Origin of the sequence: Reinekea blandensis MED297 (genome assembly GCF_000153185.1) — a bacterium.
In the GTDB taxonomy this organism is placed as follows: domain Bacteria; phylum Pseudomonadota; class Gammaproteobacteria; order Pseudomonadales; family Natronospirillaceae; genus Reinekea; species Reinekea blandensis.
On sequence record NZ_CH724155.1, the window covers coordinates 103,218 to 160,888 of the forward strand.

The 57,671-nt window shown below is 52.9% G+C and carries 56 protein-coding genes (1 of these 56 only partly in view); 26 read left to right on the forward strand and 30 right to left on the reverse strand.

What is annotated here, in order from left to right; genetic code table 11:
* Window positions 1-36: 36 nt before the first annotated feature.
* From metK to MED297_RS19900, 6 genes are all read left to right on the forward strand, one after another.
* Window positions 37-1,191, forward strand: a complete 1,155-nt coding sequence (gene metK / locus MED297_RS19875; protein ID WP_008048236.1) for a methionine adenosyltransferase — start codon at window positions 37-39, stop codon at window positions 1,189-1,191.
* A 97-nt stretch (window positions 1,192-1,288) separates the two neighbouring features.
* Entirely contained in the window at window positions 1,289-2,671 is a 1,383-nt protein-coding gene (ahcY, locus tag MED297_RS19880; protein ID WP_008048237.1) for an adenosylhomocysteinase, read from the forward strand.
* 93 nt (window positions 2,672-2,764) lie between these two features.
* Complete coding sequence (gene metF, locus MED297_RS19885) at window positions 2,765-3,598, forward strand: methylenetetrahydrofolate reductase [NAD(P)H] (RefSeq protein WP_008048238.1); 834 nt, start codon at window positions 2,765-2,767, stop codon at window positions 3,596-3,598.
* 315 nt (window positions 3,599-3,913) lie between these two features.
* On the forward strand, window positions 3,914-4,861 hold the full coding sequence (gene argC / locus MED297_RS19890) for an N-acetyl-gamma-glutamyl-phosphate reductase (protein ID WP_008048239.1): 948 nt from the start codon (window positions 3,914-3,916) through the stop codon (window positions 4,859-4,861).
* Entirely contained in the window at window positions 4,858-5,286 is a 429-nt protein-coding gene (locus MED297_RS19895; RefSeq protein ID WP_008048241.1) for a hypothetical protein, read from the forward strand. Before argC ends, MED297_RS19895 begins: the two co-directional genes overlap by 4 nt.
* On the forward strand, window positions 5,283-6,020 hold the full coding sequence (locus MED297_RS19900) for a 16S rRNA (uracil(1498)-N(3))-methyltransferase (protein ID WP_008048242.1): 738 nt from the start codon (window positions 5,283-5,285) through the stop codon (window positions 6,018-6,020). Before MED297_RS19895 ends, MED297_RS19900 begins: the two co-directional genes overlap by 4 nt.
* Before the next feature lie 6 nt (window positions 6,021-6,026).
* On the opposite strand, the gene MED297_RS19905 is transcribed toward MED297_RS19900, so the two are convergent.
* A complete protein-coding gene (locus MED297_RS19905) occupies window positions 6,027-7,190 on the reverse strand; it encodes a cation:proton antiporter (RefSeq protein ID WP_008048243.1) in 1,164 nt (387 codons plus the stop codon).
* A gap of 71 nt (window positions 7,191-7,261) precedes the next feature.
* On the opposite strand from MED297_RS19905, the gene MED297_RS19910 reads away from it, so the two are divergent.
* Window positions 7,262-7,897, forward strand: a complete 636-nt coding sequence (locus tag MED297_RS19910) for a class I SAM-dependent methyltransferase (RefSeq protein WP_008048244.1) — start codon at window positions 7,262-7,264, stop codon at window positions 7,895-7,897.
* Between the two features lie 87 nt (window positions 7,898-7,984).
* Window positions 7,985-8,905, forward strand: coding sequence for an acyltransferase (locus tag MED297_RS19915; protein ID WP_237613469.1), 921 nt, complete (start codon window positions 7,985-7,987; stop codon window positions 8,903-8,905).
* On the opposite strand, the gene MED297_RS19920 is transcribed toward MED297_RS19915, so the two are convergent.
* From MED297_RS19920 to MED297_RS19930, 3 genes are all read right to left on the reverse strand, one after another.
* Window positions 8,880-10,058 (reverse strand): MFS transporter, encoded by a 1,179-nt coding sequence (locus MED297_RS19920; RefSeq protein ID WP_040557777.1) that lies wholly within the window; start codon window positions 10,056-10,058, stop codon window positions 8,880-8,882. The genes MED297_RS19915 and MED297_RS19920 overlap by 26 nt on opposite strands.
* 139 nt (window positions 10,059-10,197) lie before the next feature.
* Window positions 10,198-10,734 carry a hypothetical protein gene (locus MED297_RS19925; protein WP_008048247.1) on the reverse strand — a complete coding sequence of 179 codons (537 nt, stop codon included), beginning with the start codon at window positions 10,732-10,734 and terminating at the stop codon, window positions 10,198-10,200.
* Window positions 10,735-10,863: 129 nt separating this feature from the next.
* Window positions 10,864-11,547 carry a glutathione S-transferase family protein gene (locus tag MED297_RS19930; protein WP_008048248.1) on the reverse strand — a complete coding sequence of 228 codons (684 nt, stop codon included), beginning with the start codon at window positions 11,545-11,547 and terminating at the stop codon, window positions 10,864-10,866.
* Between the two features lie 212 nt (window positions 11,548-11,759).
* On the opposite strand from MED297_RS19930, the gene MED297_RS19935 reads away from it, so the two are divergent.
* A complete protein-coding gene (locus MED297_RS19935; RefSeq protein ID WP_008048250.1) occupies window positions 11,760-11,981 on the forward strand; it encodes a hypothetical protein in 222 nt (73 codons plus the stop codon).
* 94 nt (window positions 11,982-12,075) lie between these two features.
* On the forward strand, window positions 12,076-12,291 hold the full coding sequence (locus MED297_RS19940) for a hypothetical protein (RefSeq protein ID WP_008048252.1): 216 nt from the start codon (window positions 12,076-12,078) through the stop codon (window positions 12,289-12,291).
* 42 nt (window positions 12,292-12,333) lie between these two features.
* Here the strand turns inward: MED297_RS19940 and MED297_RS19945 are convergent, their stop codons facing one another.
* The 10 genes from MED297_RS19945 to MED297_RS19990 all read right to left on the reverse strand — a co-directional run bounded on the left by MED297_RS19945 (window position 12,334) and on the right by MED297_RS19990 (window position 26,496).
* Window positions 12,334-15,399 carry a beta-galactosidase gene (locus tag MED297_RS19945; protein ID WP_040557727.1) on the reverse strand — a complete coding sequence of 1,022 codons (3,066 nt, stop codon included), beginning with the start codon at window positions 15,397-15,399 and terminating at the stop codon, window positions 12,334-12,336.
* Between the two features lie 170 nt (window positions 15,400-15,569).
* Window positions 15,570-17,684, reverse strand: a complete 2,115-nt coding sequence (locus MED297_RS21665) for a diguanylate cyclase domain-containing protein (RefSeq protein WP_154651022.1) — start codon at window positions 17,682-17,684, stop codon at window positions 15,570-15,572.
* A gap of 96 nt (window positions 17,685-17,780) precedes the next feature.
* Complete coding sequence (dtd, locus tag MED297_RS19955; RefSeq protein WP_008048256.1) at window positions 17,781-18,218, reverse strand: D-aminoacyl-tRNA deacylase; 438 nt, start codon at window positions 18,216-18,218, stop codon at window positions 17,781-17,783.
* Window positions 18,215-19,183: a prolyl aminopeptidase gene (gene pip / locus MED297_RS19960; protein WP_008048258.1), complete on the reverse strand. Its 969-nt coding sequence runs from the start codon at window positions 19,181-19,183 to the stop codon at window positions 18,215-18,217. The genes dtd and pip overlap by 4 nt, the downstream gene beginning before the upstream one ends.
* 114 nt (window positions 19,184-19,297) lie before the next feature.
* Entirely contained in the window at window positions 19,298-22,501 is a 3,204-nt protein-coding gene (locus MED297_RS21670; protein WP_050762970.1) for a diguanylate cyclase, read from the reverse strand.
* A gap of 32 nt (window positions 22,502-22,533) precedes the next feature.
* A complete protein-coding gene (locus tag MED297_RS19970; protein WP_008048262.1) occupies window positions 22,534-23,193 on the reverse strand; it encodes an SCO family protein in 660 nt (219 codons plus the stop codon).
* A 3-nt stretch (window positions 23,194-23,196) separates the two neighbouring features.
* Window positions 23,197-24,123, reverse strand: coding sequence for a heme o synthase (gene cyoE, locus MED297_RS19975; RefSeq protein ID WP_008048264.1), 927 nt, complete (start codon window positions 24,121-24,123; stop codon window positions 23,197-23,199).
* Window positions 24,116-25,129 carry a COX15/CtaA family protein gene (locus MED297_RS19980; RefSeq protein WP_008048265.1) on the reverse strand — a complete coding sequence of 338 codons (1,014 nt, stop codon included), beginning with the start codon at window positions 25,127-25,129 and terminating at the stop codon, window positions 24,116-24,118. Before MED297_RS19980 ends, cyoE begins: the two co-directional genes overlap by 8 nt.
* Window positions 25,130-25,138: 9 nt before the next feature.
* A complete protein-coding gene (locus MED297_RS19985; RefSeq protein WP_008048266.1) occupies window positions 25,139-25,720 on the reverse strand; it encodes a hypothetical protein in 582 nt (193 codons plus the stop codon).
* Complete coding sequence (locus MED297_RS19990; RefSeq protein ID WP_161599323.1) at window positions 25,717-26,496, reverse strand: SURF1 family protein; 780 nt, start codon at window positions 26,494-26,496, stop codon at window positions 25,717-25,719. Before MED297_RS19990 ends, MED297_RS19985 begins: the two co-directional genes overlap by 4 nt.
* Between MED297_RS19990 and MED297_RS19995 the strand changes: the two genes are divergently transcribed.
* Entirely contained in the window at window positions 26,480-26,707 is a 228-nt protein-coding gene (locus tag MED297_RS19995; RefSeq protein WP_008048268.1) for a DUF2909 family protein, read from the forward strand. The genes MED297_RS19990 and MED297_RS19995 overlap by 17 nt on opposite strands.
* A 22-nt stretch (window positions 26,708-26,729) precedes the next feature.
* Here the strand turns inward: MED297_RS19995 and MED297_RS20000 are convergent, their stop codons facing one another.
* The 4 genes from MED297_RS20000 to coxB form a co-directional block, all read right to left on the reverse strand.
* A complete protein-coding gene (locus MED297_RS20000) occupies window positions 26,730-27,638 on the reverse strand; it encodes a cytochrome c oxidase subunit 3 (RefSeq protein WP_008048269.1) in 909 nt (302 codons plus the stop codon).
* Window positions 27,639-27,754: 116 nt separating this feature from the next.
* The gene (locus tag MED297_RS20005) at window positions 27,755-28,318 is read right to left on the reverse strand and encodes a cytochrome c oxidase assembly protein (protein WP_008048271.1); all 564 of its coding nucleotides are present in this window, start codon (window positions 28,316-28,318) and stop codon (window positions 27,755-27,757) included.
* An 8-nt stretch (window positions 28,319-28,326) separates the two neighbouring features.
* Window positions 28,327-29,913, reverse strand: coding sequence for a cytochrome c oxidase subunit I (gene ctaD, locus MED297_RS20010; protein WP_008048273.1), 1,587 nt, complete (start codon window positions 29,911-29,913; stop codon window positions 28,327-28,329).
* An 11-nt stretch (window positions 29,914-29,924) separates the two neighbouring features.
* The gene (coxB, locus tag MED297_RS20015; RefSeq protein ID WP_008048274.1) at window positions 29,925-31,064 is read right to left on the reverse strand and encodes a cytochrome c oxidase subunit II; all 1,140 of its coding nucleotides are present in this window, start codon (window positions 31,062-31,064) and stop codon (window positions 29,925-29,927) included.
* 229 nt (window positions 31,065-31,293) lie between these two features.
* Here coxB and MED297_RS20020 point away from each other — a divergent pair, with 229 nt between their 5' ends.
* Together MED297_RS20020 and MED297_RS20025 are read left to right on the forward strand one after the other, a co-directional pair.
* Complete coding sequence (locus MED297_RS20020) at window positions 31,294-32,622, forward strand: MATE family efflux transporter (RefSeq protein WP_008048276.1); 1,329 nt, start codon at window positions 31,294-31,296, stop codon at window positions 32,620-32,622.
* Window positions 32,623-32,718: 96 nt separating this feature from the next.
* Window positions 32,719-33,402, forward strand: coding sequence for a hypothetical protein (locus MED297_RS20025; protein ID WP_154651023.1), 684 nt, complete (start codon window positions 32,719-32,721; stop codon window positions 33,400-33,402).
* Here the strand turns inward: MED297_RS20025 and MED297_RS20030 are convergent.
* From MED297_RS20030 to MED297_RS20040, 3 genes are read right to left on the reverse strand one after another with little or no spacing between them, the layout of a single operon-like run.
* Window positions 33,386-34,477, reverse strand: coding sequence for a 5-(carboxyamino)imidazole ribonucleotide synthase (locus tag MED297_RS20030; protein WP_008048286.1), 1,092 nt, complete (start codon window positions 34,475-34,477; stop codon window positions 33,386-33,388). The genes MED297_RS20025 and MED297_RS20030 overlap by 17 nt on opposite strands.
* Complete coding sequence (purE, locus tag MED297_RS20035) at window positions 34,477-34,944, reverse strand: 5-(carboxyamino)imidazole ribonucleotide mutase (RefSeq protein WP_040557784.1); 468 nt, start codon at window positions 34,942-34,944, stop codon at window positions 34,477-34,479. The genes MED297_RS20030 and purE overlap by 1 nt, the downstream gene beginning before the upstream one ends.
* A 54-nt stretch (window positions 34,945-34,998) precedes the next feature.
* Window positions 34,999-35,235: a YheV family putative zinc ribbon protein gene (locus tag MED297_RS20040; RefSeq protein ID WP_008048290.1), complete on the reverse strand. Its 237-nt coding sequence runs from the start codon at window positions 35,233-35,235 to the stop codon at window positions 34,999-35,001.
* A 269-nt stretch (window positions 35,236-35,504) separates the two neighbouring features.
* Between MED297_RS20040 and MED297_RS20045 the strand changes: the two genes are divergently transcribed.
* On the forward strand, window positions 35,505-36,410 hold the full coding sequence (locus tag MED297_RS20045; protein ID WP_008048291.1) for a MaoC family dehydratase: 906 nt from the start codon (window positions 35,505-35,507) through the stop codon (window positions 36,408-36,410).
* On the opposite strand, the gene yihA is transcribed toward MED297_RS20045, so the two are convergent.
* Window positions 36,401-37,024 (reverse strand): ribosome biogenesis GTP-binding protein YihA/YsxC, encoded by a 624-nt coding sequence (gene yihA / locus MED297_RS20050; RefSeq protein WP_008048292.1) that lies wholly within the window; start codon window positions 37,022-37,024, stop codon window positions 36,401-36,403. The two genes, MED297_RS20045 and yihA, sit on opposite strands and share 10 nt — an antisense overlap.
* A 198-nt stretch (window positions 37,025-37,222) precedes the next feature.
* Here yihA and MED297_RS20055 point away from each other — a divergent pair, with 198 nt between their 5' ends.
* From MED297_RS20055 to MED297_RS20070, 4 genes are all read left to right on the forward strand, one after another.
* Complete coding sequence (locus MED297_RS20055) at window positions 37,223-37,855, forward strand: c-type cytochrome (protein WP_008048293.1); 633 nt, start codon at window positions 37,223-37,225, stop codon at window positions 37,853-37,855.
* Between the two features lie 143 nt (window positions 37,856-37,998).
* Entirely contained in the window at window positions 37,999-38,640 is a 642-nt protein-coding gene (locus MED297_RS20060) for a thiol:disulfide interchange protein DsbA/DsbL (protein WP_040557728.1), read from the forward strand.
* A 116-nt stretch (window positions 38,641-38,756) separates the two neighbouring features.
* Complete coding sequence (locus MED297_RS20065; RefSeq protein ID WP_008048295.1) at window positions 38,757-39,578, forward strand: endonuclease/exonuclease/phosphatase family protein; 822 nt, start codon at window positions 38,757-38,759, stop codon at window positions 39,576-39,578.
* A gap of 102 nt (window positions 39,579-39,680) precedes the next feature.
* Complete coding sequence (locus MED297_RS20070) at window positions 39,681-41,111, forward strand: sensor domain-containing diguanylate cyclase (protein ID WP_008048296.1); 1,431 nt, start codon at window positions 39,681-39,683, stop codon at window positions 41,109-41,111.
* A 20-nt stretch (window positions 41,112-41,131) separates the two neighbouring features.
* Here the strand turns inward: MED297_RS20070 and MED297_RS20075 are convergent, their stop codons facing one another.
* Window positions 41,132-43,489 (reverse strand): hybrid sensor histidine kinase/response regulator, encoded by a 2,358-nt coding sequence (locus MED297_RS20075; protein WP_154651024.1) that lies wholly within the window; start codon window positions 43,487-43,489, stop codon window positions 41,132-41,134.
* 98 nt (window positions 43,490-43,587) lie between these two features.
* The gene (locus MED297_RS20080) at window positions 43,588-44,118 is read right to left on the reverse strand and encodes a GNAT family N-acetyltransferase (protein ID WP_008048299.1); all 531 of its coding nucleotides are present in this window, start codon (window positions 44,116-44,118) and stop codon (window positions 43,588-43,590) included.
* A 181-nt stretch (window positions 44,119-44,299) separates the two neighbouring features.
* Between MED297_RS20080 and MED297_RS20085 the strand changes: the two genes are divergently transcribed.
* Genes MED297_RS20085 through MED297_RS20095 form a run of 3 tightly spaced genes read left to right on the forward strand, consistent with a single transcriptional unit; the run spans window position 44,300 to window position 45,617 of the window.
* Window positions 44,300-44,788: a peroxiredoxin gene (locus MED297_RS20085; protein ID WP_008048303.1), complete on the forward strand. Its 489-nt coding sequence runs from the start codon at window positions 44,300-44,302 to the stop codon at window positions 44,786-44,788.
* Entirely contained in the window at window positions 44,785-45,117 is a 333-nt protein-coding gene (locus tag MED297_RS20090; RefSeq protein WP_008048305.1) for an MGMT family protein, read from the forward strand. Before MED297_RS20085 ends, MED297_RS20090 begins: the two co-directional genes overlap by 4 nt.
* Window positions 45,114-45,617, forward strand: coding sequence for a GNAT family N-acetyltransferase (locus tag MED297_RS20095; protein ID WP_008048307.1), 504 nt, complete (start codon window positions 45,114-45,116; stop codon window positions 45,615-45,617). Before MED297_RS20090 ends, MED297_RS20095 begins: the two co-directional genes overlap by 4 nt.
* A 115-nt stretch (window positions 45,618-45,732) precedes the next feature.
* Here MED297_RS20095 and gyrB read toward each other — a convergent pair whose 3' ends face one another.
* The 4 genes from gyrB to dnaA are packed head-to-tail and all read right to left on the reverse strand — an operon-like array spanning window position 45,733 to window position 51,874.
* Window positions 45,733-48,147: a DNA topoisomerase (ATP-hydrolyzing) subunit B gene (gene gyrB / locus MED297_RS20100; protein WP_008048308.1), complete on the reverse strand. Its 2,415-nt coding sequence runs from the start codon at window positions 48,145-48,147 to the stop codon at window positions 45,733-45,735.
* A complete protein-coding gene (gene recF, locus MED297_RS20105) occupies window positions 48,147-49,241 on the reverse strand; it encodes a DNA replication/repair protein RecF (RefSeq protein ID WP_008048310.1) in 1,095 nt (364 codons plus the stop codon). Before recF ends, gyrB begins: the two co-directional genes overlap by 1 nt.
* A gap of 14 nt (window positions 49,242-49,255) precedes the next feature.
* On the reverse strand, window positions 49,256-50,362 hold the full coding sequence (gene dnaN, locus MED297_RS20110; protein WP_040557791.1) for a DNA polymerase III subunit beta: 1,107 nt from the start codon (window positions 50,360-50,362) through the stop codon (window positions 49,256-49,258).
* 24 nt (window positions 50,363-50,386) lie between these two features.
* Window positions 50,387-51,874 carry a chromosomal replication initiator protein DnaA gene (gene dnaA, locus MED297_RS20115; RefSeq protein WP_008048323.1) on the reverse strand — a complete coding sequence of 496 codons (1,488 nt, stop codon included), beginning with the start codon at window positions 51,872-51,874 and terminating at the stop codon, window positions 50,387-50,389.
* A gap of 683 nt (window positions 51,875-52,557) precedes the next feature.
* Between dnaA and rpmH the strand changes: the two genes are divergently transcribed.
* The 5 genes from rpmH to MED297_RS20135 all read left to right on the forward strand — a co-directional run bounded on the left by rpmH (window position 52,558) and on the right by MED297_RS20135 (window position 56,796).
* Entirely contained in the window at window positions 52,558-52,692 is a 135-nt protein-coding gene (gene rpmH, locus MED297_RS21980) for a 50S ribosomal protein L34 (RefSeq protein ID WP_083779514.1), read from the forward strand.
* Between the two features lie 14 nt (window positions 52,693-52,706).
* Window positions 52,707-53,078 (forward strand): ribonuclease P protein component, encoded by a 372-nt coding sequence (rnpA, locus tag MED297_RS20120; protein WP_202594577.1) that lies wholly within the window; start codon window positions 52,707-52,709, stop codon window positions 53,076-53,078.
* 117 nt (window positions 53,079-53,195) lie between these two features.
* Complete coding sequence (gene yidC / locus MED297_RS20125; protein WP_008048326.1) at window positions 53,196-54,875, forward strand: membrane protein insertase YidC; 1,680 nt, start codon at window positions 53,196-53,198, stop codon at window positions 54,873-54,875.
* A gap of 127 nt (window positions 54,876-55,002) precedes the next feature.
* Entirely contained in the window at window positions 55,003-56,370 is a 1,368-nt protein-coding gene (gene mnmE / locus MED297_RS20130) for a tRNA uridine-5-carboxymethylaminomethyl(34) synthesis GTPase MnmE (RefSeq protein ID WP_008048327.1), read from the forward strand.
* Between the two features lie 3 nt (window positions 56,371-56,373).
* Window positions 56,374-56,796 (forward strand): (deoxy)nucleoside triphosphate pyrophosphohydrolase, encoded by a 423-nt coding sequence (locus tag MED297_RS20135; RefSeq protein WP_008048328.1) that lies wholly within the window; start codon window positions 56,374-56,376, stop codon window positions 56,794-56,796.
* Here the strand turns inward: MED297_RS20135 and MED297_RS20140 are convergent.
* Together MED297_RS20140 and MED297_RS20145 are read right to left on the reverse strand one after the other, a co-directional pair.
* Window positions 56,774-57,298, reverse strand: a complete 525-nt coding sequence (locus MED297_RS20140) for a GNAT family N-acetyltransferase (RefSeq protein WP_008048329.1) — start codon at window positions 57,296-57,298, stop codon at window positions 56,774-56,776. The two genes, MED297_RS20135 and MED297_RS20140, sit on opposite strands and share 23 nt — an antisense overlap.
* A 2-nt stretch (window positions 57,299-57,300) precedes the next feature.
* Window positions 57,301-57,671: the final stretch of an alpha/beta fold hydrolase gene (locus tag MED297_RS20145; protein ID WP_008048330.1), read on the reverse strand. Its footprint extends 538 nt past the window's final position; 371 of the gene's 909 nt are visible here — the last part of the coding sequence; its start codon lies off the right edge, out of view — the gene reads right to left on this strand; the stop codon is at window positions 57,301-57,303.

Sequence of the window (57,671 nt, forward strand, 5' to 3'; positions counted from 1 at the left end):
GACCGGCAAAATCAGACCCGAATGAGGATCTAAAACATGAGCGAATATTCTTTATTTACATCGGAAAGTGTTTCAGAAGGCCATCCCGATAAAATGGCAGACCAGATTTCGGATGCCGTGCTGGACGCCATCATCACCGAAGATCCGCACGCTCGTGTGGCGGTCGAAACGTTGGTGAAAACCGGTATGGCGATCATTGCCGGTGAAGTCCGGACCTCGACGTACGTCGATTTAGAAGACATCGTCCGGGACGTTATCCGCGACATCGGCTACACCTCTTCAGATGTGGGTTTCGATGGTTCTTCCTGTGCCGTCATTAACGCCATCGGCAAACAGTCGTCCGACATTGCGGTCGGTGTCGACGAAGCCGAAGACAAAGATCTCGGTGCCGGTGACCAGGGTTTGATGTTCGGTTACGCCACCAATGAAACCGAAACCTATATGCCAGCGCCGATTTACTACTCTCATCGGTTGGTTGAGCAGCAGGCCAAACTGCGCAAAAACGGGGTACTCCCCTGGTTACGCCCGGACGCAAAATCGCAGGTAACCCTGCGCTACGAAAACGGCAAGCCTGTCGCTGTCGATGCCGTCGTTCTTTCAACGCAACACGATCCAAGCATCAAACTGGACGACCTGCGCGAAGCGGTACTGGAAAACGTCATTAAAGAAGTACTGCCATCTGAATGGCTGCACGCAGACACCAAGTTTCATATTAACCCGACCGGCATTTTTGTCATCGGTGGCCCCGTCGGTGACTGCGGTCTGACCGGACGTAAAATCATCGTCGACACTTACGGCGGCATGGCCCGTCACGGTGGTGGCGCGTTCTCCGGCAAAGACCCATCCAAGGTTGACCGTTCAGCGGCCTATGCCGGCCGTTATGTGGCGAAAAATATCGTCGCGGCAGGCCTTGCCGACAAATGTGAAATTCAGGTTTCGTACGCCATTGGTGTCGCCGAACCAACATCGATTGCCATCAACACGTTCGGCACCAACAAAGTTGACGAAGCCTTGATCGCGGAACTGGTTCGCGAGCACTTCGATCTGCGCCCACGCGGCATCATTGAAATGCTCGACCTGCGTAAACCGATTTACCGCCCAACCGCAGCTTACGGTCACTTTGGCCGAGACGGGTTCAGTTGGGAAGCGACCGATAAGGTCGATGTGCTGAAAGCCGGAGCGAAGCTTTAACAAAGCGGCAAGACAGTTTCCTGCCAAGCCTGTAACTAAATTAAATCTTGAAGCTGAAAGCTGACCGCTTGCAGCTTCATAAATGAGGAACGAATTTATGACCAACTTCACCGACTACAAAGTCGCCGACATCAACCTGGCCGACTGGGGTCGCAAAGAAATTGCCATCGCCGAAAGCGAAATGCCGGCTCTGATGGCTCTGCGCCGTAAATACAAAGCTGACCAGCCGCTGGCCGGCGCCCGCATCATGGGCTGTATTCACATGACGATTCAAACGGCCGTGCTGATCGAAACTCTGGTTGAGCTGGGTGCGGAAGTGCGCTGGTCATCGTGCAACATCTTTTCCACTCAGGATCACGCCGCGGCCGCCATTGCCGCCGCCGGTATTCCTGTGTTCGCCTGGAAAGGTGAAACCGAAGAAGAATTCTGGTGGTGCATCGAGCAGACCATCCGAGCGGAAAAAGACAGCGACGCGCTGTGGAACCCGAACATGATTCTGGATGACGGCGGCGACCTGACTTTCCTGGTTGAAGACAAGTTCCCGCAACTGTGGGACGACATCCACGGTATCTCCGAAGAAACCACCACGGGTGTTCACCGTCTGTTGGAAATGCTGCAGGAAGGCACGCTGAAAGTTCCGGCCATCAATGTGAACGACTCGGTCACCAAATCGAAGAACGACAACAAGTACGGCTGCCGTCACTCGCTGAATGATGCGATCAAACGCGGTACCGACCACCTGTTGTCAGGTAAAAAAGCCCTGGTTATCGGTTACGGCGATGTCGGTAAAGGTTCCGCCGCCTCTCTGCGTCAGGAAGGCATGATCGTTAAGGTCACCGAAATTGATCCGATCTGTGCCATGCAAGCCTGCATGGACGGTTTCGAAGTGGTGTCGCCTTATCTGAATGGTCAAAACGATGGCACCGCAGCAAGCATCAACACCGCCTTGCTGGGCAATACCGATCTGATTGTCACTACCACCGGCAACACCACCGTGTGTGACAAACACATGCTGGCGGCGGTAAAGAGTGGCGCGGTGGTCTGTAACATCGGTCACTTCGACAACGAAATCGATACAGCCTTTATGCGTGAAAACTGGAAATGGGAAGAAGTTAAACCTCAGGTCCACCAGATTTATCGCAGCGACAACCAGGACGATTTCATCATTCTGTTGTCCGAAGGCCGTCTGGTGAACCTGGGTAACGCCACCGGTCACCCAAGCCGCATCATGGACGGCTCCTTTGCCAATCAGGTGCTCGCGCAGATGTATCTGTTTGAGCGTAAGTTTGCGGATTTGAGTGCTGACGAGAAGAAAGCCGGACTGTATGTGAAAGTTCTGCCGAAGAAACTCGACGAAGAAGTCGCCGCCGAAATGGTGAAAGGCTTCGGTGGTGTGATTACTCAGCTGACGAAAGAACAGGCCGATTACATCAACGTGCCCGTCGAAGGTCCGTTTAAACCGGAAGAGTATAAGTACTAAAAGAAAGCTGCGAGAGCTTAGAGCTGCGGGTTAAGACCTTTTCTTCTCGCAGCTAGCAGCATACGAGTCAAAATCTAAACCGAGAACCAAACCATGAATACTCCCGTCCCGGTCAGTTTCGAGTTTTTTCCACCGAAAACCGACGCTGGTTACGACAATCTGCTGAAAGCGCATGATGAGCTGAAGACCACCAACCCCGAATTTTTCAGTGTCACTTACGGCGCTGGTGGCTCGACTCAGGAGCGGACGATCAACACCGTCATTGAACTGAACAAGCGTGGCGTGCCCGCGGCACCTCATTTGTCTTGCATTGGTTCCAAAGCCGACACCATTAAAGACCTGTTAACCACCTACAAAGCCGAAGGCATCAATCGCATCGTCGCCCTGCGCGGTGATCTGCCCAGCGGTATGGTGGGCACCGGGGGCGACTTCAATTACGCCTCCGACCTGGTGACGTTCGTAAAGCAGGAGTTTGGCGATACCTTTCATATTGAAGTCGCGGCCTACCCGGAAATGCACCCACAGGCGGCTAACTTAGACGCCGACATCGATAACTTCGTGCGTAAAGCGAAGTGTGGTGCGGACAGTGCCATCACCCAGTATTTCTACAATGCCAACGCCTATAAACATTTTGTCGATGAAGTGCGTAAGCGCGATTGTGACATCGACATCGTGCCCGGCATCATGCCGATCACCAATTACAGTAATCTGGTGCGTTTCTCGGATGCCTGCGGCGCTGACATTCCGCGCTGGATGCGCAAAGCGCTGGAAACCTGTTCCGACGATGTGCAACGTATTCAGCGTATCGGGCTGAACTTTGTTGTCGACCTGTGCCAGGACCTGATTCAGGCCGGCGCACCCAAGCTGCATTTTTACAGCATGAACCGCTCCGGTCCGACGCTCGACATTCTGAAACAACTCAGCTGACAACACTGCTGCCCCATAACGCTTCTAACCTCAGATAGGCGCAAGGGCAGCTGTTTCAGAGCTTCTTTCTGGGAACCGTCAACAACATGGATGTTGTTGCCGAGCCCAATGGCGGTCCGACGTCTCGGCGGGTTTATAGCGTGTTTCCAGAAAGAAGCTCTGAAACGGCCCGGTTGATCGTTGAGACAGCGATGAGTTGACTAAGACCATTTACGCCGAACAGGGCTGAAAAGCCCTGTTGCGTAAGCTGCTTTCGGTTTCGGCGGCGCTTTCCTCTATAATGTCGGGAAATTTCTGACAGAGCACATCGCCGACATGAGTAAAATCACCGCTTACATCGATGGCCAGTACGGCACCACCGGCCTGCAGATTCACCAGCGCCTGGCCGATCACCCGGACGTCGATATTCTGAGCATACCTGAAGCTCAGAAAAAAGATCCGGCATTGCGACGTGAGTTTCTCAACAAAGCCGATGTGGTCTTTCTCTGCCTGCCCGATGATGCTTCACGCGAAGCCGTCCGTCTGATTGATAACCCGGAAACCGTCATTATTGATGCCTCGACCGCCTTCCGGGTCGATCCAAAATGGGTCTATGGCGTTCCGGAACTGCCCGGTTATCGTAGCCGCCTTCAAACCAGCAACCGTATCGCTAACCCGGGATGCTATCCCACTGGCATGACCATGCTGGTCGCACCATTGGTGAAGGCCGGTATCGTTCCTAAAGACTACGCCATGACCGTACAGGCCATCACCGGCTACAGCGGTGGCGGTAAAGCAATGATTGCCGACTATCAGGCGATGGATGACAGCCAACGTCAGCGCGCCGCAGCCCGTTTTAAAAACCTGGATCTTAACCACAAGCACCTGCCGGAAATGACGAACGTTACCGGGCTTTCTCATGCACCCGTTTTCGTTCCGACCGTCGCCCACGTTGAGCAAGGCATGCTGGTCAGCATCGCACTGCATGAACACGCCATTCACGGCAGCGCCGAGCAGATTCACACCACGTTGGCCGAAACCTATACCGGCGAGCCGTTTGTCACGCTGTTCCCGTTGAATGATGAAAGCCAGCTGGATGAAGGCTTTCTCGATCCGACCGCCTGCAACGGCACCAACCGGATCGAACTGTTTGTTTTCAGTTCCGAAGATCGCGTCTATCTGGTGGCCCGGCTCGACAACCTCGGCAAAGGCGCTTCCGGCGCGGCGGTACAGAACATGAACTGCCGCTTCGGACTGACTGAAACCACCGGACTGACGCAATGAACCGAATCGGGTTAGGGTCATTGATCATGACCTCGGTGATCCTCTGCGCCTGCGCGTCAGACCCGGTGATGGAGACGGCAGACAATGAAACGTCAACACCACAGGTTCCGTCGGTCATTTTTCTTCAGTATCTGAACCAACAGGCACCCATATTGATCTGCAATCAGGACCCACAGGTGGCGTGTCTGAACATGCCAACGTCACTGTGTCAGGCCAGTGTGCAAGCCTCAGCCGAGCGCTGCGGACCCGAACTGCTCAAAGCCTGGCCGGCGTCTTTTGCCGAAAACCAAGCCAACGCCACCCGCTACGCTCAAGAGTACCGTAACTGCCTGTTGCAAGACTGGGTGGATGAATATGGCCTGCAAACCGCGCGGTTAGAGGCCTGCGGGATCCAACTTCCCCCGTCATCGGAGTCCACACCATGAGAACCATTCGGGTTTGTTTGCCCGAGGCTGATCCCGGGTTGATCGATCAGGCGGTCGAGCTGCCGTCGTCGGTGTTTCAACACCTGATCAAAGTACTGCGACTCAAAGACGGCGCAGACATTCAGGTGTTTAACGGACGCGGTGATCGCTTTCGTGCGGAACTGACCGAGGTCGGTAAAAAGCAGGCGTCCGCCCGTTTGCTGGAACAACTGGATGCCACACCCGAACCACAGCTGCACACCCACCTTGGCCTGGTGATGTCCAAAGGCGACCGCTTTGATTACGCCCTGCAGAAAGCCACCGAACTGGGCGTCACCTCAATCACACCGCTCACCAGTGAACACTGCGATCTGCGCCTGAATGCCGAACGCCAAACCAAGAAAATGGCCCATTGGCAGGGTGTGATCGAATCGGCCTGCGAGCAATGCTATCGCGATACAGTGCCCATTCTGTACCCGGTGCGCGCACTGCGTGATTGGGTCGAGATTCAGGATTCCGACGTTCAGCTGATTCTCCATACGGCGGCACAGGCACCTGACTGGCCGGAGGAATCCCCGCAGTCTGTCAGCTTTCTGATCGGCCCGGAAGGCGGTTTGTCGGACGACGAAGTTCAATGGTCGTTGAAAAACGACTTCATGAGTTGGCAGCTCGGCCCGCGTATTCTGCGGACCGAAACCGCGCCGGTGGTCATGCTTTCTTTGCTGCAGAACAAATGGGGTGACTTTCCCGGCTGAACCTGATCATCGAGTGGCTCTAAGCACCGACCGTCGGGTCAGTACCGGACCGATCAGGTCAAACAACACCGTCGAGGCAATCACCACCGACAACAAGGTCTGGCGGTGCTCTGGAAACGCAGCAGACGCCACCAGCGCCAGACCGATCGGCACCCCGGCCTGCGGTAAAAGTGCCAAGCCCAACCAGCGACGCGTCAGTGCATCGGTTCGACTCAATCGACAACCGAGCCAGGCACCGGCGAACTTCCCGGCAGTACGCATCAGGATATACAGCAATCCTATCAGCGACAGGCTGCCCAGCGATGACAAATCCAGCGACGCGCCGGCAATCACAAAGAAGATGAGCATGAACAGTGATTCCACGCCTTCAATTGCGTGAAACGGATAATCGTGATGCTCTGCCAGGTTCACGATGACCGCGCCAAGCACCATGGCCGCAATCAGATAAGACACCCCCAGCCACAGGGCCAGGCCACCGCAAATACAGACCACGCCCAAAGCTTCCGTTAACATCGGTTGCCCCGGGCGAATGCGTCCGGTCGCGTAAGCCGATGGCACACCGAGCATGACGCCCAGGATGACGGCACCGATCATCTCCTCGAAGGCCGCCATCAGAAACGGTTCATCGACGCCATGACCCGTCATCTGACTCACCAGGGACATGCCCATGCCGAAAAGAATCAATGCCCAAAGGTCATCGACGGCCACGATGGACAGGAGCAACTGAGAAAATCGGGAGTCCGGATTGGTTTCCGCAACCACATCTAATATGGCCGCCGGCGCGGTTGCTGAAGCAATGCAACCGAGCAAAAGCGCAATCGCAAAGGACAACCCCGCCCACCACAATACAGCGGCAACCAACACCGCCGTCAGTAAGGCGGCACAGATGGAAATCACCATGACCGGCCAGGCGGATGTTTTCAATGAATCGCGGGTCAGTTTACCGCCCAACAAAAACCCGACCATTAACAAAGTCAGGTCGGCAATCAGATCAAACCGGTCGGTGAACAATGGTGGAATCAGATCCAATGCCTGTGGGCCGATAACAATGCCAAACAACAGCAACAACGTCACCCTGGGCAGTCGGGTCCGATGCGCCAATGCCGACGTAACCAGCCCCAGCAGCAGTAAAGACCCGATGGTGAGCAGAAATTCGGCGGTGTTCAACATGGTCACACCTGTTGCTACAGTCCTTCCTCAGTTAAGCTGCTGGCCCGGCTTCCCGCAAGAACTGAACATTCATGAACCAGTGCCCTCTGTGTTACAGCGAACAGACGACCAACTACATCAGCGACCGCAAGCGAACGTTTCTTTACTGCGAACAATGCTCACTGGTGTTTGCCGAGCCAAAAAGCTGGCCAAACGCCGCGCTGGAAAAGGCCGAATATGACCAACACGAAAACCATCCTGACGACGACGGTTATCAGCGATTTCTGGCGCGTATGAGTCGTGCGCTTCATCGCCGGTTACCCTCTGCGGCTGACGTCCTTGATTTTGGCTGCGGCCCGAGCCCGGTTCTGGCGATGCAGTTACAGACACTCGGGCACAACGTCGCCGTCTACGATGTGTTTTATTACCCTGAACGAGCGGTGCTGGTACAGCATTACGATGCCATCGTCATGACGGAGGTTATCGAACATCTGCACGCACCCGGGCAAGTGCTCACCGAACTTTTTCAGCAATTGAAGCCAGGCGGTGTACTGGCTGTCATGACTCAGCGGGTCATCAGCCAGGAGCGATTTGCAAAATGGAACTACAAAAACGATCCGACCCACGTCTGCTTTTACTCTGATGCCACCTTTCACTGGATCGCGAATGAAAAGCAAGCCGAACTCAGTTTTGAAGAACGGGATCTGGTTTTCCTGACCCGGACCTGAACTGACCTAGGGCCTGTTAACACACCCTAGTTCTTGATTTTATGACAGCGTTTCCGACAATAGGCGAAAACCGACTGATTGATCGCTGTGCAAACTTTAACCCGACCGTTGCTGGGCGTCCTATCCATTCTGGCGCTCATACTCTACACCCTGTTTTTAGGCGTTTTTCTGTTTATTGCCGTCCTGTTCCGGCTGCTGCTGCCGGGCCGACTGGCGAGGCGATGGGCCAACCCCATGGTGGTTGAAGTGGCGTCAATCTGGGTCAGCGGTTTACTCGGGTGGATGCAACGGGTGCTGCGCATTCGCTTTGTCGTCAATCACGATCTCGATCTGCACATGAACCAGTGGAACCTGATTATCGCCAACCATCAAAGCTGGATAGATATTTTTGCATTACTTGCCGTGACGCTCAGGCGCTTACCGATCCTGAAATTTTTCATCAAGAAGCAACTGATTTGGGTACCGATCGCCGGGGTGGCCTGGTGGGCACTGGATTATCCGTTCATGTCCCGCCACTCGCGCGAGTATCTGAAAAAACATCCGGAAAAAGCCGGGCAGGATCTCGAAACCACCCGTCGCGCCTGTGAAAAATTTTCCGACCAGCCCACAACCATCGTGAACTTTCTGGAAGGCACCCGCCTGACCCCGGAAAAGCATGCGCAACAGAGTTCCCCCTATCGCCACCTGCTGAAACCAAAGTCCGGAGGCATCGCATTTGCCATTCAGGCGCTGGGTGAAAAGTTCGATACCATCATCGACACCACCATCCACTATCAGGGCAAAGCACCTAATTATTGGGATATGGCCTGTGGTCGCGTCGGTACGGTCACGCTGAATATGCGAAAACTGGCCATTCCGCCCCGCTTCCAGCACATGGATTACAGCAACAACCGGGAAGATCGGGCGGCGTTCCAGCGCTGGGTCAGTGAGCTCTGGCAAGAAAAAGACGCCGAACTGGAAGCGCTGGAACAACAGAGTGCGGCTAACGGTCGTGTGAAATCCGGTTAGCCAACTGATAGATCAGCCAGAGCAGCCCGGTTACCGCGAGCAACGCCCAAGGATAAGCATTAAGTGTCGTTTTTGAGGCTAACAGTCCGATGCTCCCGGGTAACACCATCATCCCGAGCGCTGCCGAACTGATCTGCAGGCCCATGGCATTGTTAAAATCGCGGGCCCCCACACGTTGCAGAGTCGTCGACATCATAGCCGGAAAAATCGGCCCATAGGCCAGACCGATGAGTGCCAACGCCAGCAAACTCAACCAAACCGAGCCACCCACAGCAAGCAGCACGGTCGCCAGGACTGACACGCTGATTCCCAACTGGACGGTTCGATGGGAAGACACCCGTCCGGTAATAAATCCCATCGCAAACCGACCAACCGTGAACATGGCCCAATATAGACTCACCCAGGTACCCGCCTGAGCGGCTGACAGGCCTCGCACATCGGTCAGCAAACTGAAACTCCACAACCCTACCGATATTTCCAAACCGCAATACAGAAAAAAAGCCATCATTCCGAGCCAGACCGGAAGTCGCGTCAGCGAACTGGGCATTGATGTCACGTGTCGATCCGCCTCATGCGCGGCCACCTGTCGGTGCTCGTCTGATCTTGTGATCCACAGCCCAGCCGTGACAAAAAACAGTACCGCCAGTATCAACTGAACCATCGCATGAATCTGATAACCCAGCTGCCAGGGGCCATTCGCAGCAAGCACCAGCGTCATTGTGACCGGCCCCAGCGTTATCCCGATACCAAAGCTGGCATGAAGCCATTGCATGACGCGATCACTGAAATTTTTGGCGACGTAACCGTTCACCGTGGCATCGGTGGCGCCGGCCGCCAAACCGATGACCGACGCGCAAACAATTAACAGATAGAAATGGGGAAACAGGGCATACCCAACCAGGGCCGATCCCGTCAGCAGACAGCTGAGTGCCAATAGCCGGCCGATACCAAGCCGCCGACTTAACCAACTGCTGAAAAAACCGCTGACTGCGACAGACAGAGTCAGCGCCATCACCAACAGACCACTGGCTTCCAGCGGCTGCCCAAGTTCTTCTCGCATAAATGGCCAGGCAACGCCTAACATTCCATCCGGCAACCCCAGGGCAATAAACGCAATAAAACCAAGAATCAAAGTCAGATAACGACGGGGCATGAACCCTCCGAGGGCAATGGAGCCGAACATGGACAGACAACCGCGAATAAGACACGCCGGGCTGGCTCAAAAAAAGAGGAGGAAGAATAACGGAAAGTGGCGCGCGGTTGAACGACGGCGCCACGGGAAGATCAGGCGATCAGAAAACCAGTTCCAGGTTCACATCGAAGGTGGACGCATCAAACTCGGCGCCTGACTCATCGTAAGTCACAGACGTCCAACCGATTGAAATCGCTTCCCAACCGAGTTCCAGGTGATAACCCAAGGAAGACTCATAGGTATAGGTATCTGTATCGATGGCCAGCTGAGGGCTGAAATGGTGCGTCAGTCCGCCGCCAACAAAAAAGCCGGACGAAATGTCATAGCGACCAGTCAGATTAAACGGCAAGGCCGTCTTCGCCACATCAATGTTTGTTGCCATCGAGCTGGAGTACTTGTAGCCCAGGCTCGCTTTTACGCTGTATGGTGATTGCTTCAGCAGAACACCAGCATAAAAATCAATACCCTGCCCGGCCAGCAGATCCTGCTCGGTTCCGTCGGTGTAATAAATGGTGGCGAGAGGGTCCCCGCCAAACTGCGCTTTCATGCCAATCACCGGTTGTACCGACCAATCCTGTGCGGCAGCATGCCCCATCGCAGTTGACAGCAAAACGCCGCAAATGAAACATTTTTTCATGATATTCACTTCTTTTTCTTGGAGTTGAACGCAGCAGTCTAACAGGCTTTGAACCCTCACTGGAAGCCTTCAGGGGGCGCTTTAAACCAAGCGCCATCCGGCATTCAGCTAACGTCTGAGTCAGTCAGTTCAGGCCGTTTTTTTCAACGCGTAGGCGTAACGCCCCCCTTGTTGTAGCGCGCGTTGATACGCCTCTCGCTGAGCAACCTGATTAAGGAAGCGAAGAATGTTGGGATGCTGAGCATCGGTCACCAGGCCACGGGCACGGGCCGCTTCAAGCGGAAAGCTCATTTGAAAGTCAGCCCCACAGGGTTGGTCGGCAATAAACCAATCACGTCCTTCAAGTTGAGCGTTGATGAAGTTCAGCAACCGTTCGATGTCGGGCGAGACAAATTGTTTGGTGACCCGATCGGCAATGGCCCGGGCTATGGGTTTGGCAATAAACGGCATCCGGCTTTTACGGATAGTGTCGAACACCAGAGTCAGCAATAGTGGCGGCATCAGTGACCCTTCGGCAAAGTGCAGCCAATATTGATTGTCGTACCAAGCAGTCGTGCCGGCCTCGGGTTGCCACTGAGGCGCATAGGTCTGAATCAGGTAATCAATGATCAGGCCGGACTCCGCAATTGTCTGGTCGCCATCCGTCAGCACCGGGGATTTGCCCAATGGATGCACGGCTTTCAACTCGTCAGGCGCCAACTGGGTTTTGGAGTTGCGCTGATAAACCTTCAGTTCGTAGTCCAACCCCAACTCTTCCAACAGCCAGAGAATACGTTGTGAGCGGGAGTTATTTAGATGATGTAACACGATCATGAGTCAGCGCCTGTGAAAAAACTTTTAGTTCCCAACTGATACCACACCAGGGCCGCATTCAGATCACTTATAACGGGGGGATCGGGTAAAAAAACTTTCAGACTCTGCTCTTGACCCGTCAACGATCCCAGACACACCTTATGACTTTTCACCATTCACCTGACCAGCAGAACCATTACACTATGCAGACACTACTCAGAAAAGGAGCCGACATGACGTTTTCAACCATGCTAGTTGCCATGCTGTTAATCGCCGTCGTCGGAACCGTGCTGATTCTCCAGCAGGTTAGGAACTTGCGTAAAACCGACGAAACAGACGACCGGGAACGCAGACTTGAAGCCCAGTTGCGCTCACTCGAAGCCCGGGTACAAACGCTGGAGCGAATCGCCACTGATCGCAAACAAACGCTGAAAGATGAGATTGATACGCTCTGAGCCGCCGGTGGATTGAGAACCCGACACCGGGTCTCTATGATAACCCTCATCGTAACGGGGACTGCGACCCGACTTTAATCTAAGGAGCCAAACCATGGATGTATTTGTTTTTGTGCTGTGCATTGTCGCCATTACGACGGTGGCCGGCATCTACCGGGAAAAACTCAAAGCCGATGCTAAAGCCGCGCGGGCACAAGCAGGCGACGATGTCGATGCCCGATTCCGAGCGATGGAAGAACGGATTCAGACACTGGAACGCATCGTCACCGATCAGAAACATCGACTCAAAAACACCATCGACTCACTGTAAAAATCGGAGTTGGGGCTGCGCCAATCGACCAGCCCAATCCGCCTACCGAAACAGTAACCCATACTGATACCGTCGATCCCTCAGGATAAACGGCTCATGGACCGAAGGGCTCCAGGAATCATCGCCACCTACGCCCATATGTTCAGCATCCAGACGCAGGTACACAGCGTCTTCCGCCGAGAGTTCGTGGGTGTGACGAGCGGCCGCAAGGGCGGTCTGCGAATATCGGCTAACACTGAAATGGAAGCGTCCTTCAGCGGTAGCATCTCCGACAGCGACCCAACGACAATCGGTCCGCAAACCCGACTCAGACGGAAAAATGTAGGGCGTATGACCGTCTTCGACCGCCATCTGGTAGCGCCCGAATAACGCTGAACTGCGGCGGTCCGGATAGTTCTCATGGGGTCCACGACCGTACCAATCGACACCTTCCGCGTTGGCCACCAGCGGCAGTTCGATTCCGATTCTCGGCAATGGTGGCAGACCGTTCGACACCGATACTGAGACCGACAGCGTCCATTCACCGCTCGACTGAAAGTCATAGTTCCAACGTGTTTCGATAACCTCCGCACCATCCACGCAATAGCGTTGCCGCACCGTCACCAAAACGGAATGAGCCTGTTTGTGAACCGAGGTTTCCAGAACCTGACGCTGCAGCCGATCCACACCGGCCGCTTGCCACCGGGCCGCCCATGCATTCGGATCCACACGATGCGCTTCTGAGACGCCGATATCATTGTCGATGGGTGCCCGATAGAAATTATCCACCGGCGCAGCGGCCAGCAGTTCGTCACCCGATGTTTTCTGCCAGCTGATCAGTTCACCGCGTTCGGTATCAAACTGCCATTTGGCTACGCTGCATTCGATCAGGACTTGCCGATCACCACTGACATTGATGGTATCGGTAGCGCCCGGCTGCCATGGGGTTAACGCCGGGTGCGCAGGCAGTTCAAACTGTGCTTGCGCCAAGCAATGACCGGCCTCAACCCAGGCGTTGGCATCACGTGTCACCACCTCGACCGACAGAAAGTATTCACAACCGGGTTTCACGGGCACCGGCGTTTCACTGAGGGTCAGCAACCGACGTTCGCCGGGAGACAGATGCAGCTCCTCTGATCCGGACAGGATGGGCTGGCCGTCCTCCAGCACCTGCCAGTGCAACACTTCATTGTCGGTGGATCGGAAACCGTACTCACTGTGGACTTCCACACTGAGCGGCGAACCCGGCACGCGGGCAAACTGCAGATACTGCTGACAGAACTTGGCTTCTAATAAGGTCGGATGCGGCGTTCGGTCTGGAAAGATCAAGCCATTAATACAGAACTGACGGTCGTTAGGGGTATCCCCAAAGTCGCCGCCATAGGCGTAGTAGGCTTCACCGGTGTCAGCCGTCTGCTCAATGCCCTGATCGACCCAATCCCAGATAAACCCGCCTTGCAGTCGTGGGTGGCGTCGAAACAGAGTCCAGTACTCGTCGAAGCTGCCGAGACTGTTGCCCATGGCGTGTGCGTACTCACAGAGAATCAAAGGGCGTGACTCGCCTGGCAAGCCAATCCACTTTTCAATCGCCCATTTCGGCAATGGCGGTAGCAGTTGATCCTGGGCCACCCGGGCGTACATCGGACAGATGATGTCCGTCACACCCGTATCGGCGCCGCCGCCTTCGTATTGCACCGGTCGGGTCGGATCGACAGCTTTGGTCCAACGATACATGGCCTCATGATTGGCACCGACGCCCGATTCATTACCCAGGGACCAGACGATCACACAGGGATGATTCCGGTCCCGCAACACCAAGCGGGTCATCCGTTCAAGGTAGGCATTCAGCCAGAGCGGATCCTGCGACAGTCGTGAACAGGGCCACATGCCATGGGTTTCAAGGTTGGCCTCATCAACCACCAGCAGCCCGTACTCATCGCATAAATCATAAAAGTCCGGATGATTCGGATAATGGGCGGTCCGAACCGCATTAAAGTTGTGTTGTTTCATCAACCGAATGTCGGTTTCCATTGAGTCCCGCGTGATCGCGTGGCCACGCACCGGATCGTGCTCATGACGGTTCACCCCCCGAATCAGCAAGGGCTGGCCATTCAGGCAAAGCTGACCGTTAAGGATCTCAACCTGACGAAAGCCGACCCGGGTCTTTTCAACATCCAGTACGATCCCGTCGGCGTCTTCCAATGACAGAATCAACGTATAGAGTGCGGGCGTCTCATCCGACCACTTCTGAGGATTCTCAATGGCCAGCCGATGGTGGCAGATTTCCGGATAACCACCATGTTCGTCCACATCGTTTGAGCCCGGCGAGACGCGTACATCAACCAGGCACTCATCGCCCTGATAGAGTTGTGCCCGGAGCGCTAATGACGGTTCTGACAGCGGCCATTGCAGACGGGTTTCGATGTCCAGCACGGCGTCACGATACAGTGCATCCAGCTCCGTCCGCACCCGGTAATCGGCAATATGAACGACCGGCTTGATCAACAACTCAACGTCTCGGAACAGGCCGGACAACCACCACATGTCCTGATCCTCCAGATAGCTGCCATCGCTCCAGCGAATCACAACGGCCGTTAACTGGTTCTCACCGGCGTGCACCACATCCGACAGATCAAACTCCGCTGGCAGGCGACTGTCTTTAGACAACCCTACGTACTGGCCATTGCAGTACACATAGAGCATCGAGTTCGCACCCTGAAACAACACCCGCACCTGGCCGGTCAGATCCGCGTCGGTCAGTATGAAGGTTCGCTGGTAGACCCCCGTTGGGTTCGCCTCGGGAACCTTCGGTGGATTAACCTCAAACGGGTATTGAACGTTGGTGTAGATGGGTCGATCGAACCCCTGCAACTGCCAGTTCGATGGCACCTCGATCCGGTCGGTAAAACCACCCTCACCGTTGATCAGAGAATCCGGCACACTTTCCGGTTGATCGAACAGAGCAAACTGCCATTCACCATTCAGACTGCGTCGTTGGCTTTGCCCTTGCCGGGCGGCTTTAACACTCGGATAACCGTGCAGTGGCGCATGAGCGGCCAAGCGATTTTGTTGAACGACGGCTGGGTTTTCCCAGTCACGGGCCATGCGGATAGTACTGAATGTCGTCATGAGGCATCGCTCTCCGGCTTGATTTGGTAACGTTTTCAAAGACTAGCAGAATCGCTATCAACTGTTAACCAGAACTTATTTATGCTGCCCGAAAGCGGCAAATTACCTCGGTTTATAGGAAAGATATGGAAGAGAAACAGAGGAAGTGAGGAACGGCGGTTAGGCGACACTCAAAGCGCCATGACACCGCCCTTGCCGTTACGTTTGATCTCATACATGGCCTGATCTGCACTGTGCATAAGGGCATCCAGAGTGACGCCATTGTCCGGATAACGAGCCGCGCCAATACTGGCCGAGACCACAATTCCAGCCGCATCCGTCAATACCGGCTCCTGAATCACCGTCAACAACCGATTCAAAAACGCCTGCAGGTCTTTTCGGTTATCGAACGCTTCAATCAGCAGAACAAACTCATCGCCACCGATACGTGCGGCGAAATCATCGGTGCGCAACGCCTCTTTGACCCGCTTGGCAATGTCACGTAACACCCGATCCCCATGCCGATGCCCGTAGCGATCATTCACCGGTTTGAAGCCATCCAGGTCGATATACACCAGATGAAACGGCCCGTCAGCATTGGCTTTGATACGCTCTTCAATGACTTCCTGCAACGCCTGCCGATTCGGCAACGTCGTCAGGGTGTCGTGATACGCCATGTGCTCGATGCGAGCCTGAGCATCCAGGATCGTCTGCTTTTCCTGAGTCAGGATGTTGTTGAGCTCCCGGACCTTGTCATGCGACAGTATGTTCGCCGTGGCAATGGCGATGAACTTACTGATTGCCACCATCAGTTCCAGTTCATAATCGAGGAATCGATTAGGTTTAGGAGACTGCATGGAGAAGACACCGAGCACTTCATCTTCCAGAATCAAAGGCACAAATAACATGGAACGCGGTGACGTTCCGGTCCCGACGACGTGATCTCGATCCAACCGTTGAACATCGTTGATAACCACCGGTTTCTGTGTCGCCAGCGCTTTCACGGTATGGCTGCCACGTTTATCCATGGCAATGTCAGGGGCGGTAATCCGCTCCCCTTCATCAACAATAAACCGGAAAGTTAGCTGTTGTTCACGCTCATGTAAGGTGGTCAGCGAAACAAAATGTACGTCGACGTGTTCCGCGAGTATTCGATAAAGTCGCTGTCCAAGCTCCGGGAAGTTAAGCGTCATGGTGATCTGATGCGCCACATCGTTCAGCATCTGCAACCGTTCATAACTTTGCTTAAGGAGCTGATTCTCCCGCTCTTTCAGCTTTTGTTCTAACTGATCCTGCGACTGTTGTTGCCGGTACTCCCGCAACTGCACCGTCAGCAACGCATCCTGAACCTGAGCGCTCTGTTCAATCGTGCGCATTTCCCAGAGTGTGGCCGCTTCCTGAGTGGCATCGTCCAGCAACTGATAACCGTAAGCCAGTTGCTCAAGTATTTTAAGACGCAAGGTTGAGAACTTGGCCAGCCCCAGCCGAGCAATGGCATCGTTTAACACCGCCACAGCCTGCTTCGGATTGCCGGCACTGAACCAGGCTTTGCCCAGTTCCAGATAGACGGCGATGGCTTCCTGGCTCTCGGACTTCATCAGCGGCGCATCGAGTACATCAGAAAGCACCTGAATAGAGTCGTTTATTTCGCCGCGCAACCGATACATGCGCCCACGCAGCGTTTTGCAGCGCAGCAGAGCGTAATGGAAGTCGACGCGACGGGCCCAGGCCTCTGTTTGCGTCAGAATGCATTCGGCGTCATCAAAGCGAACGTGGCTCAGCAGAATCTGCGCTTGCAGGATGCAGGCTTCGATCAGATTGTCTTCGGAAGCCTCGGTCAGGTCACGGCCAAGAATATCATTCAGAACCAGTTCACTGCTTTCGATATGCCCCATATCAAACAACAGGTCGGCCAGGTTCAACATCGGTGGCGTCAGCCGTTGGATATCGTTCGCGTCCAGAGCCAGGTCGCGCGCGTACTCATAGTGGTCATAAGCGGCACTGTATCGGCCAAGGGACTGATAACTCATGCCCAGCGCGTTGTTGATGCGCAAAAGATTCTGACGGTAACCTTTACTGAGGGCGAGCTTCAGCGCCGGGCTGAGTACTGACACCGCAGACTCAAACTCACCCAGATAGATATCACAAAGCCCAGCGTACAGCTGTGCCCGACAAGCCGGCTCACTGCCATCGTCTGCCAACTGCAACGCTTGTTCAGCGAGCAGGCGCGCGCCTGCCGGGTCGCTCAACATGCGATCCCAGCATTCGTCTAACCATCGTTCGATCTGTGTTTTACTGTCTATCATTTTTAAATTGTGAACTTCATCACAAAAAATACTGACGCCATTAATGATTAATTTCAAACACTCTTGTGAGAAAAATCGTCAAAACACCTGAATTGACTAATTTTCTAACAAAAACGTCACCGGACCGTCGTTTTGCAGCGTTACCTGCATATCGGCGCCAAATTTACCGGTCGCCACTCTCGGATGCTGACTCTGAACGCGTTCAACCACCCGCTCAAACAATCGTTGTCCTTCTTCCGGAGTCGCCGCCGTGGAAAAACCCGGTCGCAGACCTTTTTGGGTATCGGCGGACAGCGTGAACTGAGAGACCAGCAACACTTCTCCACCCGCGTCCACGACATTTCGGTTCATGCGGCCGTCTTCATCGGCGAACAGACGGTATTTGAGTAGCCGGTCCGACAACTTATCCACACTGTTGTCAGTATCGTGAGCATCAATGCCCACCAGCACCAGCATTCCCGGCCCGATATCGCCAATGGTTTGCTCATCAACCTCCACCCGTGCATGCTTCACTCGCTGGATCAGCGCCTTCATGCTTCACTCTCCGGTGAACCCAGGCGTTTCGCCAACCGTTCGGTGGCGCGTACCAAAACATCGGTCATGGCGCCATCAAACGCCGAATGCCCGCCTTCGCGCACTAAGTCCAGTTCGGCATCGGGCCATTGTTGGGCCAGCGCCCAGGCCTGATCCGGAGGACAAACCATGTCATAGCGCCCATGGACGATATAACCCGGAATACCGGCAAGGAGAGAAACGTTCTGAAGCACCTGGTCAGATTCAATAAAACACTGATGGCGGAAGAAATGACTGGAAATCCGGGCCAGCGCCAGGGCGGTATGCGTCGCCAGATAATACTCTTCGGATCGATGACTGGGCCGGAATGACGTGGCGGCCGCTTCCCAACGAGCCCAGGCCTTGGCGGCCGAGACTCGCGCCAGTTCATTGGGACCGTGCAGGACCTGGTAATACCGGTCAATCAAGTCGTCGCCGTCACTTTCGGCCACCTCAGCCTGAAAGCGCTGCCATTCTTCAGGGAAAAAACGCCCTGCACCGGTTCGGTATAACCAGTCCAGATCCTGCTGCCGTCCCAGAAAGACGCCCCTTAGAATCAGTCCGCAGACGTGTTGATGGTGTTTCTGGGCATACAACAGCGACAGTGTCGCGCCGAAACTGCCCCCAAACAGCACCCAGCGATGAATACCAAGGTGCTGACGAATCTGTTCGATGTCGTTGAGAATGTCGGTGGTTGAATTGTTTTCGATAGTCGCATGTGGGCGAGAGCGACCGGCACCGCGCTGGTCAAAGATGATAATGTGGTAGCGCTCAGGGTCGAAAAACCGGCGCATCTGTTCCGAACAACCGGCCCCTGGGCCGCCATGAACCACCAGCACGGGTATACCGGTTTCAGTACCGCAACACTCCAGATACAGCTCATGCCCGTCGCCAACCGACAACCATTCAGTGTGATAGGGGCGGATCTCCGGAAACAAGGTTCTCATTATTATGTTCTCCGTAAGGCGTACCTCGATAGTCGCACAGTCAGCACGAGCTGTTAACTCAATTCTGTCCGGTGCTGGTGATGCATCACAGATCCGGCCTGCGGCAACCAGATCTCAGTCGCTTTCAGAGCAGCCACTCGCGTCATAGTCCACCACCACAACGCGGTTTTTGCCCTGCTTTTTCGCCTGATACATGGCCGCATCCCCCTGCGCGAGCAAATCAATACGACTGACGCCGTCAGGCGGCCAGCGGTCCAGCACCACGACGCCGAAGCTGGCGGTGATCCACTCGTTTCGGGGCACCGGGTTTGCGTCCGACGAAGTCGAGTCTATAAGCAGTGAAAGCCACCAATCCGGCTTGGCCAGGGTTGTCCGTAACCGTTCGACCAAAGCCTCGGCAGACGCGCGATCCGTTTTCGGCAGCAGCAGAATAAACTCATCACCTCCCAGGCGGCAGAGTTCGTCGGTTCCCCTGAGTTGCGTGTTGACTTGATCAGCCAGCGCTTTCAGCACGCCATCACCCAGATCGTGGCCGAAATGGTCATTAAAATACTTAAAATGGTCGAGATCGAAAAAGCACAATGCAAAGGGCTGTTCGGTATCGCGCCGCAGCTGAGCAAACAGTTTTTTCAACCGTTCAAACAGTCCGGCTCGATTCAACAGCCCGGTCAGCAAATCGGTTTTATTGCGGTGCTCCAGGTAGGCTTCCCGCAAGCGGCGGTCCAGAATGAGCCCCAGTTGTTGTGCGAACAACCCCAGAAAGTTGACGTTCCAAACCTGTCGTTGCTGCGCATCCCCACTGAGCAGTAACCATCCCTGCTCAAGCGCTTCGGTTTTCAGTGGTAAGGCGAGGCATTCTTCATCGTTCAGAGTAAAGCTCTGCTGGTGTCGATTCGTGACCGGCAAACGTGATTGCCATTGTCGGATCCGATTGGCCGGGACGTCATTCGTGTAAGCAGAGTGCACCGGATAGTCCGAGGTACCGGTCAGCAGAACCGCAAACTCATTGGCGGGGATTCGGCGATCCAGCACGTCGATGACCTGTTGGAGAAAACGGTCGACGCTATCCGACTCGGCCGACATTTCCATCAACAGATTTATCTGATGGTATTGCGACAGTTCATTCTGCAATGACAACAGTTGAGTTTCTTTCTGCGCGATGTCCAATAACACCTGATACGGCTGGGACATTGCCGGCAAGGTGGTTTCAGCCAGATAGTTAATCCCCAGCGATGCTCTGGATACCCGTTGAGCCAGCGTATCGAGCTGATGGCGATGCGCTTTATGCCGAAGCTCGGTAAAAATCGGTAACGCCTTTTCTTTGTGCCCCAGATCGACAAACAATCGGGCGATCTCCAACCGCAGCGACGTTTCCATATACAAATCCAGATCATGAGCATGACTGACACGGCGCTGCGCCTTTTGCGTCTCTCTCAGCGCGAGTGCTTGCTCACCATCGGACAACGCCAGACGCGCCTCGAGAACATCGCGAAGTACGCCGGTAAAGGAGGTTTCATGCAAGTGGCTGTAACCCTGCATACGCACCAGACAATAGCGGGCCTGCACCGGTTGTCGCAGCAGAATGTGCAACCAGCCTTTGAGCACACAGAGATCTTTGAGGTTGCGAAACGGAACGCTTTCAATGTCACGAATGCGCATCAACTCCAGCAGGTCATTCATCAGTTCCAATGCCTGATTAATGGACCCACTTTGGGTGTAGAGCCAGATAAAGTTGTAGAGCGTGACGGAGGCTTCATTAAAGTTGCGGTTTTCAATCAACAGACCGAGCGCCCGATCAAACAGCGTCCAGGCTTTTTGCCAGTCTTCTTTGCCGATCAGAAAGTAGCCCAGAGCGTTGAGCATGGGCACCAGGTCGGCTTTGGATTGATACTGATCGCGGATCGACAGACTCAACTCGTACAACCGTTCCGTTTGCCGAACATTGCCAAGGCGCATGTAAACGACGCCCATCGCATGCAGCGCAATCGACACCCCCATATGATTGCCGGCTTGCCGAAAGATCCTCAACGCGCTAACGCAATTGCGCAAATAGTCTCGGGATGAGGTTTCCGCGTCAAATCCCTGATTGCTATAGATCTGGGTAAAGGTCAACGCCAACATGTTGTCAAAACTCTGCTCACTGAGCAGGTAACGTAAAGAGCGGAGATTTGACGGCGTGAGTCGATGTTGCGTCAGATGCGAATCGATGTAATAGCCCGCGAACTGGCTTAAGGCGTACCAACGCGGGTCTTCGTACTCCAGCGCAAGCTTTTCACATTGCTCCTGTGCTTCCCGCGCCCATTTTTCCTGCGCACGTAATGTAAAACAAACGGATAGCCAATAATAAGATCCGGTCAAAATGCCTTCATTGTTGGTCGACTGCAGCATGTCCTGAGCACGGGTGAACTTCTGAATCGCCTCATCGAGATCCTGCATCATCAGAGAACTGTAAGCGCTGAGAAACAGCAGCTGCCCCGCTTTCTGCTCAGCGTAACGGGGCTGAACCAGCTGCACGATCCGAATCACATCGGAATAGGCGAATGTATCCGCTGCACTGATCAGCATGCGGTAGAGATTACGATAGCCTTTAATCGGTGCCGGTCGGTGCCAGCTATATGAAGCGTTCATCTGGTCAGGCGTCACATCGAACGGAAAGATCAGCTCTTGCCGTTCCAGAATTCTCAGACACTCCTGCCAACTGGGTTGCCCCTGCAGGCGACGCAGACGACGGGCCTGGCGGATGAAACCAACAATGCCCCAACCTCTGGGTTGTGGTTTGTCCTGCATCCACCGAATGAACGCTTGCTGCATGATATCCGGTGCCAAATCGATCTGACTGATCAGCACCAGGAAGGGTCGACGTTGCGACAAACGATCCAGAATCCGTTCAATACCGGACAGAAACTCCTGCTCTTCGTAACTGGCTTGGTCGAACAGCAAGGGTTCATCACGATAGAGGTGATCTTTCAGGTACCAGGCTTTTACCAGGTCCTGATGATAAACATAACAACAGTCTTCAATCAGCTGATCGATGACCGCTTCGCCATATTGCTGCTCGTACCAGTTGAGGATGCGATAGAAAAGTTCATACGGATCAGAGACCGATCCGGGAATGTATTCGAACGAAAACACCTGGACACCGGCGTCATCCGACAAAGCCTGGGCGATGTCAGCTAATGCATTGCAGCAGTTGGTTTCCACGCTCTGGAAAGGGATATCGAAACGCCCGGCTTTTATGGCCGATACCCAATCCAGAGAAATATGACTGAAGGTCTGCATACTGTCGTCTGCTTTGCGGTCGTAAGTGAGCGCCGTCAATGTATACGGCCTCATTTAAGGATAGAGGTTTTTTACGACCCCTGCGTAATCAGAACAGACAAAGCATCCACGATGTGGGACGGTTTGTGAGGCGGACGCATCAGCGCCACAAAGTGACCTTGCGGATCAATCAAGGCGTAATTATCACTGTGGGCTACGGTGTAGCCTTCGCCCGAACCTTCTTGATAAAACACCGCCGACAACTGCGTTGCCAGTGTGGTGATGTCATCGAGCGACCCGGTCAGTCCGATGAACTCCGGATGATAATAAGGTACGTATTGCGATAGCTGCTCAACCGTATCGCGTGCCGGATCAACCGTGACCATCCAGAAGCGAACCTGATCCGCAAGACCCTGAGCTTCAAGTTGCGCCCGGGCCTGTTTCATGTCGGCCATGTTCGTCGGGCAAATGTCCGGACAATAGGTGTAACCGAAATTAATCAGATCCCACTGCCCTTTCAATTGATCCACACTGAATGGTTCTCCGGTGTGTTTGGTTAATGCAACATCCGGTACCAAACGAGGTGTTTCAAAATACAGTGTGTGGCTGCGCTCCAGTTCCGCTTTCAGATCCGGCTGCATGGTGGCAAATTTAAGCACAATGGCGACAATGATGGAGGCAATCACGGCCACCAATATACCAACGGTCAAGCGCACGGCTTTTTTCTGTCGAACCGCTAATCCTTCAGACATGGTTTACGACCCCGAGATCAAAGAAGTCACAGAGTGCCACAGGAAACGATCGGCTAACAGCGCCAGAAACAAATACAGAAGATAAGTGATGGAAAATTTAAAGGTCGCCCACGCCGCATCCACCCGCTGTCCACGCAGCAGACGAAAACTCCATTGCAGAAACCGGGCACCCAATATCAATGCAGCGGCCGCATAAATTCCACCCATGGCGCCCAACGCCACCGGCAACATAGACACCGCCAGCAACAGCCAGGTGTAGAGCCACACCTGAATGCGGGTAAATTCAACACCGTGGGTCACCGGCATCATGGGCACATTGGCTTTGGCATAATCGTCTTTCCGATGGATGGCCAGCGCCCAAAAGTGCGGCGGCGTCCAGGCGAAGATGATCAGCACCAGTAATAATGGCAAGCCGGTAATCGACCCGGTCACGGCCGTCCAGCCAAGCAAAGGCGGCATCGCGCCCGCCAAACCACCGATGACAATGTTCTGCGGCGTCGAGCGTTTCAACCACGCGGTGTACACCAGCGCGTAGCCCACCATAGAAAACAGGGTTAACCAGGCGGTTAGAGGGTTGGTCAGCACGAACAACACAACAAACCCACTGACGGTCAGCGTCGTCGCAAACGAAAATCCCAAGGTCGGATTAATCCGACCCGTTGCCACCGGTCGCCGATGCGTTCGCGCCATTTTCTGGTCAATGTGCTGATCGAGAATGTGGTTAAACGCCGCGCCCGCGGCAGCCAGTAATGCAATCCCGACGGTACCGGCCAGTACCGGCACCCAGGGCACGGCACCTAACGGCGCCAAAGCCATACCCACCCAGGCAGTGATCAACATCAGCAAAACAACCTTGGGTTTGGTCATTTCAAACAGGTCCGAGGCCAGTGCCCGAAGTGTCGACACCGGGTGCAGAGCGTGATCAGACATAAGCCACCTCCTTTCGATTCAGAATAACATTCAACAAAGCCACCGAGAGTAATAACAGCGCCCCACCCAGGTTATGCAACACCGCAACAATCAGCGGCAATCCCAAAACCACATTGCTGATGCCCAAAGCGACCTGCGCCGCCAGCAGTCCGGTTAACAGCAATGCCCAGCCACGCTGCCGCTGTTGAACCAAGACAAAGGCCAGTGCCAGCGTTAATACCGTCACCACGACCGCGCCGATTCGATGGGTCAGATGAATCGCCGTGCGTGCAGGGATTTCCAGTTGGCCACCAAGATAGTTGGGGCCAATGGGGTGGGCGAAATCAAACGCGTCCTGAAAATTCAGATCCGGCCACCATTGCGTCTGACATTTGGGAAAATCGGGACACGCCAGCGCGGCGTAGTTTGATGTTGTCCATCCACCCAGAAACACCTGAACGATAACGGCCACCAGCGTCCAGGCCGCCAGCGGTTTAAGCACACGGCGAACACGCTTGGCCGACAAGGCTGGAAAACGCAGTCCACTGAGCCGAAAGGTCAGCACTGCCAATAACGCGAAGGTGGTAAAGCCCCCCAAGAGATGCGCCGTAACCACCTGCGGCCAGAGCTTCAAAGTGACGGTCCAGGCTCCGAACGCGCCCTGCAGACAAACAAACGCCAACAGAAATATTGGCAACTTCACCGGCTGTCCTTCGCGATGACGGTTGCGCACGGCAATCACCACCAGACCGATGATCAGCAAACCAAGTGTGGACGCCAGGTACCGATGTACCATCTCCGGCCAGGTTTTATTGAGATCCACGGGGATTTCCGGGTACGCCTCGTTCGCCATCGCAATCTCAAGCTCGGTCTGGGGCGCCCAGATATGACCGTAACAGGTCGGCCAATCAGGACAGCCGAGCCCCGCGTCGACCAATCGGGTAAAGGCGCCCAACACCACCACCGACACCGCGAACAATGTGGAGAGCAGTGCGAGGTAAAATCCGGGTTTTCGTTGTGCGTTCATTCGCGCTCCTTAACCGATGGTGGAGTTCTTCAACAGTTTCTTCAGATCGGACATCTGCGCTTTGTAATCATGCTCTGAAGTGAAATACAGCATGATGTTGCCAAACGGGTCGACCACAAACACCGGATGATCGGTAAGATCGTTTGCCGGGACGCGCGAAACAAGCGCCTGAGATAAATCACTCATGCGGACACCGCTGGTGTTCAGTTGCGGATACTCAGTACCCAGCGCTGCACTAACATCCGTGTTGGTCATCAACACCCGCTGAATTCTGGGTTGGTACTTACCCAGCGCGATGTGCATTTGCCGTTGCGTATAGACCTTGTCCAGACACGCCTGAGTGCAGTTCGGCGAGAACTGAATCAGCTGCCATTGTCGTTCATCGGTGATTTCAACCGGTGCCAAGCCAAAGTCGGTCACTGATAAAACCGGGTCCAATAACGTACCGTTGTTGGACGTTTCTTCGGGAATCAACCAACCACTGAAATACAGAGCGCTCGAACTGATGACGACCAGAATAGGGGTCAGCAGAATAATCAGCAGCTGCGTTTTACTGTACTTAACTGCGGGTGTCGCCGTGTCAGAATTCACTCGTTCTTTCCTCGTTGCTTGTTATTGTTTTGACCGCTCGCTTTTGAGTCCGAGGAGCGGAAACCGGCATACAAAAACATACTTAGTAAAGCCACCGCCATGGCAAACCATTGCACCGCATATGCCCGGTGTTTAGCGGGTGTCATGACAGACGGCTGCCATATCACCGGACCGACGCCTACGGCCTCGGCGTCATTCAGTTGAGCAAAACCTAACGGGCGATGCCCGGTTTGCTGTTGCACCCAGTCGGTGGTCATGGCCTGAACAACCCAGACATCCGATTGGTCGGCGTGACGCACGTTTGCCTGTTCATCCAGTACCGCATTGGTTGGTGGCATTCGCCAGGTGATTGCCTGCTGCACAATCGCCGGCGGCAAGGTCAGCTCCGGGAGCTGCTGACGCTCCGCCGAGCCGGCAACCCAGCCCAGCGACAACATCACCGACCCTTCCGCCGTATGGGCCAGACCAAAGACTTCGTAACCAAACTGTCCATCCCGGGTTTTATTGTCGAGCAAGAACACGGGCGTTGACTGTACCCGGCCAGATATCACTGACTGCTGATTCAACGGAACCTGACCGGCTTCTATCTGTGATAATTCAATGGTTTCCGCCTGCTGAGCCAGCAACTGTTCTTTTTCCGTTGCTCTGTTAAGCTGCCAAACGCCCAAAGATACAAACAAGGGCAAAAACACAACAACAAAAAACCAAAGAGGCTTGCCGGGATGGAACCGTTGAGTCGAACGCTGATGGGGAGAGCCTATGCTGTTCAAAGTCATCCTGATACTGCTGATTCTGGCCATGCTGGTGTCATTATCGGGCGCACTGAAATCTCTGTTTACTGACCGGGACGACGCCCAAAACCAATCAAATACGTTTAAGTGGCTGGTGATCCGGGTCAGTTTGGCCGTGGCGATTATTCTGGTGACAGCCATTGGTTTTTTTATGGGTGAGCTGACCATGGGAGCGCCATGGACAGGGCGCTATTGAGCCCCGTCCAATCACACCGACGTTACAGGATATACACAAAGACAAACAGGCAAACCCAGACCACATCGACAAAGTGCCAATACCAGGCGGACGCTTTAAAGCCAAAGTGATCTTCTGGCTCAAAATGGCCGCGCAATGAGCGGAAAAACTGCACAATCAACATGAAGGTCCCGATGGTCACATGCGCACCATGGAAGCCCGTCAACATGAAAAACGTGGATCCATAAATGCCCGAAGCCAGTGTCAGCCCCAGATGCGAATAAGCTTCGATGTATTCTTCTGCCTGGAAAAACAAAAACACCAGACCGAGCACGATGGTTGCACCCAGCCAGATGTTCAGTTGCTTGCGTTTGCCAGCTTCCAGGGCATGGTGAGCGATGGTCAACGTCACCGAAGACGTCACCAGAATCAGGGTGTTGATCAACGGCAAATGCCACGGGTTAATTACATCGTGTGGCGGAACAAAGGCATCGTTATCCGGGTTGCTTAACATCGGCCAGCTGTATTCAAAGCCTTCCCACAGCATATTGGTCACGCCCTTGGCTCCTTCGCCACCAATCCATGGGCCAACAAAGGTTCGCAGATAAAACAGCGCGCCAAAGAACGCGAAAAAGAACATCACTTCCGAGAAAATAAACCAGCTCATGCCCCAGACATAAGAACGGTTCAGCTGGTCACCGACCAGTCCGGCATGATTCTCTTTGATGATCGCCGAAAACCACTGGTACAAAACAAACGCAAGACCTAGAAAACCGATGAACATAATCCATTCACCATTGGAGTCATGCCCCTGTGTCATAGCGTTGAACATGGACCCTGCGCCATAAACCATCAGAAACATGGCTAATGCGGTATAGATCGGCAAGCGACTCTGAGCCGGTACAAAATAGTGCTCGTGTTCGCTCGCGTGATTGTCGCTGGTTGCGGACATAGCTCTCTCCACTGTTATTGTTGTTATCCTTCGAAGCGTTTCACTTCATTTTATTCGGTTCCAACGACCCCACGATGCCGGTCGTCGATCAACTTAATCACCCGGTTTTCCAATTGTTATTTATCCAACCGCGCCGTTCCGGATGCGGTTGTCACATCAAATAACGAGTACGTCAACGTTATGGTCTTCACCCAATCCGGCAGGTCCGGATCAATCTGAAACACCAACCCCATCTCGGTGTCTTCACCCGATGCCAGTGGCTGCTGGTTAAAGCAGAAACACTCGGTTTTCAGAAAATAGTTGGTCGCTTCAAACGGCGTCAGACTGGGCACGGCCTGCGCCACCATATCCCGACGACTGGCGTTTTTAGCGTAATAGCTCACCTGAATCAGCTCACCCGGGTGAGCAATGACTTCGGTCTGCACCGGACGAAACTGCCACGACATGGTGGCGTTATTGGTCGCCAGAAACTGAACACGAATGGGCCGGTCGGTCTGGACTTCAAACGGCTGCGCTTCCGCCGTTTCGAACGTACTGCCGGTAATACCGGTCCATTCACAGATCAGGTAATACATCGGTCGCAGCACGTAAAACACGAACAGCACCATCGCGACGACGACCGCAAGGGAGGTCAGCACGACTTTCAGATGCGATTTCGGTGCGTCAGTCTGCTCAGTCATAACACCCCTCAGTCCACTTTCGGTGGCGTATCAAAGGTATGGAATGGTGCCGGTGACGGTACCGTCCATTCTAGGCCTTCTGCACCATCCCAGGGTTTTGCTTTTGCTTTTTTACCCGCCACGATGGTGTGGATGACGATAAACAGGAACAACAGCTGGCTGGCACCAAACAAAAAGGCGCCAATGCTGGAGACCATATTAAAGTCGGCAAACTGCACGGCATAATCCGGAATTCGGCGTGGCATGCCCGCCAACCCGATAAAATGCTGCGGGAAGAACGTGACGTTGACACCGACAAAACTCAACCAGAAGTGGGTTTTGCCCAGCGTTTCGTTGTACATCCGCCCTGACCATTTCGGCAGCCAGTAATAGGCCGCTGCCATGATCGAGAACACGGCACCCGGCACCAGCACGTAGTGGAAGTGCGCGACCACAAAGTACGTATCGTGATACTGGAAATCGGCCGGAGCGACGGCCAACATCAGGCCGGAAAAACCGCCGATGGTAAACAGGACAACAAACGCAATGGAAAACAGCATGGGCGTTTCAAACGTCAATGAACCACGGAACATCGTCGTTACCCAGTTAAACACCTTCACGCCGGTCGGTACCGCAATGAGCATCGTGGCGATCATAAAGAACAGCTCGCCAGCGAATGGAATCCCTACGGTAAACATATGGTGAGCCCAGACGATGAAGCTCAGAAAAGCAATCGACGCGGTGGCGTAAACCATGGAGCTGTAACCAAACAGTTTCTTACGGGAAAACGCCGGAATGATCGCCGAAACCACGCCAAAGGCCGGCAAAATCATAATGTACACTTCTGGGTGACCGAAGAACCAGAACACGTGCTGGAACAGCACCGGCGAACCACCACCGGCAGCATCAAAAAATGCCGTCCCGAAGTGAATGTCCATCAGCATCATGGTGACCACGCCAGCCAGTACCGGCATCACCGCTATCAGCAGGAAGGCCGTAATCAACCAGGTCCAGACAAACAGCGGCAGCTTCATCCAGGTCATGCCCGGAGCGCGCATGTTGATAATGGTCGCAATCACGTTGATCGCACCCATGATCGAACTGGCACCCATGATGTGCACGGCAAAGATAAAAAAGGTCACACTGGGCGGCGCATAGGTCGTCGACAAGGGGGCGTAGAATGTCCAGCCGAAGTTCGGTGCACCGCCTTCCATAAACAGCGTGCTCGCCAGCATGGCGAAGGCAAATGGCAGAATCCAGAACGACAGGTTATTCATCCGCGGCAACGCCATATCCGGCGCACCAATCATCAGCGGAATCATCCAGTTAGCCAGACCGACAAACGCCGGCATGACCGCCCCGAAGACCATCACCAAACCGTGCATGGTCGTCATCTGGTTAAAGAACGCCGGTTCCACCAGTTGCAATCCGGGCTGGAACAGCTCTGCCCGAATCACCATGGCAAAAACGCCACCGAGGAAGAACATGGCAAATGAGAACCACAGGTAGAGCGTTCCGATATCCTTGTGGTTGGTCGAAAACAGCCAGCGGGCAAGACCCTTCGCCGGACCGTGATGTGCGTGATCGTCGTGATGATCGTGAGTCGTCGTAGTCATCAGAGCTCTCCTTATTGGCCGGCGTTGTAGTTAAGAATATCGACCGGGGTCACCATATCTCCGGTGTCATTACCCCAGGCGTTACGCTCGTAGGTAATCACCGCGGCCAGGTCCACTTCGCTTAGCTGGGGACCAAAGGCAGCCATCGCCGGGTTCTGGGCGGACCCATTCACCACGATGTCGATGTGCGCCATGACATCGCCAGTCGCAATCGGGCTGTCTTTTAATGCCGGGAAGGTTGGTGGTAAGCCCTCACCATTGGCCTGGTGACAGGACGCACAGTTTTTCTGATAAACCGACTCACCTACTTCCATCAGTTCGTCATAGGTCCAGTCTTTCTGAGTCAGCTCAGCCAGTTTGGCGGCTTCTTCTTTTTTACCGGCCATCCACTCGTCGAACTCGGCCTGTGGCAGCGCCTGCACCACCACCGGCATAAAGCCATGGTCTTTACCGCATAACTCGGTGCACTGACCTCGGTAAATGCCGGGCTCGTTAATAATGGTCCAGGACTCATTGACGATGCCGGGAATGGCGTCTTTCTTGACCCCTAGCTGTGGCACCCACCAGCTGTGAATCACGTCTGCAGCGGTCAGGACAAAGCGAACCTTAGAACCAACGGGCAGAACCAGAGGCTCATCAACTTCAAGCAAATAGTTTTCGCCTTTGTCCGTACGGTTTCTGATTTGTTCCGCAGGTGTCGCCAGATTGGAAAAGTAACTGACCTGCTGCGTTGGATCGTCGGATAGATAGGTGTAACGCCACTTCCACTGGTAACCGACGATTTCGACGGTCAGCTCAGAATCTTCAAAGTCGTACATGTTTTTCAGCACCGGGAATGCCTGAATGCCGATATACACAATGATGGCCGCTGGAATCAGCGTCCAGGCAAGCTCCACGGCGGTGCTCTCATGGAAATTATCGGCGACCGCGCCTTTTGACCGCCGATGCTTGATGATGGAGTAAAACATGACGCCGAAAACGACAACGCCGATGCCAACACACACCCAGAACGTCAGCATATGCAGGCTGTATACCTGATCGCTGATGTCTGTCACTCCCTGTGGCATATTCAACGTCCAGTCGGCCTGCGTGACAGCAGACAACAGGACGGCGAATAATGCCACGCCGCCTTTGAGCAGCTTGCTAGGCATATTTCACCTCTTTCTTGTTTTTATTGTTAGGGCTTAAACCGCGGACAGCAGTACTCTCTCCGGTACTCCGTCGGCAAACCGGTTAAGATTGTTACCAAACCAGTATAAACAGTGTTTTTTTCAAATCCCAAGCATCAAAATGTCTTAGAAAGAAGAATGTCCACTCTTTTCTTTGAAAAAAGTGACTTAAAACAATGACTTAACTCAAAAAAGAAAAGAATAATTTTTTATGACCGACTCTCGTGAACGTCACGAACTGAGAAACACGTTTGAAAAAACCTGGGCACTGGCCTGGCCCGTCATCTTAGCCAATCTGTCGTTACCCCTGCTCAGTCTGGCCGACGCGGCCATTCTCGGGCACCTGCCGGATCCTGTTTTTCTGGCCGGGGTCACGGCAGCGGGCAGTCTGATGGCGTATGTGTTCTTTGGCTTTAACTTTCTCAGCATGGGCCTGAGCGGCTTTACCTCGCAAGCCATGGGCCGCGAAGCCTACAGCGATGTTTTGCAGGTGCTCAAACGCTACCTTCTGGTCGCGTCTGTGTTGATCGTGCTGACCTTATTTGCTCACCCCTGGCTCATTCAGGCGGGTGTCTGGTTAATCTCGCCACCGGCCGGCGTCGCCGAACAATCAACGCTCTATCTGCAAATCCGCATGTGGGGTGTCCCGGCCATTGTGCTCAACATCACCTTACTGGGCTTTTTTATCGGCATGCAGAACACCCGTGTCAGCCTGTACTCGCTGAGCCTTACCCAGTTAATGAACATCGGCCTCAACGCGCTGCTGGTGTTTGGCTTTGATCTGGCGACGGCCGGCATTGCCATTGGCACCGTCATCAGCGAATACCTCGGACTGCTATTGGTTCTCTGGCACCTTCGCCGTACTCTGCTTGAGCTGACGCCGAAATCAGACCCTGATCAGTCAACGCTCAGCTTCCGGTGGTCTGACTATCGACCCATTTTCAAAGTCAGCCGCCATCTGTTTATTCGTACGTTTGTGTTGTTGTCATCCTTTGTTTGGTTCAATCGGTTAACCGCTGAGTTCGGCGAGCTGGCATTGGCCGCCAATGGCGTGTTGCTGGCTTTCTTCACGTTAATTTCGCATTTTCTGGACGGTACCGCCGCCGCGGCGGAGGCTCAAACCGGCCATGCGTTCGGCGAAGGCAACCCGCAACGTCTGAAACAAATCTGGACCGTTAGCGGCATATTGAATCTGGGATTTATGGGTCTGCTCAGTGCGCTCTTCTGGTTATGTGGCAACCTGTTTATCGATGTGCTCTCGGAGCAACCTGCGGTCATCGCCTACGCAGAACAGCAGTTAAGATGGGTCGTTTTATTGCCGCTATCCGGCGGTCTGGCCTTCTGGTTGGATGGTGTATTTATTGGCGCCCGGCGCTCGAAGGATATGCGCAACTCCGTTGTCAGTGCCTTTGTTCTGTTCGTCTGCCTGACACTACTGTGGGGGCACAACCACTCCGCTCTGTGGGTCTGCTTCAATGCTTTTTTTGCGGTTCGTTCGGTTTGGCTGTTGACGGTTTTTTACAAAAAACTCTGGCCTTAAACATCGTAAACCGGGGTATTGCACTAAACTTGTGCCAACGCTTTACGGTCTTTGACTGCACGACGTGGTCATTCTCCGTTTACCCGGACAATTGCCATGCCTTTCAAACCACAGTCGACCACTACAACGTCACATCCTTTAGCTCAACAGGTGCGATTGTGTATCGACCCCTTGTGTCAAAACACACGAGCTGACCCAACGCTGAGCGTGGTCATTCACCGATACGTTCGGATGTTGTCTCTCTCGCCTCCGGATTCCGCTGTCGACACTGAACGTAAGCTCTATCAGCTTGTTCTGGGCTACAGTCAAAGTCTGCCGTCCGTCATGGAGGCGTTTGATCAAGGCTGCCAACAGTACCAATGGCATCAGGTGGGTGAGAACGCCCTGTTCATCATTGCACAGTATTTTCAGAATGATTCGACAACGTCGACCGTCAAAGGGTTATTGTCGGTTCAGGACTCGGTGTTTTTTGGACATCGACTGATTGAGGAACTGCACGATCATCTGATGTGTCACTGCGGTCATCCGGTGTTGCCCTGGAACATGACGAAGACGAACTTATTGATGCATCAGTTTATCGGGCAGTCGTTCGCCGCCCAGTTGGAAGTGACGGCAATGGAGTTGACCGAAAAGCTGATGAAGCAGACACCTGACGACGTCACAACAGATAAACCGAGCCACCAAGAAGCCCCGTGGCCCTGCTTTTTTGAACAATACGATCTGAATGTCAGCGCCTGGCCTACGTCCGGTTCACACGCGATGTTTAACCCAGGTCGTTAACCAACAGCTCTTCGACTCGCTTGGCGCGAATCTCCAACTGTTCCGAAGTCTTGGCACTGATTGTCAGATGCGCGATCTTCCGACCAGGTCGCTCTGCTTTGGTGTAATCGTGCCAGTGAACCCCGGGCACTTTCAGGATATCCGCAATCGGCGGGCGCTGACCGATGATGTTATACATGACCACAGGACCAACCAGATCGGTGGCACCCAACGGCAACCCCAGTACGGCGCGAACGTGATTTTCGAACTGACTGCATCGAGCGCCTTCAATGGTCCAGTGTCCGGAATTATGCACTCGCGGTGCAATCTCATTCGCGATCAGTTCATCCCCTCGGACAAAGAACTCAAACGCCATGGTGCCGACATAGTCCAGCGCATCCATTACGGCTTTGACAGCATTCTCAGCCACGGTCTGCAAGGGAGAAAGCGGCATGGGTTCACTGCGATACAGCATCCCCTGGCGATGCTCATTTACAACCACCGGATAAAATACAGACTGCCCGGTCTGGGAACGAACGCCAATGCAGGAGATTTCAAACTCAAAATCGATAAAGCCTTCCAGAATCATCGGTACTGAACCCAGTTCATCAAAGGTACCTACCAGATCGGCCCGTGAGCGCAGCACTTTCTGACCTTTACCGTCATATCCCAGCGTTCGGGTTTTCAACACACAGGGAAACCCGACTCGCTCAGCGCCGGCTTCCAAACTGTCCTGATCGTCCACCAGCGCCAACGGTGGCGTGCGAATCCCCAGAGATTGAAACAAAGATTTTTCATGCCAGCGATCGCGGGCAACGCGCAACGCTTCGGCAGGCGGATACACAGGCTTTTGCTCTGAAAGCGCCTCAACCGTCTCCGGCGGCACGTTTTCAAATTCAAAGGTGACGGCATCGACCGATCGGGCTAACTCGCCAGCCGCAGTTGAATCGTCAAATGCGGCCGTGATCAGCTGACCCACGTCACCGGCACACGCATCGTCAGCTGGATCCATTAATATCGTTTTAACGCCCAAAGGCGACGCCGCCTGAGCCATCATGCGCCCTAACTGACCACCACCGACTATGCCCAACTTCATTAGTCTTCTCCCGGAATCGGACGAGCCAGAACCTGATCCGTCTGCGTCTGTCGGAACTGCTGCAACCGTTCTTTAACGCCGTCATCCTGCAGCGACAAAATACTCGCCGCCATCAGTGCCGCATTCACAGCACCCGCACGACCGATGGCCAGCGTACCCGTCGGAATACCCGCCGGCATCTGCACAATACTGAGCAATGAATCGACACCGCTGAGCATTGAGCTCTGTACCGGCACACCGAGCACCGGCAGATGCGTTTTCGCCGCACACATACCAGGAAGATGAGCCGCGCCACCGGCACCGGCGATAATCACCTGCAAACCCTGGTCATCGGCATTGGCCGCGTAGTCGAACAGCAGATCCGGCGTACGGTGCGCGGAGACGACCCGGCATTCGTGTGGAATGCCAAGCGTTGTCAGCGTGTCAGAGGTGTGTTTCATTGTTGCCCAGTCCGACTGGGATCCCATAATGACACCAACTACGGCATCGCGGTTTGCTTCACTCACCGGCCTTTTCCTTAATCAGGGTTTGAGTATTCGGACGACCTGAACGGTATCGTCTGACGGAGCAGGAGCTTCGGGGGTCACCCGGGTCTTCATTTCTTTCGGGGTGTTCACGACGGTACTGAGCCGATCCGTAAAGCCGCACTCAACGCACTCACGAATCATCACTTTTTCAGTCTCGTCCTCAGACGCCATGATGCTGTCCTGAGTTCCGCATTTCGGGCAAACCACCCCGGCAATAAATCGTTTTTTCATAATGCCCCGTCGGTAAAGCCGCGTAGTATACCGACCGTACCGCTGTCCGTCATGGCGAATAAGCTGCCTAAACGGTCAGTTCTGCAGTCGATTTACCCACGCCGTTCATGTGAATTATCGTTGGGTCGCCATCCGGGTTCGGCTAGTTTAGCGATGCCTTATGTTATACTGACCCGAATGTGATTGGATACCACCACGGTGGTGAAACGCCAAGTCGCGCTGCTGCCCAAAAACAATCATTACGCAATGTCCGCTGGTATGGAGCTGTTATGACGTCCAGAAAATCCCGATGGTTTGAAACTCCCTCTTCCGGTTTCGGATACGCCGGTCGTTTCTACCTGAAGGTCTTTCAGTCGCTGCAACAGGAAGAATCTCTGGCACTCGATGCAACGCTCCCGCCCATGAAAACCAGCTGGTTTTTGGACGAAAAAAAGCATGCAGCCTGGATGTCGCTGGTGAACTACGACGGCACGGCCCCTCAGGCCTTTACGTTCAGCGCGCCCGCCGGTGTCTGGGCGCTGATGCAGGTTTTGAAAGAAATCGGTATAAGCTTTTCACGCATCATGCACATGAGCAGCCGGCTATTGATGCTTCACCCCGAAGGCTTCCGGGTCAATCAACATTACAGCACTTATGTTCATTATTTGGGCGCACGCCCTCACAGCAAACGAGCGGTGCTCATCCGATTCCAATCGGTGGTTAAGGATGTCACCGGGCGTGATGTGATGACCCTTGAAGATGAACTCTATGTGGCCGGGCTGGATGAAGACTTTGTTGCGAGTTTGAACCTGACCGAAGAACCATTGCCCAAACGGCGTGCGAAATCAGAGCTGAAGGACAACTCATTGGCCGATCGCATTCCGCTGACCATCAGTCGCGGCATGGGGCAAAAGTATGGAAAACTGTCCGGCGATTTGAACCCGCTACACATTTCCACGCTTGGTGCGAAACTGTTCGGACATAAAAAATCCTTTGTACAGGGTCTGTGCACGCTCAATCTCATTATTGCCCGACTGGGCGAACACTGGAATGGCAGCATCCGCTCCATGGACATTGAGTTTGTGCGTCCGGTTGCTCAACCCTCAACACCGACACTGGTCTGTACATTGGACCATTTCGAACTGTTGGATAAAGAGGGGAACCTGCTGGTACGCGGACAGTACATTTATGGCTGATCGGTTGGCGGAATCTCTTCCAACAGCTGGCCATCTAACCACCGGGTCAGATCGCTTACGCCGTCTTTTTTCAGTGCACTGAACATCTGCGCATCCAGCCAGGGCGCCCGGGTCTGCAACTGATTACGAACTTTCAGCCAGGTGCTCTTGGCCGGGCCGCGTTTCAGCTTGTCTGCCTTGGTCAAAAGTGCCAGCAACGGCATTTCTGTTTCGACCGCCCAATCGATGATCATCTGGTCAAATTCTGTCATCGGGTGTCGAATGTCCATAACCAGAACCAATCCTCTCAGACTCAACCGTTCTGCCAGATATTCACCGATGTGTTCTTCCCAGTCCTGCTTCATGTTCCGGTTAACTTTGGCATAACCATAGCCGGGCAAATCGACCAACCGGTGTTCGTCACTGCTGAGGGTAAAAAAGTTCAATAACTGAGTTCGACCCGGAGTCTTCGAGGTTCGGGCAAGTTTTGAGTTACGCGTCAGCGCGTTGAGTGCGGAACTCTTCCCGGCGTTGGATCGCCCGGCAAAGGCGACTTCAGCCCCGGTATCGGTCGGGCACTGACTGAATTTTGCCGCACTGGTCAGAAACTGTGCGGAGTCATACTTTAGGCTCATGCGTTAACTCAGTAATAAATATCCGGCGCACAGTGTAACGAAAAACCCGATTCACAGCCCCTTCAATTTGTCCGCCTCTATCGGATTACCGGGACATTTCTTCTATTCAGCCCGCGACATCTATATACTACGGCCAATTTCAGATCGGCGTTCGTGCTGGTCGGGCCTTACAACAAGATTAAGTACGCAGGATTCGTCATGAAGAAACTGATCGTTAGCCTTTTCGTTATTGCCGGTCTGTCCGGGTTCACACACGCTGCGGGTGACGCTGAAGCCGGTGAAGCATTAACGGCAGTCTGCGCAGGTTGCCACGGAGCAGACGGTAACAGCGCTGTCGGAACATTTCCAAAACTGGCCGGCCAGGGTGAGCCCTACTTATTAAAACAGCTGATGGACGTCAAAAGCGGTAATCGCGTTATTCTGACCATGAGCGGCCTGCTCGACCCCTTCACCGATCAGCAGCTTGAAGACATTGCAGCCTACTACGCTTCCCAAACCATTCAGGTGGGTGAAGCCGATCCTGCACTGGTTGAGTTAGGTGAATCACTCTATAAAGCGGGTAATGCCGAAACCGGTGTACCGGCCTGCAGCGGTTGTCACTCTCCAACAGGCCAGGGCAACTCTGTTGGTGGTTTCCCGGCACTGGGCGGACAACATGCTGAGTATACGGCTTCACAGTTGATGAAGTTTGCCCGCGGTTACCGTGCTGAAGAACCGGCTGATGATGTTCGTACAAACGATGGCGACGCCATGATGATGCGCAGCATCGCTTTCCGCTTGAAAGACTTCGAGATCGAAGCGCTCGCCAGCTACATTCAAGGCCTTCACTAAGTCGATTCAGGCGACGTTCAGTCGCCGTAAAGATACTGAAAAACGAGCCAGACACCGTCTGTCTCGTTTTTTTTTGAATTATAGTTCGGCACACAGACAAACTGACGTCCGCATGCGCGGGCCAACCTGATGGGGAAATATCCATGATAAAACGCATGCTCACGCTGAGCCTGATCACTCTGCTGTCTTTGACCGCCTGGGCCGAGGAAGACACACGATACCAAGAAGGCGTGCACTACACCGTCCTCAGCAACCCGCTCAAAACAACCTATCGCGGCGATGAGATTGGCGAGATTATGGAGTTTTTCAGCTACAGCTGTATTCATTGTTATAACTTCGAGCCCGCCATCGAGCGCTTCCTGGACGAAAAGCCGGACAACATCCGCTTTACTCAGGTGCCGGTGATGTTCAACCCGCGTAACGAACCGGAAGTTCGCGCTTACTACGTCGCTCAGGTGCTGAAAATTGGGGAAGAGGCGAATCGTGAAATCTTCAACACCATTCACCGTGAACGCCGTGCCCTGCGCACAGATGCTCAGTTCGCTCAACTGTTCGAAGACAAGCTGGGCGTCGATGAAGAAAAGTACATGAACACGGCCTATTCCTTTGGCGTCGATCCCATGGTACAAAAATCCGTACAACTGACCGGTAACAGCCGTATCGGTGGTACGCCAACCATCATCGCCAATGGCAAATACGTTATTGATTCCGGTGCTGTCGGCAGCAACGAAATGGCACTCTATGTAGCCAAATATCTCATTGAGCGCGATGCTCAACAGCAGTAATACCGCTCCTGAAGACCGGCACGAACGGATGCCGGTCTTTCCCCTCTATTTACCCAACAACCCCTCTATGACCTGCTAAACTTCTTTGAGACACACTTAAGTTCTGAGCAATCTACATGCGTCTGTCGGGTTATCAAAAGCAAAAACCGCCGGTTCATCTCGAACCCTGGCATCACTATCTGCATGGTGATCCCAGTGAACGTGAAAACACCCTGAAACTGCTGTCTTACAACATCCAGGTAGGCATACACACTCGCCGTTATCACGATTATCTGCTGCGGTCGTGGCAGCACTTTCTACCGCACCATCGCCGGGAAAATAATCTTCAACAGATCGCCGAGCTCATTCGTCATTTCGATCTGATCGCATTACAGGAAGTCGATGGCGGCAGTTTCCGAAGTCAGTTCACTAACCAGATTCATTACCTTGCTAAAGCGGCCGATAAACAATTCTGGCATCAACAGCTAAACCGTAATCTGGGCCGTATGGCTCAGCACAGCAACGGTGTCATAGGTGATGTCACGCCCGTGCGCGTCAGCAATCACGCCTTGCCCGGCATTAAAGGCCGCGGCGCCATCGCCTTTGAACTCGGTGAAAAGGATCCACTGATCATTGTCATAGCCCATTTAGCTTTGGGGAAAAAACATCAGGATCTGCAACTGAAATACATTCGAAACATCATCCGCCAGTACAACCACGCAATCATCATGGGTGATCTCAACACAGACAGTCTGCGTATACTGTACGACTCACCCCTGCACGACTGTGGTTTAAAGGCCTCTCACGCGCGCGCGACCTATCCGAGCTGGCAGCCAAGCAAATGCCTGGACCAGATTCTGGTCAGTCAGCACATCATCATCCACAAAGTGGGCGTCTTGGACTTTATGATGTCTGATCACCTGCCCGTCGCCATCGAGATTGAACTGCCCAACGCTTAGGTCAGACCACTTTACCTATGACACCTGACAATCCAGACCCGTTTGAGTCAGCTATACTTCGCCACAAAATAAAATCTAAAGCGCCTTCTGAGGGTATAAGTCATGTCTGAAGAGCTGAATGGGCTCAATCGCGGCACCACCAGCCTGACCCTGATGTTGATGGGGTTCGATCATGCACTGGATAAAAAGCTAGTCCAGCTAAAAGCTGCCTTGCGGGAGCAGCCGTTTCATCTGGATACCTTCCAGGATGCGATGACGCAGGTGGAAACGGTCTATGACGAACTGGAAGGACAGACACAACACAGTATCGATACCTTTCGGGCCCTGTTTCAACAACTGCTCGATGAACAGGGGCAGACTATTCTTTCTCCGTTGAACAAGGAAACCCCTCTGCTGACGGATCTGCTCAGTATTGCCGAACCTCTGGCGCGGCACTTTCGAACCCTAAGCCGGTTCGATCCTGCTGAGCCCGGTTCACCAGATCTGGAAGACGTACGAAAGCGATTAACCGTTCGTTTTAAAGCATTGATTGAAACGCTGATGTTGATGGGCGACACCAGCGGAACCTTAACGCAACTGACCAGTCGCCTTGATGAAAACCCAAACTGGTCGATGCTCGATGAACTGGCTCAAAAAACCATTCACTTGCTGAACGACCGTCTGCAGGAAGAAAAGCAACAATTCGAAGGGTATTTGTCTGAACTGAATGCCAAACTGACGCGCATTCAGCAGATTGTTGAAGCCGACTCCACCACCCTCGCTGAGTTGAAGGAGCTGCACGCCAGCTTTAACGACAGCATTAACGCTCAAATGCATGAAGCAAGGGAAAAGATTGATCGGCACTATCAGGTTGAAACACTGAAAAGCGAGTTGCTAACGTCGCTCGATAGCATAGCCAGTCGCCTGGAAGCCTATCAATCCAGTTATGAGTCAAAACTGCAGACCCTGCAAAAGAGCAAAGCAGAAATGACGGCTCACGTCATCGACCTGGAAAAAGAGAATCGCAATCTGCTAACCGAGCTGCACAAAGAACGACAACTGAGCATGTTGGATCCGTTAACCGGGCTGCCAAACCGACAGGGGTTCGACCGACGCCTGAGCGCCGAATTGGCCAGAGCGGAACGCTATGATCAGGCACTCAGCATTGCCATCATCGACATTGATTTCTTTAAACGCATTAACGACGAGTTCGGGCATCTGGTGGGTGACAAGGTGTTGAAAATGATGGCCAAGGAAATGAAGCGGGTCTGCCGAGAGTCGGACTTTCTGTCCCGGTTTGGTGGCGAAGAGTTTGTCTTGTTGCTGCCGCAGACAACGCTCGAAGAAGGACTAACCGCCGTTGATAAGCTTCGCCGTCATGTTGAAACCCGTCCGTTCCACTATCAGAACACACCCGTCAACCTGACGGTATCAGCCGGGGTCGCACAGAGACAGGTTAATGAGACGTTGGAATCCTGGCTCGACCGGGCTGACGCCGCCCTGTACGTCAGTAAGCGAGAAGGCCGAAACCGGGTCACCAAAGCTAATCAGTGAGTACTTACTATCATATAAAATCACACAAACAGGTGATTCATGGTGCGAATCAGCTGTTGAGTGTTGATCGGTTTGGTTAAAAAGTCGTTCATTCCGCATTTCAGGCACCGTCGGCGAACGTCATCCAAAGCATGGGCGGTTAACGCCACAATCGGAATCTGAGGTAAGGCATTCGCTTTCTCATATTGGCGAATCAGCTTTGTCGCCTCATAGCCATCCATTTTCGGCATTTCGCAATCCATGAGTATGAGATCGTAACTGGCTTCCGGATTCATTCGCTCAGAGACGGATTGACCGCCCTCAGGGACAACCGTCACCGAATGCCCCAGTTTTACCAACAAACCCTCAATAACCTTTTGATTGACCACATTGTCCTCGGCCACCAGGATGGACAACGATCGGGACAACGCCGTTTCAACGTTCGCGGTCGGCGGTGCGCTCAGTGTCCGGGTCTTCAGTGGCAACTGTACGGTAAACTCAGACCCTTGATTCTGCTGACTCTGCACGGTGATGGTTCCGCCGAGTAGATCCACCAACTGCTGACTGATCGCCAAACCAAGCCCGGTGCCGCCATAGACACGACGCTTACCAACATCCACTTGCTGATAGGCATCAAACAGATGCGCGATTTCGTGACTGGCGATGCCAATACCGGTATCTCTGACCTGAATCGACAAATACGGATGGCCGTTGCGCCGGGTTGAGGATAATGACACCACCACCTGACCCTGATCGGTAAACTTAATCGCATTAGAAATCAGGTTCGTTGCGATCTGCCGAATACGCTGAGCATCACTGAGAATCCATTCAGGCACATTCGGATCAATCGTCAGTTTAAAGTTCAATGATTTCTGATTGGCCTGAGCCCGGAACAGTTCAACCTGATGTCGGAAAAGGTCCTGTATATGAATCTGTTCTTCAACGACGGTCATCTTTCCGGCTTCAATCCGCGAGTAATCCAGAACGTCGTTCACCAGGTTCAACAAGGATTTCCCGGAAGACTGGATGGTTTCGATGTATTTTTTCTGCTCTTCATCCAGTTGTGTTTGATCGAGCAGGTCCACCGTTCCAAGCACTCCGTTCAATGGCGTACGAATTTCGTGACTGATCTGCGCTAAAAAGTAACTCTGTGCTTCGGCCTTGAGCTGTTGTTTTTGTCGTTCTTCCCGTAAGACTCGAATCCGATGCGCCAAAGCGAAACTCAACAACATAGCTTCGGCAAAAGCAGCCGCTTTGGACACCATCAGCGGTGGAACAGGCAACAGGTTGGTACCGGTCAATACCAGTACCAGGTATAGATTACCGACAGCAAAAACCACCCACGCCAGAGTGAAATACCGCGCGGTCACCAGTCCCTTAAAGGCCGCATAAACACCAATCAACACCGCCATAAGCAACAAGGTGCCCATCAACGGAACCGTCCAGCTGTCGATGGGCAGGCCGGGGTAGTACAGCGCCAACGCGATAACCGCCAGCATGATTCCGATCATGACCTGAATAATCCGGTTCAGCAGGGGCAGTTCAGACTTCAGATTGAGAAAATACGTAATAAACAGCAGCCCGAAAATGAGCGAACCCGCCGACAACAAAGTATCCGGAATGGGCGAGTAGGCCATACTTTCCGGCCAGACATGTTGAAAAATATAGCCATCCAATGACAGATGCAGACAGGCAAAGGTGGTGATGAAAAGTACGTAATAGAGGTAACTGACATCACGGACCGTGGCGAACAAAAACAGGTTGTATAACGCCATCGCCAGGATAACGCCGTAAAACATCCAGTTCACAACGTCCGCTTTCTGCAGTGGTGCCCAGAAGTCATTGGCTGGGTAAAGCTGCACAGGTACGTAAAACGAACCTTCTGTTTCTATTCGAATGAGAAAACTGGTGGGCTCTGAAGGTTGGTTATAGATTTCCAGCGGTACGATGAAGTAGCGATGATCCTCTTCACGATTGCTGAAGGCTCGACGGGTACCGGAACGGTAAACCAACCGGGGACCGGTATCGGGAAAGACCTGATAAAGATCGATGTAATCGAGCATCGCGGTTGAGACAATCATGTCCCACTGTTTATAGATAGACGCCGATGCATCAATGTTCAGCCGTAACCAATACGGGCTGTTAACGTATCCGAGATTCAAAGTCGGTTCATCGACCGAAGACCATCGATTCGCCCATTCCGGCAGAACAATCTCAAAAGGTGAGTACTCACTATTAGGATCCGGCAGGATTTCCAGGTACTCACCCACATCCGAAAAAGGATCATTGTCGAGCACAATCACCTTCGGAGCGACATTTTCCAGTGCACTCACTTCGGTCATCATGGTCAACAGTATGATTGAACAGGGCCACAGCCACTCAGTTAAAAAACGCCTCAATCCCTGATTCCTTGTTTCTTATATCCGAAACGCTGCTTGCACAGCGGCCTTACAACGATGCCGTCAATGATGTTTCAGGTGTTCACCTGGCAATCGAGTCAGCCACCGATTGTATCATCAGATCCGGAGAAACGGTGATCTGCTGAAAACTCCAGCAACATCCAGCGATCACAACCATGATGGCCGGTATCAACAAGCGGCGATGGTAATGACATAAAACCGGCTTGACGGTACAGCGCCTGTGCGCGATCCATTCGCACCAATGTTTCCAGATAGCACCACCGATAGTGGTGTTCAGCATAGGCCAGCGCTTTCGTTAACAGCGCTCGTCCCACACCCTGTCCCCGAGCCTTTGGATGAAGATACATTTTTCGTAACTCAGAAACCCCGTTTATTGCCGGCTCCAATGGCGCAATACCAACACCACCCACAACCTCACCAGAATCATCGACTGCAACCCAGTAAGCGTGGCTGGGTCGATCATAAGCCCGATACAGATCAGCCATTTCCGGGTCAGATGACGCAAAACCCGGGCGGTCGGCATCGAACTCACCGAGCACGGTTCGGATCAGGGCCGCCATCGCCTCATTGTCGTCAGCGCTCAGGGACCGAATACGGTAAGAAGACATGGAATCCACTGGTAACTCTTTAAAAATGGAGGGCTTAAAGTTAACAGCCATCAAAGGCCAATACCAGATCCATCCTAATGCCGAAATGGAAGGGAAAAGCTTGAGTACCGTTGAGAACCGGTTAAAGTAAAAACCATTCTAAACCCAGTAACTGGCTGAAACATTGCCAAGAGACCCTGAGATGCCTATCCAGATTGGTGAAACTGTCCCTTCCATCACTGTTCACGAATGGCGTGAGAATCAACCACAACCCCTTTCTACTGACAGCCTGTTTGCAAATCGTCGAGTCGTTCTGTTCGCTCTACCCGGTGCCTTTACGCCAACGTGCAGTGCTGCTCATTTACCCGGGTTCGTTGTCGCTGCCGATCAGATCAAGCAGCAGGGCATCGATGATATTCTCTGCTTAAGCGTCAATGATGCATGGGTCATGCACGCGTGGGGGGAGCAGCAAAATGCGGAAGCCATTCGCATGATTGCCGATGGCAGCGCCGACCTCAGTGAAGCCATGGACCTGGCGGTCGACTTAACCGAAAGAGGCATGGGTGTCCGATCTCAGCGTTACGCGATGGTCATCAATGACGGCATCGTTGAATGGTTCGGGCTGGATCAACCCGGCTCTTTTGAGCAATCCAGTGCAGAAGCCGTGTTAACTTATCTGGGCAAGGCATGACCGATCGTACGGTTTTTTACCAGACTTTGGCCGGAATCCCCCAGGGCTATTACACCAGCTATGGTCGACTGGCAGATTTATGTGGTGTGCATGTGCGGCAAGTTCAGGCTTGGTTGAGAACCCTTCCGCGCGATACCGAACTGCCCTGGTTTCGGATCATTAACAGTCAGCGAAAAATAACTGAACATCCCGGAGCCCCCCGCCAATATCAGCGCTTAGCGGAAGAAGGATTGATTCCAGATGACCGCGGACGCTTTCCCCTGGATCGATACTGGCCGACATCTGCGCCGGCTGGTCAGAACATTAAGGAAACCCAAGTTCGCTCATGAACATAACCATTCGCCCCGTTAATCAGTCAGATTTAAACGCTCTGGTGACCATACTCAATCACTACATCAGTAAGACAGCCGTTACCTTCGATACGCAAACCTACACCGCAGAAACACGAATGCCCTGGTTTTCACAGTTTGCCGAGACTGGTCGCCATCAATGCCTGGTCGCTGAAGCAGACAATGGACAGATACTAGGCTATGCCAACAGCGGAACTTTGCGCCCAAAAGCGGCTTACGATACATCCGTCGAAGTCAGCGTTTATACCGATCATCAGAACTCGGTTAAGGGTCTGGGGTCAAAGCTTTACGAAGCCTTGTTTCTTCGGCTGGCAGATGAAGATGTTCACCGCGCACACGCGCTGATTACCCTGCCAAACGATGCTTCCGTAGGGTTGCATCGTAAGTTTGGCTTTTACGATGTTGGCACTTTGCATGAAGCAGGACGAAAGTTTGATCTCTACCACTCTGTACTATGGATGGAGAAAAAGCTGCGATAGCGTTCTTTTTGTTATTGATGCTCCCCCTAGCCTTCTCAATGTTCCACGTGGAACATCTTTCAATACAAAAAAGCCCGGATCAACCGGGCTTTTAAATTATGGAGCGTGAACGAGGTTAATAATCCAGATTCGACACCAGAAGAGCATTGCTTTCGATGAACTGGCGCCGAGGTTCAACGTCATCGCCCATCAACGTGGTAAAGATCTGGTCCGCGGCAATCGCATCCTCAATGGTCACCTGCAGCATACGACGCGCTTCCGGATCCATGGTCGTTTCCCACAACTGATCTGGGTTCATTTCACCCAACCCTTTGTAGCGCTGAATTTGGTACCCACGACTGGCTTCCTTCATCAGCCATTGAATAACCTCTTCAAAGCTGCTGATTTCATGCTTCTTGTCGTTACGCTGGATGTAAGCACCCTCTTCAATGAGATCCATTAACACCTCACCCAGACTGACAATGGCGTCATAGTCATTACTACCGAAGAACGCATGCGGTAAGACGTATTCAGTCATCAACCCATGGGCGGTGGCTTGAATTTTCGGTAACCACAGATGTCGTTCCGTATCTTCAGTGATGACAATCTGATACACGGTGCTGCCGCTGGTAACGTCCAGGAAATCCTCGCTCAGACTGTCGACCCATTCGGCGACGGCCGCCTGGTCTTTGAGCATGTCCACAGTCAACCGTGGCTTGTAGATCAGGCGCTGAAGTACGTCTTTCGGGTACACCCGACTCATCTTATCGATGCGCGCATGCACCTCATTAAACTGGCTGACCAGATTCTCAAGCTGATGTTCGGTAATTGCTGGGGCCGTTTCATTGACATACAGTGATGTGCCATCCAGAGCCTGTGACAACAAATACGACTCCAATGCAGGCTCATCTTTAATATAGGTTTCCTGCTTGCCTTTTTTGATTTTGAACAACGGCGGCTGTGCAATGTACACATGTCCGTTTTCAATCAGCTCCGGCATTTGACGGAAAAAGAAGGTCAACAATAACGTTCGGATGTGTGAACCATCCACGTCGGCGTCGGTCATGATGATAATGCTGTGATACCGAAGCTTCTCAACATTAAACTCTTCACGGCCAATACCGCAGCCCAATGCTGTGATCAGCGTACCGACTTCGGCCGATTGCAGCATTTTATCGAAGCGGGCTTTCTCAACGTTCAGAATCTTACCCTTCAATGGCAGAATGGCCTGCGTTCTCCGATCACGTCCCATCTTAGCGGAGCCGCCAGCGGAGTCACCCTCCACCAGATACAGTTCAGACAGTGCTGGATCTTTTTCCTGACAATCCGCCAACTTACCGGGCAGGCCGGCAATATCCAACGCCCCTTTACGGCGGGTCATGTCCCGTGCCTTACGCGCCGCTTCCCGAGCCCGGGCCGCGTCGATCATCTTTCCGACCACAACCTTCGCTTCGTTCGGATGCTCGATCAGATATTCAGAAAATACCCGCGACATCTCTTGCTCGACTGCCGGTTTCACTTCGGAAGACACCAGCTTGTCTTTGGTTTGGGAACTGAACTTCGGATCCGGCACTTTGACCGAAATAATGGCCGTTAACCCTTCGCGGGCATCATCACCACTGGTTGCGACCTTCTGCTTTTTCAACAGGTTTTCCTGTTGAATATAACTATTCAGTGTACGTGTCAGCGCGGCTCGGAAACCCGCCAGGTGAGTACCACCGTCGCGCTGAGGAATGTTGTTGGTATAGCTGAAGATGTTTTCCTGATAGCTGTCATTCCATTGCAGCGCCACTTCAACACCAATGCCGTCTTCTTCACGTTCAAACGAGAAATGAAAGACTTCATTCAACGTCTGCTTGTTCCGATTAAGATAGGTGACGAACGCCTTCAGGCCACCTTCGTAATGAAAGTAATCTTCCTGGGCGGTACGTTCATCTTTCAGTCGAATCGCCACTCCCGAATTCAGGAAGCTCAGTTCGCGAAGTCGCTTGGCCAGGATGTCATAAGAATACTTAATGTTGGCAAAGGTACCTGACGACGGTAAGAAGGTAATCTTGGTCCCGGTGGTGTCTGCATCGCCAACGACTTTCAATGGCTCAACCGGCACGCCGTGACTGTAATCCTGTTCATGCACCTTACCACCCCGGCGAATGGTCAACTTCAGCTCTGCGGACAGTGCATTCACAACTGAAACCCCAACACCGTGAAGACCGCCAGACACCTTATAAGAGTTGTCGTCAAACTTACCGCCGGCATGCAGGACGGTCAGGATCACTTCAGCGGCCGATCGCCCTTCTTCTTCATGGATTTCCGTCGGAATACCGCGACCATTGTCTTCAACACTCACAGACTCGTTCGGGTGAATCGTCACGGTAATTTCAGAACAGTGCCCTGCCAGGGCTTCGTCGATCGAGTTATCGACCACTTCAAAAACCATATGGTGAAGACCGGTGCCATCGTCGGTATCGCCAATGTACATACCGGGTCGCTTGCGCACGGCATCCAATCCTTTCAGTACCTTAATACTGGAGGAATCGTAATTATCACTCATTATGGGTCTCCAAATGCCATCTCCGATCCGATTTCACCATGTTCCACGTGGAACATACGAACCTGATCCGGGTGTTTCCAAAACGTTTTTAGGGGCGCAGGATCTACACACGTCATAAAGACCTGACTCTGCAATGTTTCCATCAGCGCGCCCAATCGCTGAATATGATGATGATCCAGTTCTGCCGGCAGATCATCGATCAGAAAAACCGTCGGCTGATTCTGTTGCCGCTGAAGATACAGACTCTGAGCAATCTTAAGCGCACAAACCACGAGCTTTTGCTGTCCACGAGACAGTTCATCCGCCGCGTTAACCTTATTTACTTTAATTCGCATGTCCGCTCGCTGCGGACCGGACTGGGTATACCCTAACTTCATATCCCGATCACGCTGCTGTTCGAGCACCTCATTCAGAGGCTTCTGTCGGTCCCAGCCACGGTAGTAATGAATCCTCAGTTCCGGAAGACTGACCAGCTGATTGAGTACATCGTGAAAACAAGGAACAAACCCTTCCAGATACTGCTTACGATACCCGTCGATTCGCTCCGCTGCTTCGATGTATTCTCGCTCCCAGACCGCCAGTTGCGAACGCTCTATTCTACCAGAACGCAGCAGAGAATTGCGGTTTTTGAGGCTTTTTTGCAACCGTTGCCAATCCTCATGAAACGCTACCGTCTGATGAAAAACACCCCAATCCAGGAACTGTCGTCGATCGCCAGGACTGCCTTCCAACAGTGCAAAACTGTCCGAATGAATCAGTTGCACAGGCATCAAATGGACCAGCTGAGCCAGAGAAGCAAGTGACTCGCCATTGAGTCGAATCTGCACCTGGCCTTTCTGTGTGCGTCGTACGCCCAATCGTGAACCGTCACCCAGCTCACCGGTGACCAACAACTCTTCTAACTCATGAGACACGACGGTGCGCGTCCTCGCGAGCTTGAATGAGCGCGCCATCGCTAACAGATGGATGGCTTCCAATACTGAGGTCTTACCAGCGCCATTATCGCCGTAAAAGACGTTGACGCCGGGAGAGAGGTTAAGGCGGGCACTCGCCAGGTTGCGAATGCCCTGAAAGGAGAGCGTTAAGACGGCCACGCCAGCAGCGTCAATTACAGTCGCATTGGCATGACAACATACATGGACGAGTCATCATCGAAGTCGGTCAACAGCGCCGATGAGTTTGCATCGGCCAACACAAATCGAACCTGCTCACCACGAATAACATTCATCACATCCAACAGGTAACTGACGTTAAAGCCAACTTCCAGTTCCGGACCGCTGTAATCAACTTCAACCGCAACTTCAGCCTCTTCCTGCTCTGGGTTATTGGCTTTAACGACCAGTGAACCTTCACTGAGTGACATCCGAACGCCGCGGTACTTTTCATTCGCCAGAATGGCTGCTCGGCTGAAAATGGCCTTCATCACCTGGCGGTCACCGACCACTTCTTTATCGCCACCACGCGGAATGACCCGTTCATAATCCGGGAACTTACCGTCGACCAACTTGGTAGTGAAAGTGAACTCATCGGTTGTCGTACGCAAATGCGTTGACCCGATATAGAGTTGCACGGGCTGATCGTCATCGCTCAGCAATCGATTCAGTTCGAGAATACCCTTGCGCGGTACAATAACCTGCTTACGTTCCGGTACATTCAAACCGTCAACATGACGGGAACTCATGGCCAAACGGTGACCGTCGGTCGAGACCGTACGCACCAGCGATTGATTCAGTTCCACAGACATACCATTCAGATAGTACCGAACGTCCTGCTGTGCCATGGCAAAGGCGGTCGCATCGATCAGCTGGGACAGCAGATTCTGAGGCAGGCGATATTCCTGAGCGTTCTCATCCTGCTCGATATTCGGAAACTCAGTGGCCGGTAAGGATGACAGCGTAAACTTGGACCGACCACTGGCCACCTGCACCCGATCTTCAGTCTGCTGTAAACTGATGATGGCGTCTTCAGGCAATGATCGAACAATATCGAGGAACTTTTTGGCGGGTACGGTAATCGCACCATCACTGGCAGGCTCACTGAGCTCGACACGCCCGATCAGCTCGACCTCCAGATCCGTACCGGTCAGCGCTAACTGATTACCCTCGACCTCCAATAACACATTTGACAGAACCGGCAGCGTTTGTCGTTTTTCCACGACCCCGCTCACCAGTTGCAGGGGTTTCAGCAGCTGTTCACGTGCTAGAGAAAATTGAATCATGAGGCCTTATCCGTTGTCTCGTCAGGTGGTCAATGTTCGCAGTAGATTACTGTAATCTTCGCGTATATCTTGGTTGGTTTCACGTAATTCTTTCACTTTTCGACAGGCATGCAACACCGTGGTGTGGTCGCGTCCACCAAAGGCGTCACCGATTTCCGGCAAACTGTGTTGAGTCAGTTCTTTAGACAATGCCATGGCCACCTGTCTTGGCCGGGCAATACTGCGAGAGCGCCGTTTGCTGTGCAGATCAGAAATCTTGATCTTATAGTATTCCGCCACTGTCCGCTGAATATTATCAATGCTGACCTGCTTATCCTGTAACGCGAGCAGATCTTTCAGCGCTTCTTTCACCAATGCGGTATCAATCGGTGCACCGATAAACTGCGCATTGGCAATGACCCGTTTTAATGCACCTTCCAACTCGCGCACGTTTGATCGAATTCGCTGCGCAATAAAAAAAGCGGACTCAGCCGGAAGTTTGACTTTCGCCTGTTCCGCCTTTTTCATCAGAATGGCAACGCGGGTTTCGAGATCAGGAGGTTCGACCGCCACAGTCAAGCCCCATCCGAATCGGGACTTTAAGCGATCTTCCAGGCCGTCAATTTCTTTGGGGAACCGATCACAGGTCAGAATCACCTGCTGATTACCTTCCAGCAAGGCGTTAAAGGTATGAAAAAACTCTTCCTGAGATCGGTCTTTTTTAGCAAAAAACTGAATATCATCAATCAACAGGGCATCCAATGATCGGTAGAACCGTTTAAACTCCGCCATTGCGTTCAATTGCAGCGCTTTTACCATATCCGCCACAAAGCGTTCAGAGTGCAGATAAACCACCTTGGCGGTTGGATTGTTAGCAATAATCTCATTACCAATCGCCTGCATAAGGTGGGTTTTACCCAGGCCCACCCCGCCATAAATAAACAGCGGGTTATAAGCACCGCCGGCGTTTTCAGCGACTTGCTGACTGGCGGCCAGAGCGAGTTGATTCGACTTACCTTCAACAAACGACTGAAAGGTAAAGGCTTTATTAAGATAACTCTGCACTTTATTGCGGCCGCGGCTGGACCCTGTGGTTTTAACCTCAACACCTTCAGAAGGCACAACAACTGAGCGAGCGGTGTCGGTTGATGAACCGGCAACACCAGTATCCGGCATCGACTCAGAGGTACTCGGGCTTTCCGCTACTGCGGGTGCTTCCACCGACACCACCGGTGCCGATCGACTGGTATCGTTGGTGTCTGACCGAGTTGAGGTAAAGGATCGCGAAGCACCTTTGCTACGGACTTCGATCGCAACCTGCCCGTCGTACCCATACCCTTCAGCAATGACCTGAATACGTTCCAGATATTTATCCCGAACCCAATTGGCAATAAACCGGTTAGGTGCACATAACAACAGTGCCTCGGCCTGCTCAGACAACCCGAGCGGCTTTAACCAGGTATTGAATTGGTGGGAAGGCAACTCACTGCGCAACTGATCAAGGCATTGTTGCCAGACTGTGTCCAACACTCAGGACTCCGGAACGTTAAAACGGCCGGCCATTTTAACTGCTCACCGTTAGGGTCGCTACCCTGACATACATATTTTACTCACAACCTTTTGAATTACCTGAGTGCTCTGGCTCGGTTCGACCAGAATGGCGAAAAACCCCTCTACCAAGGGGTTTTACGGCCAAAACTACGCCATTAACCTAACCTTAAACAAGGTGTGTATAACCAGAGTTATAACTCTGTGCACAAGACTGTTTATGAAATTGTGCACCATTTATTGTGCATAACTAGATGAGTTGTCCACGCTTCGTACTCAGGCTATCCGCCCTTTGTTCTGAGGTTTTACCAGACATAATATTTATTTAAGTAATTGTTTTTTAAGGAAATTTTAGATTTACACACAGAAAACAGCCTGCTCTATATATAAAAACAAAGAACAAGAAAAACATATAAACCAATATACTTTATATTCTTAATAATCCGTTCTTCGACTCAAACGATTTGAACAGGCCTGTAAGATCGATCTTCGATAAGGTTTAAAAATCCAGGTTTGATTAAAAAAACAGCATTGATTTGGTGCGGTAAAGTCTTTAGAATCCGCCGTCCAAATTTGAAGTGATCAGATTTTAGGGTTCTAGCATCTGGTTACATAAAACCCTTACGTTGCTGTTTCAACTCAGTAACCTGAAAGAGATCGGTATCATGAAACGTACATTTCAACCTAGTAATCTTAAGCGCAAGCGTTCACACGGTTTCCGTTCACGCATGGCTACGAAAAACGGCCGTAAAGTTCTGGCTCGTCGTCGTGCCCGCGGTCGCGCTTCTCTGAGTGCCTGATCACTGAACCAAACATGTCAGTGATGCAAAAACCGTTTGGCTTTCGACGCGACTTGAGACTCTTGTCTCCCGCGCAGTTCCGAACGGTTTTTGACCAGGTCGACGTCAAAGCGCCTGCCGAGCACTGTCTGCTGCTTGCCCGCCATAACTCTGAAAATCGCCCTCGTCTCGGGTTTATCCTTTCTAAGAAAAACGTTCGTCTCGCGGTTCAACGAAATCGTATCAAACGTTATGCCCGCGAATATCTGCGCCTCCATCAACAGGAATTACCGCCTCTGGATATCATTTTCATGGGACGGAAAGGACTGGGGTCTTTAAGCGATGCAGAACTGCACCGGCTGGTCCGCAAACAGTTTGAAAAACTCAGTCGTCGCGCCAGGTCATGAAAAGCCTGATGAGACGTTTTTCGCTCTGGCAAAAATGCCTGACCACAGGTACCATTTCGGCGTTTTTTTCACTATAAAACCCACCGCTCATAAGTGGTCACCCAACTGGATTCAATTATGGACGTACGCCGTATCGCCCTGATCGCTGGACTAGCGATTGTTTCTTACATCATGATTCTGCAATGGTCGAATGACTACTCGCAAACCAATCCTGTCAATACCGCTGACGCTGTCATTGCGGGTGATCTGAACTCCGACAATGCAGTCGCCTCTGAGGTTCCGACCGGTAACCCGGATGTGGCAAATGACACCCAGGCAGGACAGGCTCCCGCGACCTCTCAGGTGAATGGTGATGTGATCAGTGTGCGCACTGATACCTTGGATGTACGGATCAGTCTGGACGGAGGCGACGTCATCTATACCGCCCTGCCGGAATATCCATACAGCCTGGAAACGCCGAACATCCCTTTCCGCATGTTTGAGAACAATACGACCCGTACTTACATCGCGCAGAGCGGTTTGGTGGGTGAAGATGGTATTGACCGCCAATCGCGCGCCCGTTTCAGCGCCGAACAGTCTACTTATGAGCTTGGCGATGCCGATCAGCTGGAAGTCGTGCTGACGCATGAAGCCGACAATGGCTTAGTCGTGAACAAAGTCTATACCTTTAATCGTGGCGCTTACGTCATGGACGTACGCTTTGATCTGACCAACCAAGGTTCAGATACGCTGCGAACCAACTTGTTTGGACAGTTGCGTCGTGACCGTTCGCAGGATCCGAGTGCCGGTAGTGGCATCGGTATGCGCTCATACTTGGGGGCAACCTTCTCTACTGAAGACTCTGCCTACGAAAAAGTGAAATTCGGCGAGTTGGATGACGGCCGCTTTAATGGTTCCAAGGTCGGTGGCTGGGTGGCCATGCTGCAGCATTATTTCTTGTCAGCCTGGATTCCGTCAGCAAATGACAATAACGCTTTTTACGGTCAGAAAGGATCTACCGGAGACTATTATGTCGGCTTCCAGGCACCAACGGTGGTTGTCGGACCCGGTGAGTCTGTATCTACCGGTGCTCAGCTCTATGTAGGACCGAAAGATCAGGATCAGTTGGACGAGCTCGCAGACAACCTGGAAAAAACCGTCGATTACGGTTGGTTGTGGTGGATCGCCCAACCTCTGTTTTGGTTGATGCAGTTCATCCATGGTCTGATCGGTAACTGGGGTTGGTCCATTGTGTTGATGACATTGACGGTGAAAATGGTCTTGTACCCATTGACGGCCTCGTCTTATCGCTCCATGGGTAAGATGCGTAAGTTTGCGCCGGTCATTTCGGAACTGCGTGAACAGTACGGCGATGATCGCCAGAAGATGAGTCAGGAAATGATGAAGCTGTACCAGAAGGAAAAGTTGAATCCTCTGGGTGGCTGTTTGCCGATGCTGGTTCAGATGCCGGTCTTTATTGCCCTGTACTGGGTGTTAATGGAATCGGTTGAACTGCGTCAGTCTCCGTTTATTTTCTGGATCCAGGATTTGTCGCTGAAAGATCCGTTCTTTGTTCTGCCCCTGCTGATGGGGGCATCCATGTTCCTGCAAATGCGTATGCAGCAACAGCCAACCATGGACCCGATGCAGCAGAAAATCATGCAGTTCATGCCGGTGATGTTTACCTTTATGTTCCTGTGGTTCCCAGCGGGTTTGACTCTGTACTGGTTCACCAACAACGTGATCACCATTGTTCAACAGTACATTGTGAATAAAAATATTGAGCGGGATGAAGCGAAAGCCAAGGCGAAAACCTGACCGCTGATTAAACCAACAAGGCAGTCCGGTTAAGCCGGTCTGCCTTTTTTTATGCCTTCAGAAATGAAAGTCGGCATACTGGGGCGGGTGCCCTATCACTCTTCAAATTGTTCAGACAGGCCGTTATATGATTGCTTCTAACGATACGATTACTGCCATTGCAACACCACCGGGAAGGGGCGGTGTTGGTATTGTCCGGGTCTCCGGTAAAGCAGCCACTGCCGTTGCTGAAAAAATCCTGAAGAAACGGCCTGAACCACGTTATGCCCACTACGGTCCTTTTTATCATCCGACACAGGGTGATGTTATTGATGAAGGTATCGCGCTGTTTTTCCCGGGGCCGAACTCCTTTACCGGTGAAGATGTGTTGGAACTGCAAGGGCACGGTGGTCCGGTGATTCTGGAGTTATTGTTAGAAGCCGTCTGTTCTCTTGGATGTCGTTTGGCTCGTCCGGGGGAGTTTTCAGAACGCGCTTTTCTGAACGATAAGATCGACCTGACCCAGGCCGAAGCGATTGCCGATCTGATCGATGCCAGTTCCCGCGAAGCGGCGCGTTCAGCGGTACGCTCGCTACAGGGCGATTTTTCCAATGCAGTGCATCAGTTGGTTGAACAGTTGATACAGCTGCGGATATACGTTGAAGCCGCCATTGATTTTCCTGAAGAGGAAATCGACTTTTTGTCCGATGGTAAAGTGGAAACGGATTTACGTCAGGTGATGAGCCAACTGGCTGACGTACAGGCAACGGCCAATCAGGGCAGTCTGATGCGTGATGGGATGACGGTCGTCATTGCCGGCCGCCCTAACGCCGGTAAATCCAGCCTGCTCAACGCGCTGTCCGGTCAAGAACGGGCCATTGTCACGGACATAGCCGGAACCACGCGTGATGTCTTAAAAGAGCACATTCACATCGATGGCATGCCGTTGCATATTATTGATACCGCTGGGCTGCGCGATGCTCCCGATGCGGTCGAGCGCATCGGTGTTGAGCGGGCCTGGGCTGAGATCGAAACCGCGGACCGGATCTTACTGATGGTTGATGCGACCGACACCGATGCTGTGGATCCTGAAACCATCTGGCCGGATTTTATGCACAGACTGCCTGAACGCGCGCAACTGACGGTGATTCGGAACAAGATTGATCAGACCGGTGAAGCAGCGGGACTGAATATGGATTCTGCGGTTCCTGTCATCCGGTTATCCGCGCAAAACCGAGCCGGGGTCAATCACTTACGTGATCACCTGAAGCAGTTAATGGGCTTTGAAGGTAACCATGAATCCGGATTTATTGCTCGTAAACGTCATTTGGATGCCCTTCTGAGGGCTGCAGAGGCACTGGACAATGGTCTTGCTCAGCTGTTGGGACCAGCCGCCGGGGAGTTGTTGGCCGAGGACCTGCGAGTCGCTCAGAACGCCCTGAACGAAATAACCGGAGAGTTCAGTCCCGACGATTTACTGGGCCGAATATTCAGCTCTTTCTGCATTGGTAAATAAGGCATGAGCGAGGCTTATCCACACAACGTTTTACCGGTTGTTGCGGGCATTCTGGTGTCCGCTGATCGGGTACTGTGTGCCCGCAAAGCTGAAGGCACATCGATGGCGGGGTGTTGGGAATTTCCCGGTGGCAAAATTGAAACAGGTGAAACCCCAGAGCTAGCCTTACATCGTGAGTTAAAGGAAGAACTTGGCATTATTGCCGACATTGGCGACTATTTCGCCGACAATCATTATGTGAGTAACGATCGAACTCTGCACTTAATGGCGTATTGGGTGACTCGTTACTCGGGTGAGTTTACCTTGACGGACCACGACGCATTGCATTGGTCGAGCCTCTCCGGTTTGTCGGATCTGAACTGGGCACCTGCCGATATCCCCATTGTGGATAAACTGAAAGAGATTAAGCGTTTTCCGCAAGTCTGAGCACCATGCAGTGTTCATTAATATCTTCACCGTTCACCCTGAGGGCGGCCGGCAAAGTCCCCCAGATTTGAAACCCGGCCTGTTGATAAACCGCCAATGCGGCGGCATTGTCCGTCGCCACTCCTAACTGAAGGTAGTCCACGCCTGCCCATTGGCGAGCCTGCTGTATACATTGCGATAGCAGATGTTTCGACAGTCCCTGACCACGAAAATCCGAATGAGTAAAAACCGAGAAGATCGATGCATAATGCCGGCATTTCGGTGCCATTTCTCGCACAAGACTGGAAATGCTGATTAAGTTGCCCTGATAAAAGGCACCAAAGGTGATTTTGTCGACGGTGGTTTTACAGCGATCCTGAAAGAAGCTGAGAGGCTGTGCAGATTCGGTTTCATAACTGGCACCGAAGGCTCGCGGCACCTGTTTCAGAGCCAAAAGCCGGAGTTTCCGAAAGCCCTGGGCATCCGATTCGGTTAGTGTTCTGAACTGGAACTCGGCGGACATGGTTACAGAGAGCCGTTCTGAACCAAGGTTTTTAAATCAGTCCACACTTCCATGGCGTTGGTTTCATTGACCAGTTCATGACGGCCGCCTTCATAGAGTTTGAAGGTTGTAGGAGGTCGGTTTGCCTGAGTCATTTCCTTCACCATACGCCGAATGCCTTTGCTTTGTTCGCCGACGGGATCATCCGTTCCGGAGAGCAGGTGCACCGGAACGGATTCAGGCCAAAGATGGTAACGAATGGATAGCATTCCACCGATGAAATCAGCCCACAGTTGGGTTGTACAATCGAACCCGCAATAAGGGTCAGCAATGTAGGCGTCAACCTGGTCATGGTCGCGGCTGAGCCAATCGAACTCAGTTCGATTCGGACGAA

What these genes read in the sequence shown, in the direction of transcription:
- metK (WP_008048236.1), top strand. Translation starts at nt 37, where the DNA reads ATGAGCGAATATTCTTTATTTACATCGGAAAGTGTTTCAGAAGGCCAT.
- ahcY (WP_008048237.1), top strand. Translation starts at nt 1,289, where the DNA reads ATGACCAACTTCACCGACTACAAAGTCGCCGACATCAACCTGGCCGAC.
- metF (WP_008048238.1), top strand. Translation starts at nt 2,765, where the DNA reads ATGAATACTCCCGTCCCGGTCAGTTTCGAGTTTTTTCCACCGAAAACC.
- argC (WP_008048239.1), top strand. Translation starts at nt 3,914, where the DNA reads ATGAGTAAAATCACCGCTTACATCGATGGCCAGTACGGCACCACCGGC.
- MED297_RS19895 (WP_008048241.1), top strand. Translation starts at nt 4,858, where the DNA reads ATGAACCGAATCGGGTTAGGGTCATTGATCATGACCTCGGTGATCCTC.
- MED297_RS19900 (WP_008048242.1), top strand. Translation starts at nt 5,283, where the DNA reads ATGAGAACCATTCGGGTTTGTTTGCCCGAGGCTGATCCCGGGTTGATC.
- MED297_RS19905 (WP_008048243.1), bottom strand. Translation starts at nt 7,190, where the DNA reads ATGTTGAACACCGCCGAATTTCTGCTCACCATCGGGTCTTTACTGCTG.
- MED297_RS19910 (WP_008048244.1), top strand. Translation starts at nt 7,262, where the DNA reads ATGAACCAGTGCCCTCTGTGTTACAGCGAACAGACGACCAACTACATC.
- MED297_RS19920 (WP_040557777.1), bottom strand. Translation starts at nt 10,058, where the DNA reads ATGCCCCGTCGTTATCTGACTTTGATTCTTGGTTTTATTGCGTTTATT.
- MED297_RS19925 (WP_008048247.1), bottom strand. Translation starts at nt 10,734, where the DNA reads ATGAAAAAATGTTTCATTTGCGGCGTTTTGCTGTCAACTGCGATGGGG.
- MED297_RS19930 (WP_008048248.1), bottom strand. Translation starts at nt 11,547, where the DNA reads ATGATCGTGTTACATCATCTAAATAACTCCCGCTCACAACGTATTCTC.
- MED297_RS19935 (WP_008048250.1), top strand. Translation starts at nt 11,760, where the DNA reads ATGACGTTTTCAACCATGCTAGTTGCCATGCTGTTAATCGCCGTCGTC.
- MED297_RS19940 (WP_008048252.1), top strand. Translation starts at nt 12,076, where the DNA reads ATGGATGTATTTGTTTTTGTGCTGTGCATTGTCGCCATTACGACGGTG.
- MED297_RS19945 (WP_040557727.1), bottom strand. Translation starts at nt 15,399, where the DNA reads ATGACGACATTCAGTACTATCCGCATGGCCCGTGACTGGGAAAACCCA.
- MED297_RS21665 (WP_154651022.1), bottom strand. Translation starts at nt 17,684, where the DNA reads ATGATAGACAGTAAAACACAGATCGAACGATGGTTAGACGAATGCTGG.
- dtd (WP_008048256.1), bottom strand. Translation starts at nt 18,218, where the DNA reads ATGAAGGCGCTGATCCAGCGAGTGAAGCATGCACGGGTGGAGGTTGAT.
- pip (WP_008048258.1), bottom strand. Translation starts at nt 19,183, where the DNA reads ATGAGAACCTTGTTTCCGGAGATCCGCCCCTATCACACTGAATGGTTG.
- MED297_RS19970 (WP_008048262.1), bottom strand. Translation starts at nt 23,193, where the DNA reads ATGTCTGAAGGATTAGCGGTTCGACAGAAAAAAGCCGTGCGCTTGACC.
- cyoE (WP_008048264.1), bottom strand. Translation starts at nt 24,123, where the DNA reads ATGTCTGATCACGCTCTGCACCCGGTGTCGACACTTCGGGCACTGGCC.
- MED297_RS19980 (WP_008048265.1), bottom strand. Translation starts at nt 25,129, where the DNA reads ATGAACGCACAACGAAAACCCGGATTTTACCTCGCACTGCTCTCCACA.
- MED297_RS19995 (WP_008048268.1), top strand. Translation starts at nt 26,480, where the DNA reads ATGCTGTTCAAAGTCATCCTGATACTGCTGATTCTGGCCATGCTGGTG.
- MED297_RS19990 (WP_161599323.1), bottom strand. Translation starts at nt 26,496, where the DNA reads ATGACTTTGAACAGCATAGGCTCTCCCCATCAGCGTTCGACTCAACGG.
- MED297_RS20000 (WP_008048269.1), bottom strand. Translation starts at nt 27,638, where the DNA reads ATGTCCGCAACCAGCGACAATCACGCGAGCGAACACGAGCACTATTTT.
- MED297_RS20005 (WP_008048271.1), bottom strand. Translation starts at nt 28,318, where the DNA reads ATGACTGAGCAGACTGACGCACCGAAATCGCATCTGAAAGTCGTGCTG.
- ctaD (WP_008048273.1), bottom strand. Translation starts at nt 29,913, where the DNA reads ATGACTACGACGACTCACGATCATCACGACGATCACGCACATCACGGT.
- coxB (WP_008048274.1), bottom strand. Translation starts at nt 31,064, where the DNA reads ATGCCTAGCAAGCTGCTCAAAGGCGGCGTGGCATTATTCGCCGTCCTG.
- MED297_RS20020 (WP_008048276.1), top strand. Translation starts at nt 31,294, where the DNA reads ATGACCGACTCTCGTGAACGTCACGAACTGAGAAACACGTTTGAAAAA.
- MED297_RS20025 (WP_154651023.1), top strand. Translation starts at nt 32,719, where the DNA reads ATGCCTTTCAAACCACAGTCGACCACTACAACGTCACATCCTTTAGCT.
- MED297_RS20030 (WP_008048286.1), bottom strand. Translation starts at nt 34,477, where the DNA reads ATGAAGTTGGGCATAGTCGGTGGTGGTCAGTTAGGGCGCATGATGGCT.
- purE (WP_040557784.1), bottom strand. Translation starts at nt 34,944, where the DNA reads ATGGGATCCCAGTCGGACTGGGCAACAATGAAACACACCTCTGACACG.
- MED297_RS20040 (WP_008048290.1), bottom strand. Translation starts at nt 35,235, where the DNA reads ATGAAAAAACGATTTATTGCCGGGGTGGTTTGCCCGAAATGCGGAACT.
- MED297_RS20045 (WP_008048291.1), top strand. Translation starts at nt 35,505, where the DNA reads ATGACGTCCAGAAAATCCCGATGGTTTGAAACTCCCTCTTCCGGTTTC.
- yihA (WP_008048292.1), bottom strand. Translation starts at nt 37,024, where the DNA reads ATGAGCCTAAAGTATGACTCCGCACAGTTTCTGACCAGTGCGGCAAAA.
- MED297_RS20055 (WP_008048293.1), top strand. Translation starts at nt 37,223, where the DNA reads ATGAAGAAACTGATCGTTAGCCTTTTCGTTATTGCCGGTCTGTCCGGG.
- MED297_RS20060 (WP_040557728.1), top strand. Translation starts at nt 37,999, where the DNA reads ATGATAAAACGCATGCTCACGCTGAGCCTGATCACTCTGCTGTCTTTG.
- MED297_RS20065 (WP_008048295.1), top strand. Translation starts at nt 38,757, where the DNA reads ATGCGTCTGTCGGGTTATCAAAAGCAAAAACCGCCGGTTCATCTCGAA.
- MED297_RS20070 (WP_008048296.1), top strand. Translation starts at nt 39,681, where the DNA reads ATGTCTGAAGAGCTGAATGGGCTCAATCGCGGCACCACCAGCCTGACC.
- MED297_RS20080 (WP_008048299.1), bottom strand. Translation starts at nt 44,118, where the DNA reads ATGTCTTCTTACCGTATTCGGTCCCTGAGCGCTGACGACAATGAGGCG.
- MED297_RS20085 (WP_008048303.1), top strand. Translation starts at nt 44,300, where the DNA reads ATGCCTATCCAGATTGGTGAAACTGTCCCTTCCATCACTGTTCACGAA.
- MED297_RS20090 (WP_008048305.1), top strand. Translation starts at nt 44,785, where the DNA reads ATGACCGATCGTACGGTTTTTTACCAGACTTTGGCCGGAATCCCCCAG.
- MED297_RS20095 (WP_008048307.1), top strand. Translation starts at nt 45,114, where the DNA reads ATGAACATAACCATTCGCCCCGTTAATCAGTCAGATTTAAACGCTCTG.
- gyrB (WP_008048308.1), bottom strand. Translation starts at nt 48,147, where the DNA reads ATGAGTGATAATTACGATTCCTCCAGTATTAAGGTACTGAAAGGATTG.
- rpmH (WP_083779514.1), top strand. Translation starts at nt 52,558, where the DNA reads ATGAAACGTACATTTCAACCTAGTAATCTTAAGCGCAAGCGTTCACAC.
- rnpA (WP_202594577.1), top strand. Translation starts at nt 52,707, where the DNA reads ATGTCAGTGATGCAAAAACCGTTTGGCTTTCGACGCGACTTGAGACTC.
- yidC (WP_008048326.1), top strand. Translation starts at nt 53,196, where the DNA reads ATGGACGTACGCCGTATCGCCCTGATCGCTGGACTAGCGATTGTTTCT.
- mnmE (WP_008048327.1), top strand. Translation starts at nt 55,003, where the DNA reads ATGATTGCTTCTAACGATACGATTACTGCCATTGCAACACCACCGGGA.
- MED297_RS20135 (WP_008048328.1), top strand. Translation starts at nt 56,374, where the DNA reads ATGAGCGAGGCTTATCCACACAACGTTTTACCGGTTGTTGCGGGCATT.
- MED297_RS20140 (WP_008048329.1), bottom strand. Translation starts at nt 57,298, where the DNA reads ATGTCCGCCGAGTTCCAGTTCAGAACACTAACCGAATCGGATGCCCAG.